The organism is Myxacorys chilensis, from assembly GCF_059505265.1.
On the sequence record NZ_JCACKG010000206.1, the window covers coordinates 1 to 57,671 of the forward strand.

The 57,671-nt window shown below is 47.1% G+C and carries 53 protein-coding genes (1 of these 53 running past the window's edge); 19 read left to right on the plus strand and 34 right to left on the minus strand.

The genetic code is table 11. The features are described 5' to 3' along the window. On the plus strand, positions 1 to 215 hold a 215-nt coding region (locus tag AC5JLB_RS19895; RefSeq protein ID WP_495875555.1), incomplete at its 5' end, for a hypothetical protein. Between the two features lie 125 nt (positions 216 to 340). Here the strand turns inward: AC5JLB_RS19895 and AC5JLB_RS19900 are convergent. Both AC5JLB_RS19900 and AC5JLB_RS19905 read right to left on the minus strand, forming a co-directional pair. Continuing rightward, the gene (locus tag AC5JLB_RS19900; protein WP_495875617.1) at positions 341 to 415 is read right to left on the minus strand and encodes a tyrosine-type recombinase/integrase; all 75 of its coding nucleotides are present in this window, start codon (positions 413 to 415) and stop codon (positions 341 to 343) included. Further along, positions 402 to 641, minus strand: a complete 240-nt coding sequence (locus AC5JLB_RS19905; RefSeq protein ID WP_495875556.1) for a phage integrase N-terminal SAM-like domain-containing protein — start codon at positions 639 to 641, stop codon at positions 402 to 404. Before AC5JLB_RS19905 ends, AC5JLB_RS19900 begins: the two co-directional genes overlap by 14 nt. A 552-nt stretch (positions 642 to 1,193) precedes the next feature. Here AC5JLB_RS19905 and AC5JLB_RS19910 point away from each other — a divergent pair. From AC5JLB_RS19910 to AC5JLB_RS19920, 3 genes are all read left to right on the plus strand, one after another. Then, complete coding sequence (locus AC5JLB_RS19910) at positions 1,194 to 1,766, plus strand: hypothetical protein (RefSeq protein ID WP_495875557.1); 573 nt, start codon at positions 1,194 to 1,196, stop codon at positions 1,764 to 1,766. 162 nt (positions 1,767 to 1,928) lie between these two features. Continuing rightward, positions 1,929 to 2,078, plus strand: coding sequence for a hypothetical protein (locus AC5JLB_RS19915; RefSeq protein ID WP_495875558.1), 150 nt, complete (start codon positions 1,929 to 1,931; stop codon positions 2,076 to 2,078). A 182-nt stretch (positions 2,079 to 2,260) separates the two neighbouring features. Beyond that, positions 2,261 to 3,238, plus strand: coding sequence for a hypothetical protein (locus tag AC5JLB_RS19920; RefSeq protein WP_495875559.1), 978 nt, complete (start codon positions 2,261 to 2,263; stop codon positions 3,236 to 3,238). A 28-nt stretch (positions 3,239 to 3,266) separates the two neighbouring features. Here AC5JLB_RS19920 and AC5JLB_RS19925 read toward each other — a convergent pair whose 3' ends face one another. The 3 genes from AC5JLB_RS19925 to AC5JLB_RS19935 all read right to left on the minus strand — a co-directional run bounded on the left by AC5JLB_RS19925 (position 3,267) and on the right by AC5JLB_RS19935 (position 5,421). Further along, the gene (locus AC5JLB_RS19925) at positions 3,267 to 3,584 is read right to left on the minus strand and encodes a hypothetical protein (protein WP_495875560.1); all 318 of its coding nucleotides are present in this window, start codon (positions 3,582 to 3,584) and stop codon (positions 3,267 to 3,269) included. Between the two features lie 365 nt (positions 3,585 to 3,949). Then, positions 3,950 to 4,498: a hypothetical protein gene (locus tag AC5JLB_RS19930; RefSeq protein ID WP_495875561.1), complete on the minus strand. Its 549-nt coding sequence runs from the start codon at positions 4,496 to 4,498 to the stop codon at positions 3,950 to 3,952. A gap of 713 nt (positions 4,499 to 5,211) precedes the next feature. Next, on the minus strand, positions 5,212 to 5,421 hold the full coding sequence (locus tag AC5JLB_RS19935; protein ID WP_495875562.1) for a hypothetical protein: 210 nt from the start codon (positions 5,419 to 5,421) through the stop codon (positions 5,212 to 5,214). 449 nt (positions 5,422 to 5,870) lie between these two features. On the opposite strand from AC5JLB_RS19935, the gene AC5JLB_RS19940 reads away from it, so the two are divergent. The 6 genes from AC5JLB_RS19940 to AC5JLB_RS19965 all read left to right on the plus strand — a co-directional run bounded on the left by AC5JLB_RS19940 (position 5,871) and on the right by AC5JLB_RS19965 (position 10,680). Beyond that, positions 5,871 to 6,041 carry a histidine phosphatase family protein gene (locus AC5JLB_RS19940; RefSeq protein ID WP_495875563.1) on the plus strand — a complete coding sequence of 57 codons (171 nt, stop codon included), beginning with the start codon at positions 5,871 to 5,873 and terminating at the stop codon, positions 6,039 to 6,041. A gap of 90 nt (positions 6,042 to 6,131) precedes the next feature. Further along, complete coding sequence (locus tag AC5JLB_RS19945; RefSeq protein WP_495875564.1) at positions 6,132 to 6,347, plus strand: hypothetical protein; 216 nt, start codon at positions 6,132 to 6,134, stop codon at positions 6,345 to 6,347. Between the two features lie 32 nt (positions 6,348 to 6,379). After that, positions 6,380 to 6,664 carry an aspartyl protease family protein gene (locus tag AC5JLB_RS19950; RefSeq protein WP_495875565.1) on the plus strand — a complete coding sequence of 95 codons (285 nt, stop codon included), beginning with the start codon at positions 6,380 to 6,382 and terminating at the stop codon, positions 6,662 to 6,664. A gap of 214 nt (positions 6,665 to 6,878) precedes the next feature. Continuing rightward, positions 6,879 to 9,920, plus strand: a complete 3,042-nt coding sequence (locus AC5JLB_RS19955; RefSeq protein ID WP_495875566.1) for an NACHT domain-containing protein — start codon at positions 6,879 to 6,881, stop codon at positions 9,918 to 9,920. A 26-nt stretch (positions 9,921 to 9,946) separates the two neighbouring features. Then, on the plus strand, positions 9,947 to 10,210 hold the full coding sequence (locus AC5JLB_RS19960) for a UPF0175 family protein (protein ID WP_495875567.1): 264 nt from the start codon (positions 9,947 to 9,949) through the stop codon (positions 10,208 to 10,210). Further along, positions 10,207 to 10,680: a PIN domain-containing protein gene (locus AC5JLB_RS19965; protein WP_495875568.1), complete on the plus strand. Its 474-nt coding sequence runs from the start codon at positions 10,207 to 10,209 to the stop codon at positions 10,678 to 10,680. The genes AC5JLB_RS19960 and AC5JLB_RS19965 overlap by 4 nt, the downstream gene beginning before the upstream one ends. 228 nt (positions 10,681 to 10,908) lie before the next feature. Here AC5JLB_RS19965 and katG read toward each other — a convergent pair whose 3' ends face one another. The 6 genes from katG to AC5JLB_RS19995 all read right to left on the minus strand — a co-directional run bounded on the left by katG (position 10,909) and on the right by AC5JLB_RS19995 (position 20,859). Further along, entirely contained in the window at positions 10,909 to 13,137 is a 2,229-nt protein-coding gene (gene katG / locus AC5JLB_RS19970) for a catalase/peroxidase HPI (RefSeq protein ID WP_495875569.1), read from the minus strand. A gap of 365 nt (positions 13,138 to 13,502) precedes the next feature. Further along, positions 13,503 to 13,667 carry a hypothetical protein gene (locus AC5JLB_RS19975; RefSeq protein WP_495875570.1) on the minus strand — a complete coding sequence of 55 codons (165 nt, stop codon included), beginning with the start codon at positions 13,665 to 13,667 and terminating at the stop codon, positions 13,503 to 13,505. 524 nt (positions 13,668 to 14,191) lie between these two features. Then, positions 14,192 to 16,018: an iron uptake porin gene (locus tag AC5JLB_RS19980; protein WP_495875571.1), complete on the minus strand. Its 1,827-nt coding sequence runs from the start codon at positions 16,016 to 16,018 to the stop codon at positions 14,192 to 14,194. Positions 16,019 to 16,559: 541 nt separating this feature from the next. After that, positions 16,560 to 18,200: a nickel/cobalt transporter gene (locus AC5JLB_RS19985; RefSeq protein ID WP_495875572.1), complete on the minus strand. Its 1,641-nt coding sequence runs from the start codon at positions 18,198 to 18,200 to the stop codon at positions 16,560 to 16,562. After that, complete coding sequence (locus AC5JLB_RS19990; RefSeq protein WP_495875573.1) at positions 18,197 to 19,588, minus strand: tetratricopeptide repeat protein; 1,392 nt, start codon at positions 19,586 to 19,588, stop codon at positions 18,197 to 18,199. The genes AC5JLB_RS19985 and AC5JLB_RS19990 overlap by 4 nt, the downstream gene beginning before the upstream one ends. Before the next feature lie 5 nt (positions 19,589 to 19,593). Beyond that, the gene (locus AC5JLB_RS19995) at positions 19,594 to 20,859 is read right to left on the minus strand and encodes a DUF4331 domain-containing protein (RefSeq protein ID WP_495875574.1); all 1,266 of its coding nucleotides are present in this window, start codon (positions 20,857 to 20,859) and stop codon (positions 19,594 to 19,596) included. Positions 20,860 to 21,333: 474 nt separating this feature from the next. On the opposite strand from AC5JLB_RS19995, the gene AC5JLB_RS20000 reads away from it, so the two are divergent. After that, a complete protein-coding gene (locus AC5JLB_RS20000; RefSeq protein WP_495875575.1) occupies positions 21,334 to 23,385 on the plus strand; it encodes a secretin GspD/PilQ domain-containing protein in 2,052 nt (683 codons plus the stop codon). Between the two features lie 592 nt (positions 23,386 to 23,977). Then, positions 23,978 to 24,427, plus strand: coding sequence for a GFA family protein (locus AC5JLB_RS20005; protein WP_495875576.1), 450 nt, complete (start codon positions 23,978 to 23,980; stop codon positions 24,425 to 24,427). An 85-nt stretch (positions 24,428 to 24,512) separates the two neighbouring features. On the opposite strand, the gene AC5JLB_RS20010 is transcribed toward AC5JLB_RS20005, so the two are convergent. Next, positions 24,513 to 24,806, minus strand: coding sequence for a hypothetical protein (locus AC5JLB_RS20010; protein ID WP_495875577.1), 294 nt, complete (start codon positions 24,804 to 24,806; stop codon positions 24,513 to 24,515). Beyond that, on the minus strand, positions 24,779 to 25,012 hold the full coding sequence (locus AC5JLB_RS20015; RefSeq protein ID WP_495875578.1) for a hypothetical protein: 234 nt from the start codon (positions 25,010 to 25,012) through the stop codon (positions 24,779 to 24,781). The genes AC5JLB_RS20010 and AC5JLB_RS20015 overlap by 28 nt, the downstream gene beginning before the upstream one ends. Before the next feature lie 240 nt (positions 25,013 to 25,252). On the opposite strand from AC5JLB_RS20015, the gene AC5JLB_RS20020 reads away from it, so the two are divergent. Next, positions 25,253 to 25,822, plus strand: a complete 570-nt coding sequence (locus AC5JLB_RS20020; protein ID WP_495875579.1) for a Uma2 family endonuclease — start codon at positions 25,253 to 25,255, stop codon at positions 25,820 to 25,822. Between the two features lie 158 nt (positions 25,823 to 25,980). On the opposite strand, the gene AC5JLB_RS20025 is transcribed toward AC5JLB_RS20020, so the two are convergent. Then, positions 25,981 to 26,199 carry a hypothetical protein gene (locus AC5JLB_RS20025; RefSeq protein WP_495875580.1) on the minus strand — a complete coding sequence of 73 codons (219 nt, stop codon included), beginning with the start codon at positions 26,197 to 26,199 and terminating at the stop codon, positions 25,981 to 25,983. Between the two features lie 255 nt (positions 26,200 to 26,454). Here AC5JLB_RS20025 and AC5JLB_RS20030 point away from each other — a divergent pair, with 255 nt between their 5' ends. Further along, complete coding sequence (locus AC5JLB_RS20030) at positions 26,455 to 27,003, plus strand: hypothetical protein (protein ID WP_495875581.1); 549 nt, start codon at positions 26,455 to 26,457, stop codon at positions 27,001 to 27,003. Here the strand turns inward: AC5JLB_RS20030 and AC5JLB_RS20035 are convergent. Beyond that, positions 26,964 to 27,956 (minus strand): stage II sporulation protein M, encoded by a 993-nt coding sequence (locus AC5JLB_RS20035; RefSeq protein WP_495875582.1) that lies wholly within the window; start codon positions 27,954 to 27,956, stop codon positions 26,964 to 26,966. The genes AC5JLB_RS20030 and AC5JLB_RS20035 overlap by 40 nt on opposite strands. Before the next feature lie 154 nt (positions 27,957 to 28,110). On the opposite strand from AC5JLB_RS20035, the gene AC5JLB_RS20040 reads away from it, so the two are divergent. Further along, positions 28,111 to 29,100, plus strand: a complete 990-nt coding sequence (locus tag AC5JLB_RS20040; RefSeq protein WP_495875583.1) for a phosphotransferase — start codon at positions 28,111 to 28,113, stop codon at positions 29,098 to 29,100. A 101-nt stretch (positions 29,101 to 29,201) separates the two neighbouring features. Here AC5JLB_RS20040 and gcvP read toward each other — a convergent pair whose 3' ends face one another. The 3 genes from gcvP to gcvT form a co-directional block, all read right to left on the minus strand. Beyond that, positions 29,202 to 32,153 (minus strand): aminomethyl-transferring glycine dehydrogenase, encoded by a 2,952-nt coding sequence (gene gcvP / locus AC5JLB_RS20045; RefSeq protein WP_495875584.1) that lies wholly within the window; start codon positions 32,151 to 32,153, stop codon positions 29,202 to 29,204. Between the two features lie 364 nt (positions 32,154 to 32,517). Further along, on the minus strand, positions 32,518 to 32,907 hold the full coding sequence (gene gcvH, locus AC5JLB_RS20050; protein ID WP_495875585.1) for a glycine cleavage system protein GcvH: 390 nt from the start codon (positions 32,905 to 32,907) through the stop codon (positions 32,518 to 32,520). A gap of 34 nt (positions 32,908 to 32,941) precedes the next feature. Continuing rightward, a complete protein-coding gene (gene gcvT / locus AC5JLB_RS20055) occupies positions 32,942 to 34,051 on the minus strand; it encodes a glycine cleavage system aminomethyltransferase GcvT (RefSeq protein ID WP_495875586.1) in 1,110 nt (369 codons plus the stop codon). 305 nt (positions 34,052 to 34,356) lie between these two features. On the opposite strand from gcvT, the gene AC5JLB_RS20060 reads away from it, so the two are divergent. Together AC5JLB_RS20060 and AC5JLB_RS20065 are read left to right on the plus strand one after the other, a co-directional pair. Continuing rightward, complete coding sequence (locus AC5JLB_RS20060) at positions 34,357 to 35,652, plus strand: glucose-1-phosphate adenylyltransferase (RefSeq protein WP_495875587.1); 1,296 nt, start codon at positions 34,357 to 34,359, stop codon at positions 35,650 to 35,652. Positions 35,653 to 35,687: 35 nt separating this feature from the next. Next, a complete protein-coding gene (locus AC5JLB_RS20065) occupies positions 35,688 to 36,206 on the plus strand; it encodes an AAA family ATPase (RefSeq protein WP_495875588.1) in 519 nt (172 codons plus the stop codon). A gap of 20 nt (positions 36,207 to 36,226) precedes the next feature. On the opposite strand, the gene AC5JLB_RS20070 is transcribed toward AC5JLB_RS20065, so the two are convergent. The 5 genes from AC5JLB_RS20070 to AC5JLB_RS20090 all read right to left on the minus strand — a co-directional run bounded on the left by AC5JLB_RS20070 (position 36,227) and on the right by AC5JLB_RS20090 (position 39,904). Beyond that, on the minus strand, positions 36,227 to 37,180 hold the full coding sequence (locus tag AC5JLB_RS20070; protein WP_495875589.1) for a hypothetical protein: 954 nt from the start codon (positions 37,178 to 37,180) through the stop codon (positions 36,227 to 36,229). 64 nt (positions 37,181 to 37,244) lie between these two features. Next, positions 37,245 to 38,966, minus strand: coding sequence for an iron uptake porin (locus AC5JLB_RS20075; protein ID WP_495875590.1), 1,722 nt, complete (start codon positions 38,964 to 38,966; stop codon positions 37,245 to 37,247). Between the two features lie 209 nt (positions 38,967 to 39,175). Beyond that, a complete protein-coding gene (locus AC5JLB_RS20080) occupies positions 39,176 to 39,472 on the minus strand; it encodes a sensor histidine kinase (protein WP_495875618.1) in 297 nt (98 codons plus the stop codon). Next, complete coding sequence (locus AC5JLB_RS20085) at positions 39,473 to 39,718, minus strand: hypothetical protein (RefSeq protein ID WP_495875591.1); 246 nt, start codon at positions 39,716 to 39,718, stop codon at positions 39,473 to 39,475. A 21-nt stretch (positions 39,719 to 39,739) separates the two neighbouring features. Beyond that, a complete protein-coding gene (locus tag AC5JLB_RS20090; RefSeq protein ID WP_495875592.1) occupies positions 39,740 to 39,904 on the minus strand; it encodes a hypothetical protein in 165 nt (54 codons plus the stop codon). 91 nt (positions 39,905 to 39,995) lie between these two features. Between AC5JLB_RS20090 and AC5JLB_RS20095 the strand changes: the two genes are divergently transcribed. Both AC5JLB_RS20095 and AC5JLB_RS20100 read left to right on the plus strand, forming a co-directional pair. After that, a complete protein-coding gene (locus AC5JLB_RS20095; RefSeq protein ID WP_495875593.1) occupies positions 39,996 to 40,397 on the plus strand; it encodes a hypothetical protein in 402 nt (133 codons plus the stop codon). Continuing rightward, on the plus strand, positions 40,312 to 40,929 hold the full coding sequence (locus tag AC5JLB_RS20100) for a transposase family protein (protein WP_495875594.1): 618 nt from the start codon (positions 40,312 to 40,314) through the stop codon (positions 40,927 to 40,929). Before AC5JLB_RS20095 ends, AC5JLB_RS20100 begins: the two co-directional genes overlap by 86 nt. Positions 40,930 to 40,976: 47 nt before the next feature. Here the strand turns inward: AC5JLB_RS20100 and AC5JLB_RS20105 are convergent, their stop codons facing one another. From AC5JLB_RS20105 to AC5JLB_RS20155, 11 genes are all read right to left on the minus strand, one after another. After that, positions 40,977 to 42,140, minus strand: coding sequence for a glycosyltransferase family 4 protein (locus AC5JLB_RS20105; protein ID WP_495875595.1), 1,164 nt, complete (start codon positions 42,138 to 42,140; stop codon positions 40,977 to 40,979). A 6-nt stretch (positions 42,141 to 42,146) separates the two neighbouring features. After that, complete coding sequence (locus AC5JLB_RS20110) at positions 42,147 to 43,019, minus strand: glycosyltransferase family 2 protein (protein ID WP_495875596.1); 873 nt, start codon at positions 43,017 to 43,019, stop codon at positions 42,147 to 42,149. 9 nt (positions 43,020 to 43,028) lie between these two features. Next, positions 43,029 to 44,237, minus strand: coding sequence for a CgeB family protein (locus AC5JLB_RS20115; RefSeq protein ID WP_495875597.1), 1,209 nt, complete (start codon positions 44,235 to 44,237; stop codon positions 43,029 to 43,031). A 7-nt stretch (positions 44,238 to 44,244) separates the two neighbouring features. Further along, positions 44,245 to 44,988 carry a class I SAM-dependent methyltransferase gene (locus AC5JLB_RS20120; RefSeq protein ID WP_495875598.1) on the minus strand — a complete coding sequence of 248 codons (744 nt, stop codon included), beginning with the start codon at positions 44,986 to 44,988 and terminating at the stop codon, positions 44,245 to 44,247. Then, entirely contained in the window at positions 44,957 to 46,207 is a 1,251-nt protein-coding gene (locus AC5JLB_RS20125; protein ID WP_495875599.1) for an O-antigen polymerase, read from the minus strand. Before AC5JLB_RS20125 ends, AC5JLB_RS20120 begins: the two co-directional genes overlap by 32 nt. Positions 46,208 to 46,243: 36 nt before the next feature. Further along, positions 46,244 to 47,020 (minus strand): FkbM family methyltransferase, encoded by a 777-nt coding sequence (locus AC5JLB_RS20130; RefSeq protein ID WP_495875600.1) that lies wholly within the window; start codon positions 47,018 to 47,020, stop codon positions 46,244 to 46,246. Positions 47,021 to 47,024: 4 nt separating this feature from the next. Next, positions 47,025 to 48,494, minus strand: coding sequence for an oligosaccharide flippase family protein (locus AC5JLB_RS20135; protein ID WP_495875601.1), 1,470 nt, complete (start codon positions 48,492 to 48,494; stop codon positions 47,025 to 47,027). 358 nt (positions 48,495 to 48,852) lie between these two features. Beyond that, positions 48,853 to 52,743, minus strand: coding sequence for a DUF4347 domain-containing protein (locus tag AC5JLB_RS20140; protein ID WP_495875602.1), 3,891 nt, complete (start codon positions 52,741 to 52,743; stop codon positions 48,853 to 48,855). Between the two features lie 504 nt (positions 52,744 to 53,247). After that, positions 53,248 to 54,207 (minus strand): PEP-CTERM sorting domain-containing protein, encoded by a 960-nt coding sequence (locus tag AC5JLB_RS20145; RefSeq protein WP_495875603.1) that lies wholly within the window; start codon positions 54,205 to 54,207, stop codon positions 53,248 to 53,250. Between the two features lie 916 nt (positions 54,208 to 55,123). Next, entirely contained in the window at positions 55,124 to 57,523 is a 2,400-nt protein-coding gene (locus AC5JLB_RS20150; protein ID WP_495875604.1) for an acyl-CoA dehydrogenase, read from the minus strand. 11 nt (positions 57,524 to 57,534) lie between these two features. Beyond that, positions 57,535 to 57,671 carry the 3' end of an acetyl-CoA C-acyltransferase gene (locus AC5JLB_RS20155; RefSeq protein ID WP_495875605.1) on the minus strand. Its footprint extends 1,051 nt past the window's final position, so the window shows 137 of its 1,188 coding nt (coding positions 1,052-1,188); the start codon falls outside the window, past its right edge — the gene reads right to left on this strand; the stop codon is at positions 57,535 to 57,537.

Below are 57,671 nucleotides of genomic sequence, written 5' to 3' on the forward strand. Positions count from 1 at the left end.
TAGAAAACGAATCCGTGAATGGCGATCGATTACGATTGTTAGCGATTGGAACACGTGAAAGAGTAACCGAAACGATACACACATTGTATGTGTTGGGCTATGCAGAAGCGGGGGCTTGGAGTCCGGTTTTACCTGTGCCCAACTCAACTGAGGTGATGAGTATCTTGACGAAGCAGCGATTAGCGCAGAGCGCAACTCCAAGGGAATCAAGATAAGCATCTGGAGAAGGTGTCGCAGAGGCTCATCTCTTAATCGAGTGGACTGCGAACACCTTTTCCACCTCAGTTAAGACATGGGTATAGATCATGGTAGTTTTGACATCTTTATGTCCTAGCAGTTCTTACACCGTCCGAATATCGTAGCCATCCTCTAACAAGTGAGTTGCAAAGCTGTGGCGCAGGCTATGGCAACGCACTCAGCGCCTGATTTTGAGTTGAAGCTGTCACCTTTTTGGAAACTGCTAGATGGGTGAGAAACGCTTCGATCTCTGGAACTCCCATCTCTTTCGGATGTTGTTTGTTGTGAAAGAGGATATAGCGACGAATCCAGTAAACATAACTTTGTTCGGTTCGATAGGAGTAATGTTTGAGGCGAATCACATCCCGAACTTGATCCAACAGCTTTCTAGGACGGGTTTCCATAGATAGAGAAGTCAACATTTAAGTACTAACGAACTAATCATAAGGTCATGCCTAAAAATGGGTAGTAAAGATTTGCTGAAGAAATAGCAATGCGCTTCACAAACGGGACTAATATCCAAACAGTTGATCTGTATAATCTGCTGCACAGGGGTATTATACAGATCTCTGTCTGTCTAATCACCTATATTCGGGGTGTTATACAGATCTCTGTCTGCATATCGTTCTAATTCAGCGTGTTATACAGATCGCTGTCTGTCTAATCACCCATTTTGGGCAGATACACAGACGCTAATCTGCATAACGTTCTGATGTAAGGTGTTATACAGACCTCCATCTTTATAAGATCCCGATTTAGGGTAGATATACAGAATAGAGTGGAGCGGATCTATCTAAAAAAGAGTTAGGCTGCTTAGCTTATCTACTGAGAGGCAGTTGTAAAACTATCTGTTGGAGCTTGGTATCAAGCTTCCGGGTTATTGGCTAGGACATTTACAGCAAAAATGTTACATAAAGCAAGTTTTACAGTCTCATTGACTGATACAGGAGAAGTTTATGGATCTTGAAAAGCTGACCCAATCCATTTGCACATCCATTAAAGCTGGGAAGTACACTGATGCCAAAATTATGGTTGATCATCTTCCATCAGCTGGAGGAGAGATCAACGAAAAGATTACTGCCTTATCTAATATTGCCGACCAGTATATAGAAGCCGAACAGTTCAAAGCTGCAAGAGAAGTAGCAGAAAAAATTTACGCACTTCCGAGACAAAGCTATGGAAATGCAGCTGAAATTAATAATCTGAGGCTCAAAGAGTTTTCTAGGATTATTTGTGAGCTTATAAAATATAAAAAACTTGAAACTCCGTTGACGTGGGTATTGCAGTTTGTTTCTGGTTTTGACGCAGACCCATCGACACAAGTTCAAGAGTTTACTAACATCACGTGCTGGTATATAAAAACTAGACAGTTTAAGGATGCAAATAGTTTAGTCAGTAGCATTCTTGTAACTCGTGTTGACGAAACTGAGAAAATTGCTGCACTCACCAGAATCTCACAAGAATTTTTATCTGCTGAACAAGCTAATGAAGCATTGCAGATTGATAGGATTATTGCTGGTCGGCGGTAGCGCAACCCAACAACACATTGGAGCGGACAGTTGAAAGCTCTTTGCAGGGTGCGGAAGATGCCTATTGCCGCTCAATTTAGCCGTTAGCTTGCTCCACATCAAGTCCTTCACTCGCCCTTTGAGGCTGTCTATCAACCGAAAGCTTCCAGAAGATGGTCGGCAATGGCAGTAGTAAGGGGTATCGGTCAAGCCGAAAGCACTCAGGAGGCGATCGATAAGGCAGTATTGGGGAGCGGTCGATGCGTTGCTCAGCTAACTCGACAGTGCAAGGAATTGAGAGGCGATCGCATCCGCGTTCAAGTTCATTTGTAACCGCTGACCTTGGTCGTTAGCCTGCTTAGTGAGGATTTGAAGGTATCTAGCTTAGATTAGGTTTGTTTTGAGTAAACGATAGTCCCTGATAGAAGAATTTGATAAGATGGCGGGAAATATCAAGGTTGTATAAGCTGGTCTATCCTTAGTCACTCTCTATCTACCACAACTAGCGAACCATCATGAATAAGCTAAAAAGTGTTATTACCAAGCCTTGGTGGAGGATATATAGTCATATTAGAGGTAAGAGAATAGTTCAAACGAGGGAACAAACCATAACTCATTTGTTGGGGTTCTATCTATTTTCTGTTATTCTTTCCTTCCTCTTAGCAGCAATAAGTATTTGGAAAATCCCAATTGAACAGGGTGTCCTCGGAGTTATTACTACTGCAACTTTAGTCGTCTTGGGATACGACTTTGTCAAGGATGTGATAGCGACCGAATTTGATGCTGCAACTAAAAACATTGAAGAGGGTGTAAGAAATGAGTTCCGCCAAGAGATACAGTTACTCCAAATTCAGTTGAAGAACTCGAATATTAGACAACGCTTGGATCAAAATTATCTCTCTTATCTGAAGCAATCTCTTGGATATGAAAATCTAAAACTTCAAGAAGTAAACTCAGAATTAAAAGAAGCATATTCTGAAGATAGGCTTGCATTTGGGAAAAAGTTAGATGAGGAATTTAGAAATAGTAAAGCATCAAGAGAGGTAAGGTGCGTTATCCAAGATTTAAACAAAGAGTTTCTACAGCAACTTGCTATACAGGGTATCGTCGATGGGCTTGAATTGGAACTCAAGGAGGTTCTTGAAAGGACTAGAGCAGGAAATGATCTTCATTCACTAAGAGTTGATATATATGCATATCTTAGCGCTTGGCTAGTTTGCAGCATTGATAACGATCTGGGATTCCTCATGCCGATACAGCCTATTGGCATGAGATACATGAATAAAGTTGGTGCCCCTGATAAAGAAACCTATAAAAAAATTATTGGGGCGATAGCAGACTGTATTCTAACCAACCAGTTCAAAAATCTTAGCTCTTATCCAGAAAACGATCCTTTATCTTCAGAACTTACCAGGATTACAGTCGTCAATTATCTAAATCAATTTATTGAATTGATTGACCAATATTCTTACAGTGAAACTGCAAAATCCTAGCGGCTTACAAGATTTAACCCTCTGATATTCATGATTCAGGCTTTTTGTAAAAGCTATCAGGATCAAAATCAATTTGCTCACTTTCCAAAGCGTCATATATACGTCGCTTATACTCGTCTAACTTCTCTGCAATCACAGCAAGCGTCTCCTCATCATTTTCAATGTTTGATGCTAGTTGCTTGAGTAGATCACTGAAAGTTTGATTTCCTTCAATTTCTAGATCTGCTTGAGCAATTAAACTTTTAATCTCTTCGTAATTAGGCATTGCGCTAATACTCTCACCTACAATTTCAAAAACTATAGAAATGAAAACTTTCGCTTTTGCCTTCTGATCATTGGAACTCATACAAGTACTATCCTGAAATGAGAGACATATAATTCTCCACAGGAGAGCCTCAAGAATCAGGATAATCTGTCTTGCTTTATTGAAATTTAAGTAACTACAGCAGATAGGCGAAGTCGAAGCAAATGCACTTTATTTAGTACATTAGCACTAATCTTCGCCATTGCACCAAACTCTCGGTAAATTTTAAGTAAAAGCTTGGAAGAGTTACTGTGAGACCTGGAGGTAAACTTAGTGGTGTTCTATCGTGGCGAAAGCAAGCTAACAATTACGGTGCAGCGGATTGACCGAAGCCGCTTGGGTGGGATACAAAGATTTTGGCAACCGTTGACCGCAACCGTTAGCCTTTTTGATTTTCAATCAAGTTATCAACCAATGTATGGATAAGCAGCTTCTTTGGACTGTAGAAGTAAGTCCCAATAACGAATTGCATACTTCTCGCACTTGGCTAATTTTCTCTGATTATGTCCTAGACCTATTTGAAACGAGTAATAGGTTAGCTTGACCTTACCCAAAACTGACAATTTACTATTTTTATGTTGTTTCAAGATATAGTTTAATGCCGCAATAATCTTCTTATGTCTAGACAACATCCACCATTGAACTTGATACTCTGCTATCTCAATAGGCAAATTTAGTAGTTTCACTACTTCAGCTAATTGAAGCTGAACCTCAGAGTAGTACTTTAATTCCTTTTCTGAGTCACCCGAAAATCTTGCAATCTGAGCATCATCAGAGATTCGATAAGCCTCAGAAATAAAGCTACCAACTCGATTACTTAATGATTCAGGATGACCTAAAAGCTGATAGATTTTACTAGCGGTATGAGTTAATTCATCAAACTTTTCTGCATCATGTAACCAATAAATTCTGGCTTGCAGTCTACCCAAGGAATCAGCTAGTTGAGTACCCATCATAGCAATCCAATACAATAAAGCTCGAACATTTGATACTGTAGAATGGGCACTGCTCGCCGCTACTATAAAGCCTTGAAGTGAGCATTATGCACCAACCTCGTGTAAGGCAGACCTACCAAAATTCAGATTGCCTGATTGCCCTATCTCTTCAAGTCTAACCCTGTGCTGCACCAGACAGATTAGCGATCCCTGGGTTTCTACCCGACCAATCTCCCGCTGCTGGTGAGCATGAGCATTATGCCGCAAGTTCTTGGAAAACACAGATAGAAATTGTGCCCGTTAGCACTTGAACAATCTGAGCAAATGTACCATTTTTGTCTCAGTTGTTTCTGAGGCGCAAAGCCAGTGATAGCTGAAAATGTTCAAAGCAAACCGAATTACGGCATTGATGCGCCTAGTCTAGTGCGCTTCTTTTTTATCGCTGGTGCAGTTGCACTAGTAATCTTTCTTGTAGTGCTATTCTCATCAGTATTGAGGCAAATTCCAAACCTAATTGTCGGTACAGTATTGAGTATTGCAGCCACCTACTTGCTTGGCATGGGTCGCTTTAGGTTGTAGCTAATACAGATGAAAGGTGGAGCAGTTGTGTTGCAAAAATTTTCTTGAAGCTACGCCTAAAATTGTAATTTTCATACTACAACTCTGTAGATAGCGCTTTTCAAATTTCTTGCAACACAACAGTTTCCCTACCTCGATTGTCAGCTCACAAGCAGCTACATTCCTGGGATACCACCACCACCGGTGAATCGTGTGAGTAAATCTGGTAGGTTGATGCCGAACTTCTGTAGTAGTTGTTGATGCTGCTGATTATCGGTGTCTACCTGCTGGGGTAGCTCCTGCTCAGCTTGTCCAGACTGGTCTTGATTCCCCGACTGCGCCTGAGAGCGAATCATACTTATAATCTGCTGCTTGTCAATTTGCATTATTGTTCTCCTGTGGGTGTTCCTTTCCCTAGTTATTACTGGGGAAGTGTAAATGTTGCTAAGCGTGAATAAATTGGTACCCTACCTTCGCCATTCATTTTTAATCCGCTTCATCACGCTTAGCGTCAATCATTAGATAGAGCCCAACAAGATAGGCTAAGCTGGCTGTAATGACTTGCAAACAAAAAGCTTTCAGCCTGCAAAAAGCCGATTTTCAAACCACGGCTTTATAGGTGTATGGAGGTAAAGAAGCAATGTATCGAATTCGTGTAAATTCAGTCACTCAACTTGCCTGAATCTAAGGCCTGTCAAAATTTACTGGTGTTGATTTCGAGGTTGTTTGCAACCGCTGCATTGTGCCGTTATATGGCTTCGTTTTGGGTTGTGGCAGGTTGATAAATGCTGTCTGTTAGTGTTCCAAGCTAAGTAAGCGATCGCATATAAACCAAATGTTGTATCTCGTGAGGCATTGTCAGGCAACAGGGCAAAAACCTGATGCTCCCTTAACTGAAATAGGACAACAACAAGCGATCGCGTTAGCTGACTGGTTAGGTGCAACACAAATTGAGCGTGTGTTGAATCCAATGTATATTGCGATCGCTCTGGAAACGAGGATATAACAATCGCCAAATTTTCCACCCGATGCGTTGAGGAATCATGATCCTGGATGGCTATGACAGAATAGAGAAGACACCCATTTTCTCGCTCCTATGGCTCCAGCAGACCTATTTCCAACTCTAAGAAATTTACCTCGCGCCGACAAATTGAAAGTCATGCAATTTCTAATTGCCGAGTTAGCGAAAGAAGAGGAGCCAACCCTTCAAGCTGGAGCAACCTACTCACTTTGGTCGCCTCTTAATTCGCATGAAGCAGCTCACAAACTTAGTCAACTCCTAGAATCGGATCAAAAATCGCAAGATGCGTAACGCTCAGCGATTTGATTTTACAGAGGGATTTGATGCCCTTTGGTGTTCCTGATGCACTACCTCAGTTACCGCTCTGCTTGACATACCGAGGTTCATCAACAGAGGTTTCAGCGCTGCTAGATACAGGTGCAAGTGTCAATGTCTTACCCTACAGCATCGGAGTTCAACTTGGTGCAGTTTGGGAAGAGCAAACGACCTCTGTGACTCTGGCTGGCAATTTAGCCTCAGTCGAAGCACGAGGTTTACTGGTTTCTGCACAGATTAGCGATTTTGAGCCAGTGCGGTTAGTTTTTGCGTGGAGCTTGTCTGACTCATGAGGCAATTTTTGAATGATTCAATGGCGATCACGTCTACAGCACGCTGAGCTAATGTGGGCAGATGTGGGAAGAGGGATGGCTAGCAATGTCTGTGGGGGTAGGTAGCGCAGGAACGATTGTTTGAGGGGTGATCGCTGGTTAGTCTAACACCCTGCAAATTATAAGCCTATGATAGAAAAAGCTCTCTCCAAATCCTGTAGGCTTACCGCTTGTAATGATTGTCCTCGACGACTGCCAGTCTTATCTACAAGAGATCTGCTGCCGTTACAAGCAGTGGTGGTCTGAAAATGCTTTAACGGAAGCGATCGCTGCTCGTCAGGCAACCTTCTCATTTGAGCAGATGGTGCAAACTGAGGAAAAGGACTCAGAGGGAAAACCGAGGGAAACTCTACCGCTGCCGATATTCAAAGCAATTCAGGATTACATCGAATCCGAGCACATTCTATTAGTTGGTTCACCAGGAGCCGGTAAGTCAACAGCACTTCTACAATGCGGAATTCGTCTTGCGAAAGCAGAGCTTGAGAAATCAAATCCTAAAATTCCTGTACTAGTTCAATTGAAAAGGTACAACAGTGACCAATACAAAGGACGTGAAGGACTACTTGTTCTAATCAGGGATGCTCTCAAGTTGCAGCTAAGCAAATTGCGACCACGACCGAAAATTGAGACTTCAGACGTTGAAGAACTATTAAATGATGAAAGGCTGATTCTGCTTTTGGATGGCTTGAATGAGATGGCAGCAGCTAACCATCGCACACATTTGATAGCGTTTCGTAAAGAGTACGATCAGATACCGCTTATCTGCTCAACGCGAGAGTTAGGTAGTGGTGACCTAGGCATTAGACGCAAGCTAGAAATTCAACCCCTTGAGAGCAAAAAAATTGAGCGATTTCTACAGGAATGCATTCCGGAGCAGAAGCAAAAGGTATTGCAACTGCTGAATCGCGATAACAGAGAGTTAAGCCGCACTCCTTTTGTGCTGTGGATGTTATATGACTTGTTTCAGAAGCAGGGCACTGAGGTAGAGACGTTAGCAGAGGCGTTCCGTAAATTCTTTCGATCTTTCAACAAAAACTATAAGGAAGATGTACCCGTTACCGATGAGCGACGTAAAGACTGGAGTTCTTGGTTAAAGCATCTGGCATTCTCGATGCTAGATACTTCAGATCCGAATGATCCAGGTTTAGTCATATCCAGAGAACGAGCAAAACAAGTTTTGGATGACCAGTTTGGAAAGCATTCTGGTGATTCATCTCGTGTCGAGGAGTTGCTCAAATATCATGTTTTAGAGTCAGTCAATGATGAAGAAATCAATTTTCACCATCAGCTAATTCAGGAATACTATGCGGCAGAAGCATTGCTAGAACGATTGCAAAAACATTCGGAGTGGCTCGAAAGAACATCCGAACAAAAATGGACTCGATTTCAGCAAAATTATCTCAATTATATTAAGTGGACTGAAGCGATCGCCCTTGTATTTGGATTTCCAGAAATCGAAGAACAGGCAGAGCAATTGGTAAAATCAGCACTGGATGTAGATTTATACTTAGCGGGAAGTCTAGCTGGAGCAGTTAAATCCAAATTACAAGACAGAACAATAAGCTTAATTACTGACTGTGAAATTCCTCAGCAGATCAAAGTTGAGCTTTTAGGAAAAATACAATCTGAAATCGCCCTTTCAAGATTATTAGAAATCAATCAAACATCTGATTTTGAATTACGACGAGCAGTTATCAGGGCTCTGGGAAATATTCCTTTAGAGCGCTCCATTGCTGAAATTGTTAAGGTTCTAGATGATCCAGATTCTGAAATTAGACAGATTGCTGTTTATCGACTCGGAAAGACTAAAGATCAAAGAGTAATTCCACACCTATGTAAAGCCTTATTTGATTCAACAGCTATTATCTGTGAAGTTGCGGCTGACGCTTTAGCAGAAATTGATTCTAGAGAAGCTATTTCTTGTTTAGTTCAAAACTTGAATTCTCTAAATAGTAAATTCTATCAGTACTTGTCTAACTTGTTACCAAATGTAGATGGGTCTACCAGTTATGAAGAAATTAAAAATTTGACAAATCTTCCAAAAATCTTATCTTCTTTAATAAACTGTTCTGTTCGTCAAGTGCGCCAAGCTGTGATCGAAGCAATTTATAATGCATCTTCGGGAAAAGAAACTGATGTTTTCAAAGGAGGGCAATATGACCTAAGTCCTTATGGAGAACTTATAGAATTAGCCAGCCATGAAATTGGGCTTTCTATGTTATTAAAAGCTTCTAGTATTCTAGAGAATTTAGAAGATGAGAATTATACCGAGAATGAGTTTTTTATCGAGAACGAACCTGAGCAAATAAATTCAGATATTGAACCATCTAAATTATTATCTCAACTAGAAGAAGCCCTGAAAGAACAAGATACCATCATGATTTCTGCAACTGCTTATGCATTAGGAAAAGAAGGCTGTAGCAAATTGCTTCAGCAGTTGATAGATGCTTTGGAGAGTTCAACAGATAGAGAACATTCTTTGGCTATTGCCAATGCAGTAATCAGGGCAGATGAATGTTCAGTACTACAAAAGCTATGGAAAATTCATCTAGATAAACCTACTCATTGCATCCATTTTGCGATCTCTGCCATCCAATCACGCTGCGGATTCTACAATTACGAGATTTATCAGTACGCTCAGGAGGTAAATAAATTAGGGAATAGTGGTGATTTTATTGGTCAACTCTACAAAGATATAGATCAAGTAATCTATCAAATTGAAAGGAACCCAGAACTACGTCAGGAAGACAAAGAAGATCGACTAACCATTGAAATTGTAGGAGCATTGCGTATCTCAGGGTATAACGCGAGCCATGACTGCAAAATTGGAGGTCATGTTGACCTTACCGTTGAAAAAAATGATTTCGTATGGCTTGGAGAAGCAAAGATTTATCGTGACAACAACTATTTGTGGGAAGGATTTCAGCAACTTACAACAAGATATTCAACTGGTAATATCAATCAAAACAGTGGCGGCTTGTTAATATACATCAAAAAAGGCGATGCAAAATCAATTATGGAGAGGTGGCAGGAGTATTTACTAAATAAAAAACTTTCAAATTATAAATGCGATTTCTACAAAACAGGAAGCTCCTCTTTTATATCAAGCCATACACATGAAAGATCGGGTCAACCCTTCCACGTAAGACACATTCCAGTCTTACTTTATTCTGATCCCAAAGACAAAAGTGGACGACGAAGGAAAGAGCAATCATAAGTTACTAAGAACTATCTGAGGACATTATGCAAATCACGATCGAACTTCCCGATGACATCGCCGATCAACTTCCATCTGGCAACATTTCCCGTCGAGTTCTAGAACTGATTGCGGCTGACAGTTATCGCCAGGAGATAATTGGAGCCGCAGAAGTCCGGCGAATGCTCAACTTCTCCTCCCGTTGGGAAACCTACGAATTCCTCAAGCGTGAAAAAGCTTACTTGCCTTACACGGAGGATGATCTGGAACAGGACGTTCAAAATATTCGCAGTATTCTAGGCGCAGAATGATCGTTGTCTCCAATACGTCTCCCATCAACTATCTGATTTTGATTGATCACATCAACCTTCTCCCCGAACTGTTTCAGCAGATCATCATTCCTCAAGCGGTCTACAGCGAACTGTCTGATGCAGCTGCTCCTGCCCCTGTGCAAACCTGGATTACGACTCCACCCGATTGGCTCAAAATTCAGTCTGTTAATCAACCCTCAGATGCGATCGTTGATTTGCTTGATCCTGGAGAACGCGAAGCCATTCTATTAGCCCAAGAACTTAATGCAAATTTACTCCTGCTAGATGATATGAAAGCACGTCGCGCTGCGATCGAAAAACAACTCGTCATCACGGGCATCCTCGGAATTCTGGATCAAGCAGCAGCCATGAAATTGATCAATCTTCCCTTTGCTATTCAAAACCTTCAAAATACATCCTTTTGGGCATCCGACAGTTTACTTCAGAAGTTGTTGGATAAGCACGTCTAGACTTGAGATGGCAGGAACAGATGAGTCAGGCGGTCTCCTTGTCAATTTCCTTAGACCTTAGCTGGTTGGGACTATAAGCAGCTTTGACGTAAAAACCTAAAGCTAGGGCGGCGTTTCAAGACAAGTTGAAACGCCGCCCTCATGTTTGTCTCTGGCTTCCACCTACGTTCAAGATTGCCGCAGGTTAACGTAGCCTCGACCTCTGCCGATAATCGGTTGAAGTTACGCTTAGAAACCCCTCGCAGAGCTTTCTGCTAAGACTGCGCGAAGGTCATAGCGATCGAGGTTCATCACCTTGTCCCATGCCGCCACAAAGTCATTCACAAACTTCTGCTGCGAGTCCACAGCTCCATAGACTTCCGCGAGGGCGCGGAGCTGGGAGTTTGAGCCGAAGATGAGGTCAACACGGGTAGCGGTCCACTTATGGTCGCCCGTCTTGCGATCGCTCCCCTCGAACTCATATTCAGCTTCAGAGGTCGCCTTCCACGTCGTGCCCAAGTCCAGCAGGTTCACGAAGAAGTCATTGGTCAACGTCTCTGGCCGATGGGTGAAGACGCCGTGCTGAGACCCTCCAAAGTTCGCACCCAAGACGCGCAAGCCGCCCAAGAGAGCCGTCATCTGAGGGGCTGACAGGGACAACAACTGCGCCCGATCGACTAGCAACTCTTCGAGCGATTCGCTGTGTCTGCCGCTCGTGTAGTTGCGGAACCCGTCCGCAGTCGGCTCAAGTACCGCAAAAGACGCAACATCCGTTTTCTCTTGCAGCGCATCCGTGCGTCCTGGCTTAAAGGGAACCGTCACGTCATGACCAGCATTCTTCGCCGCTTGCTCAATGCCTGCGCATCCGCCCAGAACGATCAAGTCAGCGATCGAAACCCGCTTCCCGCCAGACTGTGAGCTGTTGAACTCCTGTTGGATTCCCTCCAGGGTTTGTAGCACTGTTGCCAACTGGTCTGGCTGGTTGACCTCCCAATCCTTTTGCGGCGCGAGACGAATGTGGGCCCCGTTCGCTCCACCGCGCATGTCGGAGCAGCGGAACGTTGACGCCGACGCCCAAGCAGTCGAAACCAGTTGGGAAACAGACAGTCCCGAAGCAAGAATCCTTTCCTTAAGGGCAGCGATATCCTGCTCATCAATCAATTCATGATCGACTGCGGGGATGGGATCTTGCCACAAGAATTCTTCCTGAGGAACCTCTGGGCCGAGATAGCGCGATCGCGGTCCCATATCGCGGTGCGTTAGCTTGAACCACGCCTTGGCAAACTGATCTGCAAACTCATCCGGGTTATCGCGATAACGCTGCGCAATCTGGTTGTAGATGGGGTCCATCTTCATCGACATATCTGCTGTGGTCATCATGGGGGCGTGCCGTCTCGACGGATCGTGTGCGTCGGGAACCGTACCCGCGCCAGCGTCACCCTTAGGCTTCCATTGCCACGCGCCAGCGGGACTCTTCGTCACCTCCCAGTCATATTTGAACAGGGTTTCGAGATAGCTGTTGTCCCACTGCGTCGGTGTGGGAGTCCATGCGCCTTCGATACCGCTGGTGATCGCATCGACGCCGACACCCGTGTTAAAGGCGTTCTTCCAGCCGAGGCCCTGATCGATGACGGTAGCCCCCCCAGGATCAGGCCCTACGTGTGTCGCTTCGCCCGCACCGTGACATTTGCCAAAGGTATGCCCACCGGCGGTGAGCGCGACGGTCTCCTCGTCGTTCATCGCCATCCGACTAAAGGTCTCGCGAATATCGCGCCCTGAGCCGACCGGATCAGGTTCGCCGTCTGGCCCTTCTGGGTTCACGTAAATCAGTCCCATCTGAACGGCGGCGAGGGGATTTAGCAGCACGCGATCGCCTTCGTGACGCTCATTGCCGAGCCAGGTTTTCTCAGAACCCCAGTAGATGTCTTCCTCGGGCTGCCAGACATCCACGCGCCCGCCAGCAAAGCCCAACGTCTTAAAGCCCATCGATTCTAGGGCGCAGTTGCCCGCGAAGATCATCAGGTCGGCCCACGAGATCTTCTTGCCGTATTTCTGCTTGACTGGCCAAAGCAACATGCGCGCTTTGTCGAGGTTGGCATTGTCGGGCCAACTGTTGAGCGGCTCAAACCGTTGGCTACCGGAGCCTGCGCCGCCGCGACCGTCGCCAATCCGATACGTGCCAGCGCTGTGCCAAGCCATCCGGATGAAGAGCGGCCCATAATGGCCGTAGTCGGCTGGCCACCAGTCCTGGGAGGTGGTCATCAGCTCATAGATATCTGCCCTCAGGGCAGCTAAGTCAAGACTCTTGAACTCCTCAGCGTAGTTGAACTCCTCACCCATGGGATTGGCCTGGGGGGTGTGCTGATGGAGGATGTTCAGATGCAAATAATTCGGCCACCAGTCTCGGTTCGACGGTCTATGACGAGGCTGATGTTTCTGACCTCCACCCGTAAATGGGCATCCGTTTCCACTGCTCATAGTATCTCCTGTCTTTGGAAAAACGCTAATCTACGGGTGCAAATTAGAGCTACCGAGAAAGCGATTTAAGTTACCGTGAAATAGTCATAGGTTTAATCATAATCGATATGAGTTTGTCTTAGAAGTAGCCTTAAGCTATCGTAATAAGTGCGTCCGATCTCCCGTAGTGCGATTGCTGCCGCGTAGGTTGGGTTGACGACAGTAAACTCAATACACTCCCCTATTACATTCAATCCCCTGTAGCCCATTCGACCCCATCGGTTACAGTCAACTGGATGCGATCGTTGTCCTTCCCAACCATTCACATTGCATCTGAACATCCCCTTCAGAGGATGCAGGTGGATGTTGGGTTTTGCAAACTCAAGTTAACCAACGCGAAAGAGACGATCGCACTGGCGCAAGGTGTGAGCAGGCAGATGAATTGCTAGATCTAATGACACTAGCATTGGGCTTGCTTGATCCAATTGGTCTATCTTCCTCACCCGCAAATCAGCGGAAGCAATGGCATAATCCACTCTCAACTGGTTCACAGCTAAGGAGCTGTTTCCTGAAAATCAATTGCGACGCTCTATCGTTACATCTGGATGCAATGCGCCTAATAACGGCCATGCACCTGACCGCCGCGAGGTTATCTGTTGGGAATCGAAGGTTGTCTTCAGCAGGTGATGATCAACGTTGTACGGCTGCATGGCTGTGCTGTGGCAGCCGATAGATCTTATTGGTGGGGGTTCAAGGTTAAGTGAGCGATCGCATTATGAGCTAGGTGTTATACGGCCCTATTAGGCGATAGGACAAGAACCTGATACGCCTAACTGAACCGAGACAACAACAAGCGATCGCAGTACTGAGCTTGAAACCGATGATGGGATTCGGACTGTTGAACAAGACGAGACGAATCATAAACAATTCGCTGCGCAACCGCAGACTTTATGCAAGGGGAAAATGTGTCGAACCCTTGCATAAAGCCAAGCGAAATCAGCAGTTAGACTTATCCCCTCACCCTACTTAGATTTTGCTTTCTAGCTCTAAGTTGACACAAAGAGCTAGAAAGAACTTAGAAGGTGAGAGTGGTTCTCAGTGTACCAATTAGAACATTATCATTTCTATTATCTTGACCAGGATTGACGATATAGATCACGCCTGGTGTAACCGAAATGTTGTCATTCAGTTGGTACTTGTAGAAGCCTTCAAAGTGGAGTGGAACGCTATTTCTGACAGCATCACCCAGGTATGGCTCAGCACCTGCGATAAAGCCAAGCAGGTTGCCCTTCTTACCAAAATCAGGAAGCGCAAGACCCGCACCGTAAGTCCAAATGTCTTGTGAACCGCGACCGTCGCCAATGAAGTTAGCGTTGACATAGGAACCGAAGCCGTTGAGCACTAAATTTCGGCTCAGTCTAAACGAAACTTCCGCACCATAAGCATTGACGTTTGCTGGAGCAATGCCACCTGCTCCGTTGATGCCTTGATTGGCAAGTAACGTTCCTAATAGACCCGTACCACCACTGCCCGCGTCAAAAATCGCAGAGCGGCGGTAAGCATTCATGTAGGTCAGACCAACACTCAAGGCTTCATTTGCCTTGAAATTTACCTGAGCCAACGCAGAATAGCTGCCATTGAACAAACCGTTCTTGTCTGTAGGGCTGTTAGCACCCGGAGAAACAACACTCGTCGCACCAGAGTTATCTGCCAAATACCCCGCGCTGATGGTGAAAGCAGGAGTCGGTTGGAAGTTCACACCGACTCCAGAACCACCACCAATGAAGTAAATCGGGTTGCGCTCAGCAAACAACGAGAGCGGACCTGTCGCACCTGTACCTGAATCGAGAGCAGGGTTGCTGGTCGGCGCGTAGTCGGAGTGAAGTCCTCCGATCGCTGGAATGTAAAATTTCACCTTGTCGCTGAGATTGAAGGAGTAAGACACCCGATCGATATTCACCTGGTTGTCGCCTGTACTCCGGAAGTTGAAGGTCTGGAGTCCCTCAGCATTTGTGCCACCTGGCTGGGTGGGGTTCGTCAGCGTAAACGCATTGGCATTTCCAGCGGTTAGACGAGTAACCAAAAGGTCTGAACCCGTGAAGCTGGTATTGAGCGCTAGACGAATTCTGTCTTGAAAAACGGTGTTGTTTCCGCCCGTTCTATCAACCCCAAATTCATCTGTTACGGCAAAGACTGCTTCACCCGTCAACTTGGTTGTGGTGGAAAACTGTTGCTTCTCTAGCGTTGTAGTCCGAGCTTCTAGGGAATCGACGCGACCGCGCAAGGTTGCTAGTTCAGCTGCGAATTCTTCCTGTAGTTTTTGCAGGGTTGCGAGGTCTTCCTTCTTCACCAAGTCAGCCGTTGATGCCGCAATCAGTTCATTCACGCGATCGAGACATGCATTCAACCCTGCCGCAAATTCGTAGCGAGTTAGGGCACGATTGCCTCGGTAAGTCCGGTCAGGATAGCCTGCAATACAGCCGTAGCGCTCAACAAGTGATTGCAGAGCTTGAAACGCCCAATCGGTAGGACGAACGTCAGAAAGCTGAGAAACAGAAGTGACTTGTCCGGTGGCGTTGATCTGATCGATCGAGGCTGCATCAGAACTGGGTGCAGCAGCGGGCGTTTCTACAGAAACCTGCGCGACTTGAAGAGGTGCAGCAACCTTCAGTTGAGATTGCAGTTGAGGTTGCATCGTTGCAGCAGGAGCAGTTTTAGCAGGCGCAATTTCAGCAGATAGAGCAGATGCTGAAACATTTGACTGCTTCTCAGCCGCGATCGCAGGAGCTTGCTGAGCGGTTCCTACGAAGCTGCGCTCTGCACTCATCGCAGCAGAAGCAGCCAAGGTTGCACCTAGAACGACCGGACTAACCAGCAATGAGTTCAGTAACACTTTTAACATTTGGGGTTTCCTCACACTTATCACACACTTGACACACTTGAAAGCTGCTGCACAACCACAGAGCGCTTATCTGTTTAACTTTTACTTAATTTTGCTAAAAGAAGAAAGCACTCGTGTGTCAGAGTAAAATCTGGCTGCATCTCCAAGGATCATACTCTGAATAACCAGTGTCGTTCAACACAGTATTAAGTTCTTAGTTTAGGACAATGCTCCATGTGCTGAAGAAAGCCGAGTTCTAGCGAGCCGCACTCACAATTTCTAGCCAGAAGCATTGCTGCAACTACATGCCCAACTTGAGCCAGAAGAGCCTTTCAGCCTGCCACATGCTTACTTCAAAGGAGACTATGATGCAGAGCGCAGTGATTAAAAAGATTAGGCTATAGCGTTTCATAATTTTCCTCAAACTTTAATTCATTGAAATGCTTATTTTGAAAGCTCAGGTCTAATGATTGCTATTACAAACAGGTAGTACTCCATTAGAGCTCCATTAGAGCTAGTGTTGGAACTAGTCTCACCACGCTAATGTTTACAATGCTAATGCTCACAATACATGAGTGAACAACGCCTTCGTTGTAATACCTAGACCAATTAGAGTAATCAGCAAGGCGCTTGCGGCTGGAAACAATTTGCTGTTAGGCGACTGGAGCGGAAGCTGCTCAAACCAGTCCCTGGCGTAGACCAATATCAATCCGATCGCGGTGAGTACGCTCGCTAGACCTAGGCTAAAAGCAGACACTAGTGCAAGTCCAAAACCAATTCGACCAAGCGCGATCGCGCTCAGCAATACTACTAATGCTGAGGGACAAGGCAATATTCCTCCTGAAATTCCTAAAGCTAGAATGCTAGACCAAGTAATGGCAGAACCATCAGCGCCGGGCGGCAGGTGGGAATGCGCCTTTTGTCCATGACTATGAGTATGTTCACCGTGATGGCTGTGTCCAGAATGATCGCTATGTCCATGATCATGAGTGTGTTCACCGTGATGGCTGTGTTCACCGTGATGATGGGTGTGATGAGCGTGATGAGTGGCTAAGTGTTCATGATGGTGATGGGCAGGGCTAAGCTCACCGTGGGAATAGGCAAGGTTGGTGTAGCCCTGTCTCCAGGTCCAGTTCTGAAAGAGTTGAGAACCACGTAAATGATTTATCAGTAGTTTTAGTCCAATTCCGGTCATCAGTACCCCAGAAAGTCCGCTCAGCCAAGGGTACAGTTGCTCCGTCAAAATGAACCGAGACGTGCCAAGCATCAAGAGTCCTAGTGCAAAGATGCCTGCCGTATGAGTCAGCGTTACGGTTAGCCCCAGCAAAAGGGCATGTTGAGCTTTACCCCGCGATCCCACTAAATACGCACCAACTATAGTTTTGCCATGTCCTGGCGATAGAGCGTGCAGCCCACCCCAGACAAACGCGATCGCTAACGCTACCAGAACTGTGAAAACATTATTTTCTTCTAACGTGATCAACCGAGTGAACGCATCATTGCTTCGGCCTGCTAAAGCCTGATCGGAGCGATCTGACCGCGTCGGCACCGATGCAATTGGTTGAGCGAAGGATGATGGATTGATCTCAAACGAGATTTGGCGCTGATTTAGCGGACTACTGAGTAGATCGGTGGGGTACTCTGTCAAGCGATTTGTGATGCTTGAAGCCGTGACATTGCCCTGGAGAGAAACACCTTCTGCGGCTGTCACTGTAATCTCACGCCAGCCTAAGCGCTGTGGGTAGAAATTGTCTTCAAACTCAACCCGTTGAGTCGTGCTGACCGTAGTTGCCGATCCAACCGCGCTTTGAAAACCGCAGGTAAGGCGCAGGGTTGCTAATCCTCCGACCCCAGGAGGAAACTCAACGATCGCATTATTGAGCGAAAGTGCCAAAGGCTGCTGGTTGACTTGCAACGCTAGGTGAGATTTAACCTCACGACATTTCTCAGCCGGGTAGTTAACCGTTTCGGCAGAGTCAGGTTTGCGGTTGTGATTGGTATCGATTTGATTGATTTCTTGAAAAGCTGGAATTTCAGCCATATCCAGAACATAATCAATCGCTACGTCATCTTGCGCGACTTGTACGCCTGCATAGTGATTGATGGTGAAATTGCCGAGAGGATGGGCATCCGCGACGGGCATCCATAGAAATACCGACGCGATCGCGGCGATCCAGGTTGAGCAATGCAGCAGGATTCTCATAATAGATTTCTCAGAATCAAGGGTGAGTGGGAGTTCGCTTGCTGAGCATCACCATTTGTTGTCAGGTCAACCAAAACCTGACGAGCTTCTGTGGCGTATTTGTGATGAAACTGAGGATTCAGACTCAAGGCTTGCTGAAGATGTTGGGTTGCTCCAGCAAGATCGCCGCTATGCAGCGCAATCATACCGGAGTGAAACTGCAACAGGGGATCTTCCGTGCCATACCGGATGGCCTGTTGCGCGGCTTGTTGGGCAATTTGCCACTGCCCATTTGCAGCCGCCGCCCACGCTAATGTATCTTCGGCATAAATATCATCTCGCACAGATACCTCCCGTTGAGCAATGTCTAACGCCTCTGGTAAGTGAATGTTGTGTTCAATGTAGTAGACCGCCAAAGCGCGATCGTAAATTCCTTGAACCCGACTCAGGTGCGCCACAACATCGATTAAGGCTTCCGTTGCCGTTGCGCCCTCTGGATCGCCCAAGGCACGTTGAGCATCCGCTTTGTAGCCCAAGGTTTCGACCAAAGGCGACCGTTCTATCCCCTGGTTTGCCGCTTCTAAAGACGCTTGCCAGCGATGCTGTGCCGCGTATAGACGAGCCAACCCCGTAAACGCTGCAATATCGTCTGGAAACAGATCAAGCGCTTCCCGATATCGCCGCTCTGCTAGAGACAGATCGCCAGACAGAAAGGCTAGATCACCAGACCGCACATGAAACCAAGCACAAGTTTCTGCTGGGTTCGTGTAGAACGCATCCACCTGCTGCATGGTTGAATCCATCAGTTTCCGTGCCGCTGCCAAACTGTAGGTTAGCTCTAGGTAACGAGCAGCAACAGCGCTATGACCTGATTCTGACTCGTCGGTCAGGGTCTGCAATAGCTGCTGAGCAGCGTTATAGTCGCCCAGTTCCATTTGAATGGAAGCTTTTAGCGAAACGAGGTTGGCGTTGTTAGGAGCAATTTGCTCTGCCGCGATCGCGACTTGCAACGCTTCCCTAAACTGGTGCTGCGATAGCAACGCTGAAGCCAGCAGCATCGAAGCGGCTACATTCCGGCGCGGTTGGATCGCCAGCGATCGCCGCGCCGCTTGTTCGGCTCGCAACAGATCGTCTACATCTGCCCGTTCACGAAAGCGTCTGAGATATTGAGCCGCCAGCAACCGTAGGAGCAGAAAAGAGTCAGGAGACTGACGCACTTGCTCTTCATAGGTGCTGATGATCTCAGAACGCTGGAGGTAGTCCGGGAAGACTTGTTCTGAAGCTTCTACCTCCGGTTGACTAGCAGGCAGTAGTTCCCTGCCAGTCCCTAACGCCAGCATAGGAGGCTGTCCTAGTAGTAAAAGCAGGCTGACTAGTACCACTAACAGCCTCAGCGATCGTCGAGCCATATTGCCTAAAGAGGATTACCGAGATAGGGGAATGTAGGCAGGAAGTTGGCAGGATTAGGACCAACATTGTCACTCGTCAGGCTAGGAATTGCACCTTCAGTAATGTTGGTGACTGCACTGCCGAAGACAACAGAAGCAGTGACATCAATCACGTCATCTGTTGGTCTTCTGCCGCCGAAGTTTCCAGCTAACTGACTGCCAAAGTAGGAACCGCCTTGTTTAGAAAGGTCAGCTTGAATTACATCTGGGATCGCGACTGAGATGACAGCATCAGCAATTCCTTGAGGTCGTCCGATCGTCTGAACAAAGCTGCGAATAAAGTTGGCTTGGTTTCCAGCATCTTCTGTTGGAGTTCTAACATTGCTGTCGTTGTGAGCGCTGAAATCCATAAAGAGTTCATTCAGGGCTGGAACGGCTAAGCGCTCAATCTGAACAAACGCTCCATTTCTGCGTCTCGGATCGCCAACGCTGGTCGTCATCCAAACTCCAATTTTGCCAGTACCCAGTTGTTCTCTCGGTAGCTCGATCACAATCGAGTGAACATTGAAGGGAGCCAGCGTATCTTGTGCTTCACCAGGAGGTCGGAAGGACGTAACTGTGAGAGGTGGACTTGGATTTGGCTGCATCTGGTAGTTGCGGTCTGGAAGAATTTTGAAGAACTGTTCCAAATCGAAGAAGAAGGGATCTTTCCGCGTTCCCACAAAGACGGTAGACCCTCCAGGACCCGCGAATACTTCATTGATTCGACCCTGACGTCTAGCGCCAAGCAGCGTTGAAATGGTTCCAATTCGTTCCGGGCGATCGGGTCCAAACACTGAGACGGTTTGATTGGGTCCTCGATCGTTCACCTTGAGTTGAATCACCCGATCTTCAATACCATCACCCGTGTTATCGATCTTGAACTGGTAGAGAACACTGGGGTCGAAGGGTCTATTCTCACCCCGAGCAATCAGAGGGTTAAAATTCATCGACAGGACAACCTTGCTCGGATCTGGACTTTCAAATACAAATAGGTCGGTCAGATCGGCGGCGGTCTGTTGAGTCGCTAAAAAGGTTGTGTCTTGGTGATCAGAGGCTCTAGCGGGAAGCGCGGCGTAGAGAACAACTGTGAGCAAGACGGCAACAGAAATTCCAGCCGTCCTGAGCCAAGGTCTAACACTCTGCTGAAATAGCAACTTGATAGGAGAAAACACTTGATTGACAAACCTTCTGATGAAACTTCCATTTATATTCAGTAGAGCGTGAGCAACGCTCTGAGCACTGATTCTCATGATTCCTTCCTTACGGTTTTTCATCCTGATGGGGCTTGGAAATAGTAGGTTGGATCTACTTCTTCAAAAAAAGACTGGGGCTGCTTCAAGCCAGCCTCAGCTTGTAGGGTCTACTGCTCAATCACAAAGTAGCGATCGCGGTTTGCGAATACCTAGACCTGATAGCTTTTGAAAACGGTTGATCATCGATCGCTCATCTTCAACCGCCTCACTGGTTTTAGGGACTCCGCATGGCTGAGTGAAAACACTCATGTAGATAATACGGAGATGGATCTAGATCGGATTCCTGAAAACGCAAAATAAAAAGCTACAGCCCAAATCATGTTTTGAGGGCTGCTTTGTGGTTTAGTTTTATCGTGCTAAATTCTACAAGGCTTACAGCTTTCAACTAGCTCAAATCGTGCAGTTTGCTATTTGTTGGTAGAACGGTCAAGCATGTCTGAAAACAGAGTTTATCGATAGAGCTACAAAAAGATGCATCGTTCAATTGGCCAAGCGTTAATGGGAGTTAGCGCTTTTGTGGCGTTGACACAGGCTACTGTGGCGACTGAGACTAGAACAGCGATTACAGGGATTCAGATTCAAGCTGCTGAAACGGGGCTAGAAGTCACGTTTGAGATTCAAGGTGATCCTCAGCTTCAGCGATCGAGTGTGAACCGTGAAAATACTCTCACGATGAATTTTGTGAATACGCAGCTTCGTCTGCCTCAAGGCAATGCGTTGCGTCAAGAGAATCCCACGCCTGAAATTGCTTCAATCGTTGTGGCTCAATTTGAGCCAAATACTGTTTCGGTCATTGTTAACGGTACGACTGCTTTACCCGTTGAGCGATTTGTTCGGCAGGATAGTAAAAGCGTTACTTTAAGCTTTGCATCTAAGTTAAAGCAACAGGCTTTGTCAAAGCAACAGGCTGTTGTGTCAAGTCCTAATAAGGCTCCCGATCGCACCGTTGGGCAGTCTCCCCAAAGCGCGATCGCAAGTCCTCCTAATGCCTCAGCACCGTCTGCCACTCCCAACATTCAATCATCCCCTGCGAGTCCTGTTACACCCTCCGGAGCGCCATCCACGCCTCAAGGAACAGCTCCTTTGGGAGTAGACGCTAATTTCTCAGATGTCTACCTGGATAATGCTCAAACTCAACTCATGAGAACCTATCAGCTTAATCAGGTAAAAGCAACGTCTGATTCGGTTGTCACTCAAAACCTAACAAGTTTGGCAGAAACTGGGGGAACGGTCAGTGGCTCTAGTACGGGTAGTAGTAGTTTCGGCACAAACTCGGGTGTGTTCAACGGATTTGATGTCAGAGCGTCCGCCGCAACTGCACAAACCTCAATAAAACGGGCAACAACAACCGCAGAAAACGTTCGATATCAAGGAGCAAAAGAATTTTTAGAACTGTTTGGAGCGAATGGTGGCGTAACCACTAAACCAACAAGTACGTTTAATCCTGCTCCAACAAGTACGTTTAATCCTGCTCCAACAAGTACATTTAATCCTGCTGCTAGCCAGTTTCCAGGATCTCCATCTTCAACTGGTTTTCCTCAGACCGTGCCGCCCGATTTCTCCAGATCACCCTCCAAAGCCAGTTCTAGCCTACTGAGTGGATTAGAGGTCATCGCCGAACCTCGCACCAACACACTGACGTTAATCGGCTCGCGGCGATTAGTTGAGATTGCCACGCTGAAGCTAAAGCAGCTAGATGTGTTGACGAAGCAAGTTGCAATTAATATCAAAATCATTGACGTTGATCTCATCAAAGGAAGTAACTCTAATGCAGATTTGCAGTATCAAGCCAGTAACACAATTGGTTTAGGGTTTGATACCGCAGGCTCGTTCTTTGCCAACATTGGTAGAACATCTACGGGCGCGGGTGCGGCTGTCCCTCTAGCTCGCAACTTTTTACTGAACTTGCTAGCCTCAATTCAAAATCAGTCCGCGAAGATTTTGACGAATCCCACGTTAGTTGTACAGGAAGGGAGTTCAGCGCAAGTTAACCTGACGCAAGAAATCTTTTCAGGGTTTGAAACCATTGAAGATACACGATTTCTGGGCACTACGGGTACGGTCACTACGCCGCTCAGACGCCGCCCCATTATTCGACCCGCAGGTGTCATTGTAAACGTCACTGTCGATCGCATTGATCCACAGGGATATGTGACGCTCAACATCTCACCCGAAATTAGTGCTCCTTCGGGTGCCGTTTTTGAAGATCAAGGCTCGCAAGCTAGGCTGCTGCTACAACGCCGTCTAGAAACTGGTCGCATTCGATTGCAAGATGCCCAAACCTTAATTTTGACGGGCATCATTCAAGATCAAGATCAGTCAAATGTGACAAAGGTGCCTATTTTGGGGGACATTCCTTTGCTGGGTCGGCTATTTCAACGTCGTGCGACAAGCAGAGAACGGCGGGAAGTTGTCATTTTGGTGACACCAGAGATTCTAAAGGATGGTAGTCCTGCACCCTTTGGGGTCAACTACACGCCTAGCTCCGAAATTCAGAAGCTTCTGAAACAGCAAGATCAGTAGTGTTGTGATGAGTTGTAGCTTCGCGGCTCCGACAGATGCGGAATTTGGAAAAGATGAGGGCCGAGAAGGAGTGAAAGTCGCATCCTCGAAACTTCACAAGCCAAATCTCTAAAAGGTCAAGCCTAATCTGCTGTGATGATGTTGAACATGCTTTCGGGAGCATCGGCATGGTGCTCCTTTTCTGTTTAAAGTTCCTCCCATTCAGGTAGAAGGTCATTTCGATGAGTTGCTAGGTCATCGGAGTGGGTATCGAGGTGATTTGATTCGGTTGTCGAGTCATTTAAATGGGGTACAAAGGTCATTTGAATGAGGTGTGAGGTGATTTGATTGGGCGGTGGAGTGGGTTTAAACAACGTTGTACCTCATTTAAACCACTTGCTAGGCCATTTGGATGAGGTGCGAAGGTCATTTGATGCTGATACGAGGGCATTGAATACCAGCGATTGGCTTCGCCAAGCTCCAAAGGATCGCAGGGTGATTTTGGTTTAGGGCTGCTGCATCAAGTATTGAGCAGGAACGCTCATAAGGTGCAAAGCAGTCTGTGAGCGATCGCACATAATAAATACGACCAATTAGTTTAGGGCAGTAAAGTATGACCGCTCCTTACACTGGAGGATGTCAGTGCGGGCAAATTCGATACGAGATCCGGGCTGAACCTCTCACGCTCTATGCCTGTCACTGCAAAGAATGTCAGAAGCAATCTTCCAGCGCCTTTGGCATGTCAATGCCCGTTCCTCGTGCCGCAGTTGTAATTCTTCAAGGGCAACCGAAACAATGGAAACGCGTCTCTGATAGCGGACTTGAAGTGAGTTGCTTATTCTGTGAGGAATGTGGAACCAGACTATTCCATAACCCTGCTCGTAACTCCAAAATTACCAACGTAAAACCTGGAACCTTGGATGATACAAGTTGGCTCAAGCCCGTTGGCAACTTGTGGACGCAAAGTTCGCAAAATTGGGTCATTCTGAATGAACAGATGTTGAACTACGAGGCGCAACCCAGCGACTTTACCCAACTGTTTGAGCGGTTTCAGATTGAGTAGCGTAGAAACAATTCTGCTTGACCAGAATGGACTTATGCATGGTCGTATGGTGAAGATTAGAAGTTAGTGCGCTTAAGTCGTAAGCCTAACAATAGACCCCGATACGGACATTGATCTGCATAACGTTCTGATTTAGGGTGTTATAAGTAGATGCCCCTGATTGACTGACAAAATCAAGGAAATGGAAAGCTAGATAGGACGGATTCCGCGTCGCTTCAGGAATTTTGATCTTCTCTCGCTCCGTTTGTAGCATCAGATTAACGCCAATGGCAAACAAAATATTAATATGATCCACATCTGACATTTCGATCGTCTCTGAGATCGAGAGAAACACGACGAAATAGCGATCGCTCACATTCCGTCCAAACTCCGCCAGCAAAGTAGACTTCCCACACCCGCGATGTCCCGAAAAATAATCTTCGCATCCCGCGCTGCACTATCTTCTACCAGTTGCTCTACCTCTTCTAGAGCTTCGCGCCCATATTCCACCCAAAACTTTTTCGACAGTTTCGGTTGAATCAACGGCGTTAAATCCGTATCTTGGTAAGCCTTCTGAAAGATCTGCAACCTTGATTTGTCAGTCATGCCATCTCAAGAGGTGCGGGAAAGATCTTCTCTATCATGTTGGGATCATGGTGACGCAAGTCATTTGAATCGAGTGGCTCAGCCACAATCACTTTTCTACAATTCATCTTCTTTATGCTCCTTGTGGCGCTACTACTGCGCTCAAAGCTGCCCGATCAACTCTCAAGGCTTCTCTCCAAACCATCATCAACCTATAAAAACAAGCGACAATAGAGACTATGAAGGTCACGGAGACAGAGTATGAGCCAAACTTCTCCCGAAAAAGTCCGATGGACGACTGCGGATCTTGAAGTCCTCGCCACCGACGAGTGGAAACGCTATGAAATTGTTGATGGAGAACTGTTTGTGACCAGAGCGCCGCATATTGATCATCAAGACTCTAGTGGAGGAATCTACTTTGAGCTACGGGCTTGGTCAAACGTCAGCAAATTAGGCAAAGCGATCTTTCTGCCAGGAATCATCTTCTCTGATGCTGATAACGTCATCCCCGATGTCGTTTGGATTAGCAACGATCGACTCGCTCAACTTAAAGACGAAGCTGGACATCTCACAGGCGCACCTGAACTTGTTGTTGAAGTTCTCTCTCCTGGCGCAACCAATGAGCGACGAGACCGAGAAGCCAAGCTAAAACTCTACTCTACCCAAGGAGTTGAGGAGTATTGGATCGTAAACAGGGAGCTTCAACACGTCGAAGTCTACCGTCGAGAGAATGCTGTCTTAAAGCGAGTAGCTACGTTCCTTGCTCAAGACGAAATTACTTCGCCGTTGCTACCAGGCTTTGGGTGTCTCGTCCAAACGTTTTTTGCTTAAACATCGCGTTTCTCACAATTGATCTAGAGCAACCCCTAATTTTCATCACCTCTCGTCGAAGCACTGCGATCGCTGCACCAATTTGCGTATCGTCGCAGGGAAGGATCGCGGCCTATCTTCATAACACCGCAATCCACCCAAACACCTACTCCATCCTCCTATCGTCGTCGTTGACGCATCAGAATACTCATCACTTCTCCCGAAACTGGCGCAGGCAACAACGGACTCCATGCCCCAGCCTCCGCAAACCCTAACCCGTGCAACGTGTGAATCACCTCAATCACGCCTTCTCGTGAGCCAATCGCTAGCAATCGAATCTTTTCGCCCCCGACGACTTCATCATCCGTCGAGAGCAACTCTTGCAAACTGTTATTCATTTGGGGTTTCTCCTAATTGAAGAGGGGAAGAAACCCAAAAATCTGTCCACTTCACAAACATCACAAATCAAGGCGGCTTAAAGGAGTGATAAAATCCCACATTAAGCCTCCATGCTGGGTAGATCAGCTTGGTGGAACAGTCGCTCATCGCTGCTCGTAACAGCTTTGGGCGGCGTCAAGATTTTTGGGTGAAGGGTTGCCGTCTGATTTAGACAGGACAACTTAGTTTGTTAGCGTATAAGTATTTCTCTCTGGATGTCAAGCAATTGTTATGGAGAGATTCACTTAGAGAAAAATAGCAAAATTGCAAGTCAAGAACCGATGCTGCGGCTTGAAGATGCGACTGCTCCCACTCAAAACTTCGTCGTTGGAACTTACAGTGCGATCGCTCTCACTCAAAACGCTACGCTTCAAGCTCAGAACTCCACACTTCAAGTTCTAAGCCCGACGCTTCAGCTTCAGAATCTCGCACTTCAGCTTCAGAACCTCACCTTTCAAGCTTTAAGCCCGACACTCCAAGCTCAGAACCTCATGTTCCAACCTCAAAGCTCGGCACTTCAGCTTCAGAACCTCGCACTTCAGCTTCAGAACCCCATGTTTCAAGCTCAGAACCTCGCACTTGCCGTATTTTGCGAAATCATTGCAGGTCAAAGCTCAACCGTTCCACTCCAAACCCGAACTGATCTAGCGTTAGCTCAGAACTGCGCTGCTAAAAGGAGAATTGCTGCATTACAAATAGGGATTGAGACTGCGAACATCCACCTTCACATCGAATCACCAAGACCTTCGCCATCCTTCCCTTGAAGATGCGAATTGAAATACGCCAACAGCCCACAAAACAGCAGCAGCCCCACCAAATACTTCAACGGTTCAGGAAAAATTGGACTCGGCGAGAAAAACCCCTCGATCGTTCCCGCAATAATCAGCATCGGCACAATTCCAAACACCAACTGCGCCGCCTGCACCCCATAAAACTTCAGCGCATCCACCCGCCGCAGCTTTCCCGGAAACAAAATCCCCCGCGCAATCAGCAACCCCGCTCCCCCCGCCAAAAAAATTGCCGGAAGTTCCAGCGCTCCATGCGGAAACACAAACGCCCAAAACGGATACGCCAAGTCATTTTGACCCACAAGTGTCCCCACCGTACCAATCATCAAGCCATTAAAGAACAGCAGCAGCACCGTCCCAATTCCCAGCGTCATCCCTCCCGCCACCGCATTGAAAGACACCTTAATGTTATTGGTCATAATCTGGCTCGATGCCAACGGTTCCGTTCCCAAGATCGATCCCATCCACAGCTTGTGGTCATCTCGAACCGTTTGAATCATCGATTCGGGCACAAACAGCGAGATAAACACCGGATCACGCCACGATAGCCACCAGCCGATCAATCCGCCGACGACAAACAGCCCCGTCGCCAGCAGAATATAGCCGATCGTCTGCCGTACCACCGCCGGAAATCCCCGAAGGTAGAACTCTGAAATGCCCTGCCATTCTTGCTGCCGCGCCCCCTGGTAGACCTGGCTATAGCCGCGAGAAGTCAACCGCTGCAAATTCTGCACAATGGTATTACCCACCAACGTTTGATAGGTTCGTGCCCGCGCCAGATCGCCCGACACCGAGCGGTAGAGACTTGCGAGTTGCTTAATTTCGGCAGTCGAGAGCGATCGCAGTCCATGCCTCTCCACTCGCCCTAAAAGCTCATCCAGCAGCTTCCAGTCCACCTCTCGCCGTGCAATCCACCGCTTCACATTCATAGCTTCTCCACTCGCCGCCGTTTCTACCCAGTTATACTTTGGAACCGTGCGGTTGCTAGAAATTGCAAATTATTTTGTATTCTATCTGACCAAAATGGGGGGAGTTCTAAAGGAGTATAAGATACGGCAGTTACCCTGTAAGAGTCACACGTCCATGACCGTTGGCTTATTTCCAGTCTTTTATTCCACATTGTCCCCCCAAGCTGTGGTGTCTAGGGTGCTGTCTTGCTACGACATTCCAGAGGTAAACGCTTGTCAGTTTTGGCATCGCGGCTTAAGCGATGTCTATTTAATCGAAACAGCAAAGCAGCCCTACATCTTAAAAGTCTCTCACTGTCACTGGCGCTGCAAATCCGAGATTCAATTTGAACTAGACCTACTTAGCTATCTGCATCAGCGTCAGCTTCCGATCTCATATCCGCTCCCCACAAAAAGCGGTCAGCTCTTTCTCGAACTGGATGCGCCAGAGGGAAAACGCTATGCGTCGCTGTTTATCTATGCTCCTGGAAGCATTCCGTTAGGCGACCTCAACTTGGCTCAAGCCTCGAAACTGGGGGAAACCCTCGCGGCTGTGCATCAGGCTGGGATAGAATTTTCGACTGGCGCTCAGCGTCCAGCACTAACGTTAGAGCATTTGTTGGATCAATCTTGGCACTCGATCGCACCCTTTCTACAGCATCGATTTGACGATTACGATTATCTCGAATCGACTATTGATACTCTCAAGACTCAGCTTCAACACTTTCCCAAAGAATCGCCGTACTGGAGCGTGTGTTGGGGCGATCCTCATAGTGGCAATGCACACTTCACTTCAGATGATGCCGTGACGCTGTTTGACTTTGATCAATGCGGTTATGGTTGGCGTGCCTTTGATATCGGTAAATTTCGTCAAGTCGCGGTTAGTACAGGCATTAGCCGACGTGTGAGAGAAGCCTTTTTGAAAGGATACGAAAGCGTGAGCGCGATCGCAGAGTTTGAACGGGCTACACTGCCAGCCTTCACGCAAATCGCGCACATCTGGGTCTGGTCAATCAGCCTCACCAATGCCATCCATCACAACTACAGTCGCTTAGACGCGAGCTACTTTAATGTGCGACTAGAGCAGTTAAAGAAACTCAAGTCTCCAGACTGGCAACTGTTTTAGAGCCTTCTGTTTTAGAGTCCTTCGTTAAAATTCTTCATTAAAATAAGGTGCTTTGGCTCACAGGTCAAAGCACCTCTAAAGGCCGTTACCCAATCATTCGTTTAACTTTCGTACGCCTCCATAGGCAGACATGAGCAGATGAGATTGCGATCGCCGTAGGCATTATCAATTCGTCCCACAGCAGGATAGAACTTATGCTCGCGAGTCCAAGCGGTCGGGAAGATGGCTTTTTCACGAGAATAAGAGCGCTGCCAATCGGATGTTAGATCGGCGACGGTGTGAGGCGCATTTTTAAGGGAATTATTTGTGCGATCGCTCTTTCCAGTTTCAATCTCGCGAATCTCTTCCCGAATCGCAATCATCGCATCACAGAATCGATCCAACTCCGCCTGAGATTCACTCTCGGTTGGCTCCACCATGACCGTTCCAGCCACAGGCCATGACACCGTAGGCGGATGGAATCCATAATCGATCAAGCGCTTTGCAATATCATCCACTTCGATGTCTGCACTCTTTTTAAATTCTCGTAAATCGAGAATACATTCATGGGCAACTAAGCCATTTTTGCCTTTATAGAGAACCGAGTAATGTCCTTCCAATCGCTTCGCGATGTAATTAGCGTTGAGAATAGCAACTTCTGTCGCTTGAGTTAAGCCTTCACCGCCCATCAGCGCAATATACATCCACGAAATGGGCAGAATGCTGGCGCTGCCCCACGGAGCCGCCGAAACTGCACCGATGCCCTGCTTGCCTCCAATCTCGATCACCGAATGCTTGGGCAAAAATGGCATAAGGTGAGACATTACACCGATCGGCCCCATACCCGGACCGCCGCCACCATGCGGAATGCAGAAGGTTTTGTGTAAATTCAAATGGCAGACATCGGCTCCAAAGTCTCCGGGGCGACACAAACCGACTTGAGCATTCATGTTTGCGCCGTCCATGTAGACCTGTCCACCATTAGCGTGAACAATATCACAAATTTTTTGGATGCCTTCCTCAAAAACACCATGAGTTGAGGGATACGTAACCATCAGTGCCGATAGGTTGTCTCGGTGCTGTTCGGCTTTAGCGTTGAGATCAGCGATATCGATATTGCCCTGATCGTCACACGCGATCGCAACCACCTTCATGCCTGCCATCACTGCGCTAGCGGGATTTGTGCCATGTGCCGACTGAGGAATCAGACAGACATTGCGATGCCCTTCTCCCCGGCTTTGATGGTACTGCCGAATCACGAGCAGTCCGGCGTACTCTCCTTGAGAACCAGCATTGGGTTGAAGCGAAATTCCGGCAAATCCAGTAATTTCAGAGAGCCAGCCTTCGAGTTGCTGAAACAGAATGCCGTAGCCTTTGGTTTGTTCGACGGGGGCAAAAGGATGAATTTGACCGAACTCTGGCCACGTAATCGGAATCATTTCTGCCGTCGCATTCAATTTCATCGTGCAAGATCCCAAGGGAATCATGGCAGAGGTCAGCGACAGATCTTTAGACTGCAAGCGATACATGTAGCGCAGCAGTTCGGTTTCAGAATGATATTGGCTGAAAACAGGATGGGTGAGATAAGCAGACGTACGAACTAATGAATGTGGAATTTTGGGTTGGGCACTGAGACAGTGAAGATGCTCTGACGAGGCGTCAAAAATCGACAGCAAATCTGTCAAATCCTGCTGTGAAGTGGTCTCATCGAGCGCGATCGCAAGCGCATTCTCACTCAGTTTACGAAGGTTAATTCGACGATCCAGCGCCTTTTGAATGATTTCGTCCACCCGACTTCCAACTTCGACTTGAACTGTATCAAAGTACGGCTCTGTGCTGATTGTGTAGCCTACTTTCTGTAAGCCTGCTGCTAAAAGCGTGGTCATAGAGTAAACACGTTCAGCAATACGCTTAAGCCCAGTTGCGCCATGATAGACCGCATACATTCCAGCAATCACCGCTAACAGAACTTGTGCCGTACAAATATTGCTAGTCGCTTTGTCACGTCGAATGTGTTGTTCACGAGTTTGCAATGCTAATCGCAACGCTGGCTGACCACTTCTATCTTTAGAAACGCCCACCAGCCGTCCGGGAATTTGCCGTTTGTAAGCATCTTTCGTGGCAAAGTAAGCCGCATGAGGCCCGCCATAGCCGAGCGGAACACCGAATCGCTGCGTGTTTCCGATCGCAATATCTGCGCCAAACTCGCCCGGTGGTTTGAGTAACGTGAGACTCAGCAGGTCAGCAGCGACGGTGACGAGTGCGCCAGCTTGATGAGCGCGATCGCAGAACTCAGCATAATCATAAATCACGCCATCAGTGGCAGGATATTGCAACAACGCACCGAAGATCGGCGTATTAAACGCAAACGTTTGGTGATCGCCAACAATCACGTCAATGCCCAGTGGAATAGCGCGAGTCCGAATCACGTCAATGGTTTGAGGATGGCACGCTTGCGACACCCAAAACGCATTCGCTTTATTTTTGACCAAGCCATAGCTCATCGACATCGCTTCTGCGGCTGCCGTACCTTCGTCTAAAAGCGAAGCATTGGCGATCTCAAGCCCCGTCAAATCGATGATCATCGTTTGGAAGTTGAGCAACGCTTCTAGCCGACCTTGAGCAATTTCGGGCTGATAGGGCGTGTATTGCGTGTACCAACCTGGGTTTTCGAGAATATTGCGCTGGATGACCGGAGGCGTGATGCAATTGGAGTAGCCCATGCCAATAAATGAGCGGAAAATCTGATTCTGCTGCGCGATCGCTTTCAATTCTGCCAGCAATTCATACTCGCTCCGATCCGCCTCAATTTGAAGCGGACGCTTCATCCGTATTCCTTGTGGAACTGCTTTGGCAACCAAATCTTCAATGGACTTCATTCCCAAAACGCCGAGCATGTGACCAATTTCAGTTCGGCGCGGTCCTAAATGGCGATCGACAAAGCGATCCGGGTAAGCCAGATCTATAGGCTTTGCATGACTCGAGCCATTCCCGGAAGGCGGCGTGTCAGAGATCTCGGTGTCGCCATGGGTCAAATCAGCCGTGGATTGAAGTTGAGTGACAGGCTCAGACATAAAGGATGATACGGATGAGGTGGACTGGAATAACCAAGGTAGACAGAGTATGCCGACGGAAGGAGGAATGAACCGTTCACCGCAAACGAATGGGTTCACGATCGGAAGGTTCATCTTAAAGGCTGTTATTCACATTTTGCAACAATAAACCCGCTACGACTGTAAGCGGGTGTAAAGGAAGGATGAAGTTGTGGTGTAGTCTTGCGAGCAATATCGAAGAACCGCTACAGATGCCGTGTATCGAACTCGTGATTTAACTCTCGTGCTTTAACGAAGGATGCGAAACCGGGCATAACGGTTGCATCCTCTATCCGTTATCTTCCTCTATCTATTATCTATGGTACAAAATCTGCTGTCGCTCTGCTCAACTCCCCTCCACTAAGCCGCGATACTGCTCAGCCGATAGTGAATTTTCAATCTCACTGGGGTCGCTGATCTTCACCTTAATTAGCCAACCTGCACTGTACGGGTCGTTGGCTAAATTCTCTGGAGCGTCTGCCATTTCGGTATTAGCCTCAACCACCGTTCCAGTTACAGGAGATTTGAGATCTTCGACTGCTTTGACCGACTCGATCGTGCCAAAGCTCTCGCCTTTTGTCACCTCTGTGCCCACATCTGGCACTTCTAAAAACACAATATCGCCCAGTTGATCGATCGCAAATGCCGTAATGCCCACGATCGCGACGTCACCCTCAAGCTGAGTGTATTCGTGAGTGTCGGTATATTTCAAATGGTCGGGATACTCGAATGCCATGATGATTTCTGACGGGATGAAGACGAGATATATTCTACTTCTTGGCTCGGTAGAATGGACGTTTAACCACGATCGCAGGATAGAGTTTGCCGCGAATGCTAACTTCGACTTGCTGTCCGGGCTGTGCGAGTTCGACGGGAAGGTAGGCAAGCGCGATCGCGCTGCCAACGGTCGGCGCTAGGGTTCCGCTCGTGACGATTCCTACTTCTTTGCCCTCAAACAGGACAGAATAATCATGGCGGGCGATATTGCGTCCCTGCATTTGCAAGCCGACGAGCCGCCGTTTGACGCCCTCTTGTTTCTGTCGCTCTAACGCCGATCGACCGATAAAATCACCTTTGCTATCAAGATGCACTAACCAGCCCAATCCTGCTTCTAAGGGGCTAATCGAATCGTTGATGTCTTGTCCGTAAAGTGCCATCGCTGCTTCGAGGCGTAGGGTATCTCGCGACCCTAATCCGCAAGGAACAACTCCGGTGCTGAGCAGCGATCGCCACAGTTCTACCCCAACTGCCGGATCGACCATTACTTCAAAGCCATCTTCCCCGGTGTAGCCTGTGCGAGCGATAAAAGCGGGGTTTCCGAGAACGGTTGCTTCGAGATGTCCAAAAGGTTTAATCGAGGAAATATCATCTTGAGTCAGGGCTTGTAAATGCGCGATCGCTTTCGGCCCTTGCAGCGCAATTAATACCTTTTCAAGAGAATGATCGTGAAACGTGAGTTGGCGCGTATCTAAATTTTCTAGCATCCAGGTTTTGTCTTTCTGCGTAGTGGCAGCGTTCACAATGACAACCCAGCGCTGCTGATCCGATAGGTCAAGCCCCTGATAGTAAAAGATCAGATCGTCAATGATGCCGCCTTGAGGATTGAGAAGAACCGTGTACTGCGCTTGTCCGGGCTGCAAGCGGCTCAAATCTGACGGCACAAGCCGCTGAATTTGGGTCAGCACATCCTTGCCCTGCAACGAGAACTTGCCCATGTGCGAAATGTCAAACATGCCTGCGTCCTTGCGAACGGCGTGATGTTCTTGCCCAATGCCTGCGAACTGAACGGGCATTTCCCAGCCGGAGAATCCGACCATTCGGGCATTTAGCGCGATCGCAGCGTCATACAACGGAGTTCTTAGCAAAGCCTCTTGAGTCACAGCGATCGTCCTCACAAAACAGCATCTATCGTTTGATCATTTGATCAAATTATCACCGCTTTGATTCACAAATCATGCTGTTCTATGTGATCTGTATGACATTTATATAACAACTATAAATAACGGCTATAAACGACAAATTATCAATGATGGCTCACAGAACCTTCGCGCCTGCCCGCTCTGATCCCTGTCCTTCAATCTTCTGACTCAAATCTCTCAATCTTCTGACTCAAACCTCTTGCAAATAAAACCATCCAGACACACACTATTGATGGGAATCAAAGTGGAAGCTGCGAGGTTATGTTGTGAAACGAGTTTTATCGATTATTTTAGGTGGCGGTGCAGGGACCCGTCTGTATCCTTTAACAAAGCAACGGGCAAAACCTGCGGTTCCACTCGCAGGCAAATATCGCCTTATTGATATTCCAGTCAGTAATTGCATCAATTCAGAAATTTTTAAGATCTACGTTCTGACTCAGTTCAATTCTGCCTCCCTTAACCGTCACATTGCGCGGGCGTTTAGCTTCCCTGGATTCAACGACGGGTTTGTGGAAGTGTTAGCTGCACAACAAACGCCCGAAAACCCCAACTGGTTTCAAGGAACGGCGGATGCAGTCCGGCAATATATTTGGCTGCTAGAAGAATGGGACGTAGATCAGTGCCTCATTCTCTCTGGTGATCATCTATACCGAATGGATTATCGCCACTTTATTCAACGCCACCGGGAAACCGGAGCAGATATCACGCTGTCGGTTGTGCCGATCGATGAGAAGCGAGCGTCAGACTTTGGACTGATGAAAATCGACGGGACCGGACGAGTCGTTGATTTTAGTGAGAAGCCCAAAGGCGATGCGCTAAAAGCGATGCAGGTCGATACAACGGTTTTGGGATTATCTCCTGAAGAAGCAAAACATAGTCCTTACATCGCTTCAATGGGAATCTATGTCTTCAACAAGGATGTTTTGATTGATCTGCTGAAGCAGCAAAGCGATCGCACTGACTTTGGTAAAGAAATCATTCCCCAGTCGGCGGCAACTCACAATCTACAAGCCTATCTCTTCAACGACTATTGGGAAGATATTGGAACGATCGAAGCATTCTATGATGCCAATCTTGCCCTGACCCAGCAGCCGCTTCCGCCCTTTAGTTTCTACGACGACCACGCCCCGATCTACACGCGTCATCGGTTCTTGCCTCCCAGCAAGTACTTAGATTCCCACATTACCGAATCGATCATTGGCGAGGGTTGCATCCTCAAGAATTGCCGAATTCACCATTCAGTGTTGGGCGTCAGAAGCCGCATTGAAGCGGGAACAACGATCGAAGACTCAATGATCATGGGTTCTGACTTCTATGAAGGTCACGCCGAACGTGCGTCAGGCGCAGACTGCGAATCTTCGCAGGTGAGCTTAGGCATTGGCGCAGATACGACCATTCGTCGTGCGATCGTCGATAAAAACGCTCGCATCGGCTGCAATGTGCAAATCATCAATAAAGATCGGGTCGAAGAAGCAAATCGCGAAGATGAGGGATTCATCATCCGCAGCGGCATTGTAGTTGTGGTGAAGAACGCTACAATTTCTGACGGAACTGTGATTTAGACACCGCAGGTAAGGAATGTGCAAGGGATGACGCTGTGAAGGAAGGACTGTCCGTTCAAGCGTCGTCCCTAATTTTTTTAATCGGGCTTCCTGGCAGCGGCAAATCGACCTTTGCGAGATCGCTACTCATCACTCATCCCGATGCTCTACTCATTTCAACCGATGCGATTCGCGCTCAGTTGTTTGGCGATGACGCCATTCAAGGACCGTGGCTCAAGGTCTGGTTAGAAGTTCGCCAACAGTTTCAGCGCGCTGTCGAACAAACGTCTAGTGGGCAAGCCTCGTTTGCAATTTATGACGCGACGAATGCGGTGAGAAAGCAACGTAGAGCCGCGATCGCGCTGGCTCGCACAACTGGATTTACGCACATCACCGGAATTTGGCTAAACGCGCCACTCGCTCTTTGTTTGGAGCGCAATCAACAGCGAAGCCGGGTTGTGCCGGAAGAAATTATTTTGCGAATGCATCGCCGCTTACTGGGCGCACCTCCTTCTTTAGCAGAAGGGTTAAATCAATTGGTAGAATGCACCCCTTCCAATCTGTTATCTCTCTAGCATTCATTGTTCTAATCGTCTTAGCGTAATAAAACGCGGCTTCGAGGCCCGATCGATTGAGCAGGAGTTCGCGCTGATTCTAAAACAACACGGTTGACCTCAAAAAACGGAGCGGCTCCCAGCGATCGCAGCACACTCGCGTCCGAATTAGCAGGATTGACGCTAGGTTGGGGTGTCCCGTTAGAGGGTGGACTAAGCGGGGTCGAACCTGGCAACGTTGGACTAATGGGGGTTGGCGACGTTGGACTAATGGGGGTCGGACTTGGCGACGTTGGACTAATCGGAGTCAGCCCTGCCGGGACGGTAATGGACAGCCGAACGGGCATGTTAGTCACTGTGTAGGAAAACACCGTTGGCTGTGCTGGAATCGATGGATTTGCTCTGGTGTTATAGTGCGATCGAAAGTCAAACACAGTTGGACTAGAGCCGCCGTTGCGATCGCTGTAGCGCGGTCCTTGTCCCCGAACGTCAAATGTGCCTTGGTACTGAGTTCCTGTGTTTGGATCAGTTGCGATTCCGGTGTACTTGCCCAAGACCACAAATTCATCTTGAATCGTGCCATAAAACCGGACATTTTCCCGATTGTTAAACCGTTTAACCAATAATAATTCTCCATTTGATAATGCTGGAGAAACTAATGCGCCACCAACTGAGACAACAGGAATGCCACGAAAATCTACAAAGTAGCGACCACTACTGTCAACCTGAACAAGATTAGGATTGAAATCTTGAGCGGAATACACTAAAACACCATTACGAAAATAGCGTCCTTGACTATCGGTATCGACCCGTGTTGTGCCTTGATTAAAATTCGGATTGATGTTGGGCGGCGCGATTGTACCGTTGACCACTCCTGAACTGTTGATGGTAACTTGCGCGATTAGCTCCGGGCGCACCTCTGAAGCAAACGCCGCAGGAGCCAGCGCTATCAGACTACTAGCCAGTATGAAAGAATGCAAACGATTCGACAACATATGACAACTTAGAATAATTAGCTATAGCGAATAGATGAGTTTCAGCACCCGGTAGACCGTTCTTCTAAAACCTAAACGTTGCGCGTACTGCTCCAATGACCAACGTATCATTATCGCGATTGTGATTTGGATTAAACACTACAAGCAAGCCCGGTGTCAGATCAATAAACGAATTCAATCTGGCTCGGTAGAACACTTCTAAATGATAAGCACTATCGGGCTGCCCGCCCTTTTCCCCACCCTGACTAAACCGGGGAAAGTTGTATCCCGTTGGTAAGCTGCTAGATGTAATTTTAGGCGGTTGCCCAAACAAAACGCCACCGAGATTTCCACGGACAAACAGATCTGGAAAGGCAGAAAAGAGCATCCAGTTCGTGGTCTGCACTGAGCCAGAAATATCGGTTGCCGTCGAAGTCGTCCAGCCGCCCCAGCCGCCAATCGTCAAACCAGGATTGATCCGCCAAGCGGCAGTAGTCCCGATCGCATGAGTATTAAAGCCAGAATTCGTGGGTGCAAAGGGAGACAGAAGTTGAGCATCTCCGATTCCGGTTCCAATAATGCCGTCAGGCGCATGAGAGAAAAGATAGTGGAGGCCGAGATTGATCGTATTAGTGGGAGCGAGAGACAACTGAGTGCCGATCGTATAGCGTCCGCCAAATAATCCGCCGATGTTTTGATCGCCCGTAAAGCTCGGTAACTCAGCGCTGTAGACCGCTTGTAGACTCACGCGATCGCTGATCTGCCAATCAAACCCTGCGCCCCCTGTCCCGTTGCCCAACGTGATGATCGGGTTGCGTTGTCCTAGCAACGAAAGTGCGCCTTCGCCTTCGCTCTCTAGAGGATTAATGCCGCGAAACGTGTTGCTCGCATTCACCCCTGCCGCTCCAACAATCACCCCAAACTTAGAACTGATGGGAAAGCGGTAAGATAAGTCGCTGAGGACAAGTTGATTGTTTAGCTCAGATTCGTAGGCGAGGCGTCCCATGTTGGTAAATACAGTCGGAGCCGACGATCGCAAGTTGCCAGTTTGCAGCCCGGTTAAAAGTAAGTCGTCCCCCTTAAAGGAAGTTGCCAAAGAAATCTGAACATTATTGGTGAGCGTCGGTTCAAGTTTACCCTTGCGCTCTGGCACACCATCTCGTGGAAAGAGATCAACATCGACGCTGTTGCTGCCTTGAATAGATACGATCGCTTGTCCGACCAGTCGAGTTGTGGTTGAGAACTGCTGTTTTTCTAATGTTGCAGCTTTGGTGTCAAACGCATCGACTCGGCCCCGCAACGTGTCAACTTCAGCCGCAAATTCTTTCTGTAGTTGCCCAAGGGTGGCGAGATCTTCTCGGCTAACCAGATCTGTGCTTGAGCCAGCAATCAATTCATTGATCCGATCGGAGCAAGCGTTTAATCCAGCTGCAAACTCGTATCGAGTGAGGACACGGTTGCCAGAGTAAGTGCGGTCTGGATATCCAGCAATGCAGCCATAGCGCTCAACGAGCGACTGCAACGCCTGAAATGCCCAGTCGGTCGGGCGCACATCTGAAAGTTGCGATACTGAAGTAACCTGTGCTTCATCTGATACTTCTGTCTCTGAGCTACTCGAAGGGCTAAACTCTGGTTGAGCAAGACTTTCTGGAAGGGCAATTGCCGAATTTTGGCGAGATGTCGCTGCCGTTGGACGGCTTTGAGCAATTTTTTGAGACTTCGCTGAAGAAACCCTGAGTTGGCTATGGCTGGCGTTAGGCACTACTTGCTGAATAGGAATTTGCTTTGCGGATTGTACGAGGGTCATTAGACCAAAATCTGTCATTTTTATACAACTAGAATTCTAGCTTTCTCCTTATACCCGCATTTTCAGGTTTCGAGGTAAGAATGATTTGGAGTGCTAAGGTTTTACGGCGCGATCCTTTGGAGTTTGGCGGGAGCCAATCGCGTCCTAATCCCTAGAACAGCGTTCTAAAAAACGGCAATTATTGCTAATCTAGATAGGCTGACTAAGAATTACTCTAATAATTGAGAGACGGAAAGTTTGATTTGAAACTCGTCTCCCTGTCCGGGCTTTGAAAAACACTTAATCTCTCCCTTGTGTTTCTTCGTAATATTGTGACTGACCGATAACCCTAGCCCTGTTCCCTGATCCACTTCTTTTGTTGTGAAAAATGGGTCAAATAGTTTAGCTTTCACTTGCTCAGTCATCCCTGAACCATTGTCTGCAACTTGAATTAGCACAGTCTGAGCATTTAACAATTTGGTGCGGAGGCTGATCGTCTTTGAAAGAGAGCTACGATCCCGTGCAATTTAGCAACTTTCTAGCGCATCAATGGCATTTACTAAAAGGTTCATGAGGACTTGATTGAGCAAACTCGCATAACACTCAATCAACGGTAGCTCACCGTAATGCTTAATTACCTCAATAGTGCCACCACTTGACGCGGTGTTGAGGCGATGCTGCAATATCATCAACGTGCTGTCGATACTGTCATGCAGGTCAATGCTCTTTAGTTCTGCCTCATCCAAGCGAGAAAACGTGCGGAGCGATCGCACAATCTCCCGAATCCGCTCCGCTCAAACTCGCATGGATGCCAGAACTTTGAGCAAATCGTCTACGACAAAATCTAGGTCAATAATATCAATCTCCGCTTCAATTTTGCCTGCTGGGAGACAGGGCTGTTGCTGGTACAAGTAGATTAGATGCAGTAAGTCTTGGATGTAGTTCTCGAGATGAGACAAGTTGCCATTAATGAAGTTTACCGGATTATTAGACCTTTTGCGTGATAGGAAGATTTGGGGTTGAATGGAAGAATCATGATGTTGTCCTGCTATGCTCACCTACGCCAAACTCGTCAAGACGCCAGGCAAGTTTCAACGGTTCACCGGACTAACGGTCGAGGAGTTTAACCAACTCGCTGAGGCGGTCGAGCGGTGGTGGAAAGCGTCCGAGCGAACCCGCCTGATCAGTCGAACTCGGCAACGAGTCGTGGGTGGCGGCGGACAGTATAAGCTAGAAACCTTCAAAGACAAGTTGCTGGTGCCATTGATGTACTATCGACTGGACGTGACGTATAGAACTATTGAGTTGGATATTTGGGGTCCATGTGTCGAATCTGAATCGCCTAGTGCATCGTTTAGAGCCAGTATTGGCAGAGCATTTAAGACCGCAACCACCCACTCCCCTAAACCGACGGATTCGGAACTGGCAGGAATTTCAGCAGGCGTATCCTGAGCTAACCGAAGTCGTGATTGATGCTAGGGAACAGAGCATTCAACGGCCACGTGGACAAAAGCGACAAAAGCCGTACTACTCAAAGAAGCGCAAACGACATACGCTCAAAACTCAGATCGTTGTGACGAAGAGTGGACAGGTGCTGTGGGTGAGTGAGTCGGTTCCGGGTGGGCGAGTGCATGACAATCGCTTGCTCAAGCGCAGTCGTGTCATGGAACGCCTGCCGAAACAAGTCACAAAGCGAGTGGACTTGGGCTATCAGGGGGTTGAAACCGACTATCCAGACCATGCGGTGGTGATTCCCAAGAAGAAGCCCCCGAAACAGGAACTCACCCCATCCCAAAAGCGGCAGAATCGCAAAAAAGCAAAGCGACGGATTGTGGTGGAGCCTACCCTGGCGCACCTGAAACAATTTCAAGTCCTATCGCAAACTTATCGAAATCGACGTGGTACAAACAATCAGAGCTACAATCGCAAAATCAGGATTGTGGCGGGGCTTGTGAACCTGCGTTATGAGAGCAGAACTGCCTAAGCAAGCAACTGAGAAGGAACGGGAGTACTCAACTTTAATCTCACTTATCACGCAAAACGTCTAATAAGTCCATCGTCCTGCACAAAACAGTCTAATTGCGTCTGATAAAACGTCAGTAGTTCCTTTAAAACCAGCTCCCTTGAAAACTGCTGCTCCACACGCTGTCTTGCATTTTGACCGAGGCGCGATCGCAATGCCGGATCAAACGCTAACTTTTCAATCGCTTCAGCTAGCGCCACTTCATCTTTCGCAGGAACTAACAAGCCCGTTTGCCCAGCTTGAATGGCACAACGAACTCCTGGAATATCTGTCCCAATCAAAGCCTTTGCAGCAGCGGCTCCTTCTAAAAGTGAGTAGGGAAACCCCTCATGTTCACTCGGTAACGTGACGACATCGCAGGCAGTATAAACTTGATGCAGGTCGGTCAAATAGCCCAAACCCTTCACGCCTGCAACCTTATGCCCCAAAGCCTGATCACATTCATCTGCTGTACAACCTGCTACTAAAAGCACATTGTTGGCGTCCCCTAATCCCGATCGTTCCCAGGCTTGCAGCAACAAATGAAACCCTTTACGCCGAACTGGGCGACCAACATAAGCCAAGACAAATGGAGCGTCAGCCACACCCAAGTGCTGTTTTGCCTGGGCTACATCTAAAGACTTGGTATCGAATTGCAGCAGATCAATTCCTGCAATCGAGCCATGTGCCATGACTGCACCTTGATTTGCGTCTAAAAGACCATCAGCTCGCGCCTCTTGTAAATTAGAGTGGCTGACCAAAAGCACATGAGTTGCTAATCGGAGGTTGATTGCTTCTAGCAACCGCAGTGACCATCGCAGCGTTCCTCGATATCCTAAGTAGGGCAACCCATGATTCTGATAAATTCTCACGGGAACTCGTTCTAGATAAGCGGCTAGAAGTGGAATCAGTGAAGCACGACTCTGATGAGTATGGAGGATCTTAGGTCTTGCCGTTCTGAGATGGCGACGAAAGTTAGAAAGTCTTTGAAGGAATGCCAGTGGGTTGAGGACTAGATCACTATCAATTAACTGTTTAGGAACATCCAGTTGTTCAATCACTGCCTGGTGCTTTAGTTGATTTTCAACCCAGAGTTCAGTTTTAATTCCTGCTTCGTTTAAATACTCGACAACAGGTGAGATAAACGATCGAGCACTTACTGGAAAATGAATACTATGAATGACTTCAACCATTGCAGGTTATTCCAAAGGTAATGGCTGACATTGCACATTTTTTAATGCTAAAACAGCAGAATTCGACATAGTTAATTTTACAGATTGATAGCGTCTAGATATCAAATAATCAGCGAGATTTAGACAATCAAAAATACTCATGACTGACAGCTTTATAAGTTCGCGAAAGAAGAGATAAAAAAATCCGTAACGGGGACGAGTGTAGTGAGTACAAATTAGATGTAGCAAGCCTAGAGAAGTACCCAAGTAGTTTGTAAATGAGAAGGTTCCGCTTTCTCGGTAATAGAGCAATGGCTCTGGCAGATTTACAAATTTGGTAGTGTTCGTGGTTCGACACCAAAGTTCGGCGTCTTGCGTTCGTTGAAAGATAAAATGTTCACTATAGGGATTTTGTCGAAACCACTCTGTTGAAGCCGCAACCGTGGGATGGATGAAGCTATGTCGAGCGTTAAATCCTGAATGCTGCTGCGTGTGAGTTGAGCGCAAACCAACGACCTGAGACTCAGCGTCGATGGAATAAGCAGCAGAGCCAATCACCGTATTGTCATCATGTTGAATCAATTGCTGGTACTGCTTTTCCAGACGCTGAGGATGCATAATATCATCGGCATCCATGCGCAAAAAATAGGGAGCATTTGCCAGCTTGACGAGTTGATTGAGACGGACATTTAAGCCTCTAGATTCTCCATCGCAGTAAACCCGAACTCGTTGATCGTTTAACTGTTGAGCAAGGGTCAGGGAGTCGTCTGTGGAGCCATCATCGATGAGAATCAGTTCCCAGTCTGTAAACGTTTGGGCAAAGATAGATTGAAGTGCAAGCTCGAAATAGCGACCAGGATTTTTGAAGGAAATACCAATGCTTAGCTTAGGATGCGTCATCGTCTGTGATTACTGATAAGGAAACATTCGCCCAGGTAATCCTGAAGCGGTAAAGGTTTTGTACCCAAACAATCGCCAACTAACCTCAAAAACAAGTCTTCGTGCGGCTCGAATTCCTTGTTGTTGACCCAGAAACAATTGACAGACAGAAACTAACAGCCGCCGCATTAGCTTGAGAGGTACTGTTAAGCAATAACTCTCTAAGGCAGACTCAAACGAAGTTTGACGTGTTTGAGAATGGCTGGTTTGAGAATGACTATCGAGCCAATGATCGCGAGCTCGCACTGCAAAGTCTAATAGCTCTTTCATACGCAAATCGTACGTATGTTCACCGTGAGTTCTCAGAAAACCGGCTTGCGCGATCGCATCTCGTTCTATTGGATGCGCCAAAAAGTGCTTAATTTTTGTGACTAACTCTTCTTGATCAGCAAAGACTGCAATCTCTTCATCAGCGCAGTAGGCACGTTCTAATCCGATCGCAGTTTCTGTGAGCAAAAACCCACCTGCACCCGGAACCTCAAACGTTCTAGCCTTGACTTGATTTGCGCCTTTGTAGGCATTGCTGAAGTTCAAGCTAATGACCGAGTCTCGTACAATGCGCGGAATTTCTTCGGCGGCTACTGATCCGGCAGACCAACCATGACCAAAGCAAGTCACGTCAATTCCGTATGATTGAAGTTCTGCAATTCGCTGTTTACGATCGCCATGTGCTGCGCCAACAAACGAAACCGAGTATCGACAGTTTGAAGCAGACAAAGGGGTTCGCAGCAGTTCTGAATTTGCTGCCCATTGAGTCAGCAAAACATTGGTAATTCCATCGTGATGATATTTCTCAATACAGTCTGCATACGTGGTAGTCATGGCGTGGTAAGCCTTACCAATAAACCGAGACACTTCCTGGTATTTCCAAGAATCATCCGTTGTCCAAGAAATGGTTGCAACATCTTTCCGGGCTTGAATCAGTTGCAAAGTTTCTAACCAAATCTCATAATCTCTCTGAATGGTTAGCATGACATCCGGTCGCGCTTGTTCCACCGCATTAAGAAGTGCTTGATTGAGCTCAGCATAGTCAGCAAATCGAGACTTATCCCAAGAATCAAAGTGGATCACTTCATGTTCAAGTCTTTGAAGTGCAGGCATAAATGCTGCGTATTCAGTTCCTATGCCACGGGCAGGATCGCCGTACTGATGCTTACCAAAAACACATAACACTTTCATAGAGTTACTAAGCAATTTTTTTGGTCGCAACAACGTGATAGCCGATCGTAAATCCCCTTTCTTGGTCAAACCGATCCAGAAGATGACAGAACACTGGAAAGACCAAAGCCAGTAAAGGAAGAAGCATGACCCAAATCGGTATCCAGAGCAAACGTAAAGCAGCATTAGTTTTTAAGCTGCTCGGGTTTGTCATGCGAATAAAGCGAATACTCTCTTGACCATAATGTTTAAAAAAACCTCCGTTCGGCTGCACAGAAATATCTGAGAAACCCGCTTCAGCGAGAAACTTTTGATACCAAAATAGCGTATAGCCCCCATAGAAATGATAAGGTTCTTGGTGAATTCCAGATCCAAGCGGAGCAGTTAGCAATAACGTTCCACCGGGTTTAAGAACTCGAGATAACTCGTGAACTACTTTGATAGGTTCGGGTACATGTTCTAAAACTTCAGTACATAGAACCGCATCAAAACTTGCTTCAGAAACTGGAATTGCTGTGGCATCACAAAGGTAATCGATCGTGCCATATCCCTCATGTCCCCTTAGCTGATCAGGTGAGAGGCTAGCAAAGTCTTGGGTCTTGTATTGGCAGTGGGAAAAGTAGCGGCGGTAGGGACAAGAACCCGCGCCGACATCAAGAACAGAGCTTTGCTTCGGAATGAGCAAGGCTTGCTGAGCAACCCAAGCGTCTCTCTCCACTAGATTAAAATTCCAAACCTTATTACTTGACAGGTAGGCTTTGATTAGTTTCATGACTAGCAGTCTCCTCATAACTATTAGTGCGATTGAAAAGAAGGCAAAAAATGAAAAATAAAATAGTGGGAGTCGGTAGAAAAATGAGCGTAAAGAAATGGTTATAGGTGTGCGCTGATAAAAGAGTCCAAGAAATCTGACAGTAAACCAACAAATGAAACAAACTTGTTGATGACTTTTTATAGAAGAATTTAGAAATTAAGCCAAACATAAAGGCATAGAACACAATGCCTACAAGACCCATTCCCCAATGAATACTGCCGTAAAATCCTGCTCCAATTGTAGGTTCGGGTCTAAACGGTAGTTCGTTTAAAGGTGGAGCAATCGTTTCATATGCTTTGAAGGGTAATAGCGTCAATAAGGGGTAAAGAAGATTGTATTTGTAAGGACCAAGACCGATCTCCTCGCACTGAGCTTCTAAGTTAATGAGTGGATACTGCAAATAGTTGAGGATCTCATCAATTCCTGATACTTCTGAACCTACCCCCGTTCTAAGGGAACTGAGAAACCCGATGAAAAGAACAAGCGCCCCGACAACCGATGAATAAATGACAGCTCGAACAACTCTATTGCTTGGCAGTGCAAAAAACTTCAGAATTGGTTTTAGTGGATTGTCAAACTGAATTGATAGACCGCATAGAAGAAACGTTATAAAAATGAGTAATCCTTGACGTTTACCGGCGACCAAAGTACCCAATATTTCAATACAGGACGCAAAGAAGAAAAACAACTTTGGTCTATTTTTAGCTTCAAACCCCTTGATAAAGAAAATCAGTAATATGCCGTTTAGAAAAAACAGAGAGGCAGTTAAAGATCCTAGTTGACCAAACCCTGATTCGCGCTGGAGCTGATTAATATCAAGTACGTTAGCACTTCCAGTAATATAGCCGTAAATGGGAAGAATTCCATATAACCTGACTGCTTGCACTACTTGAACAACAACTAATGCGATCGTGCTTAATATCGCAAGTTTGATGCTGCCTAGACTTAGTTTAATTAATGATTTTGGTTGGACAGGCTGATTAATCTTAATGACTTTAGTACCCAGCCAGAAAAAGATATACCCAATTGACCAGATGAGGACAGGCAAGTAGGTGATTTCGTAGTGGTAACTCGCGTTTGAACCTAAAAAATACCAAAGAACATAGGGAGACAATGCCTGAAGTGTCCCTAGCAAAAACAGTATTTCAGGCGTAACAAAATCTTTCCATTTAATCATTAGATTGACATCAATTAGTGAATACTGACCTGATTGTTAAATGAGTTTGGCGTAGATGTCGCCCCACAACAGCTTGTCCTTTGTGTGATTCAAGCTATCAATTAAATGATTAGCGCTCACCCAGCTTGGAAAAACCAACTCCATTGATTCGCTAATTGAGTAATTGAATTCTACTTGAGTAATCGTTTGAAGATGTTGAATACATGCTTCTACTTCATGAAGAAGCTCAACGTTAAACTCAAACGATAAAAAAGGAATTGGCTGTGTTAACCCTCGCAACACAAAGACCTCGAAACCTTCTACATCAATTTTGCAAAACTTTGGACATCCGTAACGTTCGATTAAATTATCTAGGGTTGTAATTGGTACAGATTGAGTTTTAGTCCACTCAAAACTATCAGAAAATCTGCCGCTTGTTTTCCATTTACTAGATAAGGTAGAAATCGTATTGGCATCTTCGCAAATGGAGAGTTCTGCAAATCCTTCGTAATCACCGATCGCCGTTTCAACGATCGTGACCGTCTTGGTATCTCCAAACCGCTGATAAAGGCGTTTCCAGCAGTTTTCTTGGGGTTCGAGACAAATAACTTTCGCTCCTAGTTCAACGAATATCTCAGTTCTGTTGCCAACGTTTGCGCCAACATCAAAACACAAATCTCCTGGATGGAGAAACTGAGAATAGAATGTCAGGAGCTTCTGATGCTGACGAACTCCTGAAGGACGATGACGCTCTATCCAGACCTTTGCTGGATAAAGCCAAGTTTGACGCAAATATCGTTTTAGGGGTTTCACTAGGTGCAGATTCGTTGTCATTACACTAACTCCTATTGACGTTAAACTGATGCCAGAGAGAACGGATACTTTGAGGTTGAGAATCAATAAACCACTTAAGCAGAATGCCAGTTTGTAAAAGAGTTATGCAGAATAAAAATTGCATCTGATTTGCAAAAAGAAACCCAATAATTGTGGTTCCTAGAAACCATATCAATGGAAATCTCAACCACTTTAGCCACTGTCTTGCAGCAATGTTTAAACACTTCATCGCCTCGATCGTTAATAGCCAAACGCCAAGATAACCGCTGTTGCCTAACATAGCTCCCATCAAGCCAAAAAAATGAGAGCCAATCAAGATTAGTAATAAAGCCAATACACCGCTGATTAGATGTATAGCCATGCTTTGTTTTAAGCCATCTACGCTAAATAGAACGTAGTATCCAACCGCATTCACCGAGTAAAAAGAATAAATTATTGTTGCAAGACGAAACGCTAAAATATTTTCGTTGCTAGTGCAGCTAGCAACCATAAGTTGCATAATCAGTGGAGCTAGCATAAATAAGGCTGCACCCAGTCCTAAGGCAATGAACCCGTTAATTTCAAGGGCTTGTTTAACTCGTCGCTGAAGCTCTACTCGATTGGCGTCTTTTTGAACAATCAGCTGGCTCAAAGTTGGAAGGAGTGGCTGCACCGGTAGCGCAGACAGTCCATTGATCGTTCCTGTAATATCAGTGATTGCGGCGTACACTCCGAGTACCTGAGAACCCAGTAAAGACCCAACAATTAAGCGATCGCCCCGCGCAAAAAGCGCCCCTCCTAAGGACGTCAACCAGGTCATCAGGCTATACCGCACCACTAGAGATCCTTTCGTGGAGTTCCAACTTAGGCACAGATTTGCGGGTTGAATCAGAGATCGCACCACCCAAGCATGACTAACCAGTGATGCACTACTCACGATTGCTTGCCACTGCATCAAGGCAACAACATGACCTCCTTGCCAAGCGATCACACCCAATCCTAGACTCATCAGTGTCCACTGTGCGGTATTGAGAAGATTGAGTAATCCATAGCGCTGATAGGCTTGCTCTACTCCAATTAACACTTGTTGTAGCAACCTTGCCCAAACTACAAATCCACCTATTTGCAACGATCGAATTGCAGCTATTTGCTGCGGTTGAGCTAGCTTAGGAAACCAATTTACGATCGCATCTGCGTTAAACCAAAGTGAGATCGCCGTCAAGGTTGCCAGAATAAGCATTGCTCCAAGGGTGACCGTCAATGTTTGGGAGAGACCCGCTCGATCGTCTCTGCCCAAATCCTGTGAGACAAAGACAGTAGTTGCTGTTGAAAGTCCGGCTTCTGCTAGAGCTACAAGACCTACAACCGCGGAAACGAGTGCCCACAATCCATACTCTTCAATTCCGATGAAATGGATGAGCAGAGGAATGGTGAGTAGCGCCATTCCCATCCGGACGACCCCAGCGGCTACGTTGTAAAATCCATTCCTCAGCACTGATACCACCTTCAAGTTGTCGGACTGTTGACGAAAATTTATAGAGAGCGATGCTGAGAAAGGTGCTTCGATCGTCTTTTTCTTGAATTTCGTCTGTTTAATTTCGAGCTTTTATGATCTTCCCTGATCTGTCCCATAGATTAGGCTTTCTCAGAAGATTTTCAGCCACGGAAAACACGGAAGCTGACAGTGGTGATTTGGCGAGGGCAGCAATATTACTGAGGAAGAGGCAGTATTTCTGCGGAATCTGCGTTATGCCCACCCTTATTCAAACGTATCTTTAGAACAAAAAAGTTAAAACAAAAAAGGCAGACCTAGAGTCTGCCTCTCAGAAAATAGTAATTCAAGCGGATTAATGCTACGCAGCGCGTAATGCGATCGAGGTGGTCACCGTCGTGCCATTCATCTTCCACAGCGCATTCCCACCCGTGCTGTAATTGCGCCACACAATATCCACAAAGCCATCGCCGTCTAAGTCACTGAGATCCTCCACCTGCCAATCTAAGTCAGCAAATGACAGTGCTGTGGACGTGGGAGCGCTTGTGCCATTCATCTTCCAAATCGCCGTACCGCCTGTGCTGCTATTGCGCCAGAGAATATCGGTAAAGCCATCGTTGTCAAAGTCTGCCACACCCGCAATTTGCCATTCCGCTGGAGTCGCTGATAAGGCAACGGAGGTACTGACACTCATGCCGTTCATCTTCCAGAATGCGTTGCCGCCTGTTGCGTTGTTGTGCCACAGAATATCCACAAAGCCATCGTTGTCGAAATCAGCGATGCCCTTGATTTGCCAAGACAGAGTTGTGGCAGAAAGCGCAATCGAGGTCGCTACACTGGTGCCGTTCATTTTCCAGATGGCATTGCCGCCCGTGTTGGTGTTGTGCCAGAGAATATCGACAAAGCCATCTCGATCGAAGTCTGCCACACCCTCAATACTCCAGTCGATAGGTGCCGCAGGTAGAGCAACAGATCCTGTCACGGTGAAGCCATTCATCGTCCAAATCGCCGTTGTTCCAGTGCTGGTGTTCCGCCAGAGCAGGTCTAGATAGCCATTCTTATCGAAGTCTGCCACGCTCTCGATGCGCCAGTTTGGGTCAGCTACCGCTAGAGGAATCGATGTCTCAAAGGTCGTGCCATTCATCTTCCAAATTGCGGTACCTCCGGTGCTGATATTGCGCCACAAAACGTCTACCTTGCCATCTTTATCAAAGTCTGCGGTTTCGGCGATCGTCCAGCCTGACTTGTCATCGTCCACAACTGTTCCAATTCCAGTGTCCGCACCAGCAATAATTCTGGCATTGCTGGCATTCGAGAGTTTGACGAGGAAGGTTTCGTCGAGTTCAAAGTTTGTATCGCCATTGACTTGAATCTCGATCGTTTTGCTCACTTCACCCGCATTAAAGGTGAGAATGTCAGAAGCTGCAAGGTAGTCATTATTGGAGATCTTAGCGCTGCCGTCGATCGTTCCATAATTGACCGTCACAGTTTCTTGGCTAGCTTGAGAGAGGTTAACAGTGAAAGCATAAGTTTTGGTGCCGCTGTTACCTTCAACTTGGCTAACATTGTTGATGCTAAGCGTCGGTAGTGCCTGAACATTCAGTACGATCGTTTTGAGCGCAGTTTTACTTCCACCCGCGCCGCTAAAGCCACCATCGTTTACGGTAACATCGATGGAATCGTTGCCAACAAAGCCTGAATTACCTCGGTAGATCAGTCCAGTTACGTTAGAGAGGGTAGTGTTGATTTGGCTGATAGTTCCACTCAAAACAACAGAACTTGTTCCATTACCACTCACAGAGGTGACACCACCAGAGACATTAGAATTGACTTTCAAACTGCCAGCAAAGGCTTGCAGTGTGGCTGTGATGATGTTATTACCAGCATCCACATCATTGAGGCTTATCCCTGGAACGACAAAATCGGTATCTTGTTGGGCAGTGAGTGACGTTGTTGAGCCTGTTGTGACAGAAACCGCACCTAGCGTGAAATTAGCACTGGAGGTAGGCGTGTTGTCTCCCAAAAATAGGAAATTAGGCGTTTGATAGGGGTTACTGGGGAGAAACGCGGGAGCAACGAAACTGCTGTAATCTCGCAGAGTTCCTGTAAGAATTTGAGTCCCGTCAGCGAACAAACGATAGGTATTATCTAAAACCCGAATTTCGTAGTTAACCGACTTGGTTTTGGTATCCAAGTTTGCTCCCTCTCCTTGGGTGAAAAGCGTGCCAGTCGGAGGTTCAGCTGTACCATCATTCTGCGCCCAGATCCGGTTCTCCCAGAAACCCAGTTCGATACCTTTTTTGTCGTTGCCGAGAACCGTTACACTAAAACCTGCTCGATCGGCATTACCATCGCCATTTTTTTCAGCGCCAGGGTCGGAGTGGTTTTCCGCATTAACTTGAACTGCAAACTTGAGGCTATAACCCGTTGTGCGATCGAGATTTGGCATCAACTCAGGTTTGGCAATGTAGCCGACATAATCTTGAATTAAGCCACTCGTATTCAAAGTATTTCCGCTTTGAACGGCAGCCAAGGGAAGATTGGGAAGAGTCTGATAGACAAATCCCTGAGAGTTGGGTGTATTATTCGTCCCATTGAAGAGGGTGATGGATGCACCAGGAGCCGCGATTACTGGAGCATCATTGACTGCGGTGAGGCTAACCGTTTTACTGGCTGTACCGATCGCTCCTGTGTCATCAATTAGCCGGAAACGCACTGTGCGATCTCCCGCAACTGGGGCATCTGACAGATTACTGTAGGTGATATTCCGCATTAACGCTTGCACGTTCGTTGGGGTTGCATTGGCATTAAAGGTAATGACGAGTGGTGTGCCATTGGTTCCTCCGGTAAAGGCTCCGATCGTCTGTACTCCAACTCTAAGAGAATTTCGACCCGGAGAATCTACGCCTGCACTAACTTGTCCAGCCCCGGCTGGGTCATTGCGAATGAGTAGAATGTCGTTGCTATTAGCACCACTAGTGAAGTCGACAGTTAACGTGCCCCCGTTGAAGTTAGGGGAGTCGGCGTCGGTGAGGGTGAGAGTGCTGTTAATGGCGATTGAACCAGCATTTTCACTGTAGGACAAGGGCGTTGCTGACAAGCCAATCGCGGGAGTTGATTTAGCATTGCGAGGTCGTGGTGTATTGACCGTAAAATCGTTAAGGTTATTGTCTGTATCAATGTTGCCACTCTTTCTGATTGCAGCAGTCGTATTACTTAAAGCTCCAGTAGGACTCCCTTCAGACCCATTCGCAGCACCATAACCGACCAAATCGACAACGCTGGCTCCTGTAGGATTAGCACCTATGAGACTTGTCGTGTTGTTGACAAGCGCAACTTTGCCAGTTGTGGAAGACATAGCGAGTGAACCTGATGCGTCCGGTGAAGGCAAAGCAGATCCATTGGCACCTTCAGAAATTTGGCTGATTAGATAGTAGCTGCCTGGGGAGATTGAACCAGAGAGTACCGTACTCGACCAAGCAGTACCCATCGAAGCGGCATACTGTACCGTCCAACCAGTCAGATCAACTGCGGTTGTGCCTCGGTTAAAAAGCTCAATGAAGTCATTTTTGTAAGTTGCCCCACTGTTGCCACCTGCTCCATAAACCTGGCTAATGACGACACTGCTACTAGGAAGGATGCCGAGGTAACTGTTTAGCACTGCTGCTTGAAATGCCAGAGGAGCCTCAATTTCTCCAGTCGTTGCTTCTAGACTCCAGTTTCCACCTAGCGCTGCATTGCCAGTAATGTCAGTAGAAGCAGCAACATCCGCGCTGGTTAATTTTGCCAACTGTTGCACAAAGGTTTGACCGATTTTACCCGCTGCTACATTGCAACCGTACAGAAGAATATCTGCATCCTCGGTTAAGGCACTTGCCCACGATCGTATCTGAGTGGAATCTCGGTCAAGATCCTGCAAATCAACCCAATCTGAGCCTAGCTGCAAACTCCCTGCTTCAGCGTGAGAGACAATGTGCAAACTAGAAATATTTGATCGCCCCATTAGCGTCTGGGTGATTTGAGCGATCGCATCTTGATTCGAATCTAAAACACGAACCTCTGTATTTGGCTGAACTCCTGCTAGCAGACTTTGATAGTCATTGACACCTGTATCGATAAATAGAAGGCTAGTTGTGCCAGAAGCCGCAGATTGAGGAGTAGAGGGCAGATGAAGTAATGGACGAGAGATGCGATCGCTTGAAGTATTTGGGGTAGAGGTGAGACCTGTAGTCGATGAGCGCTCAAAGTTCATAAGTTTCAGAATTGAGGGTGAAAGGTGCAGAGTGATCAGCAGAAATTTGCTACTCTTAATTGGGAATTATTAAGTGGAAATTTCTCTAAGTTTCTTCTGACGAATATCCAGAAAATGGCAATCATCGACATAAAACCATTCTGAGCTAGATGAACCTAGCGAACTTCTACGGAGAAGAACGGAGACCAAAACCGTTGCTCTGTAAATTCACTGGCTGGAAATAATTAAAAGAAAAGACAGGTTCTCTAAACCTGTCTTGGCAAGTGATATGGAGAGTTAACTTACGAATCAAGCGCGATCGCGGTATACGCATCACCATTCGGTTTCCAAATCGTGCTGCGATGGGTAGTAAGGTTGCGCCACAAAATAGCTTTTCTGCCATGCGCGTCTAAAGCTCTATTGCGTCTTGTGATCGCCGCACGCTAAAAACCCCTCCTTGTAGCAAGGAGGGATCCAGAACAATTTCAAAACAGTAAATTTAAGGCATTGCGGAGACTTAATTCATTACTGCTTCTTGCGACTTCTGGCACGGCGACGCATCAAGGCAGCAAACCCAACAGCAGCTCCCGAACCCACGATCGTAAACGGTTCAGGAATTGGTTCGCCACCAGCGCCACCAGCGCCACCATTGTCATTATCATCGTCACCGCCGCCCGCCGCGATTGCGATTCCAGCGATCGCGCCTGCACCCAGCAAGCCCAAAGGCAGCGTCAAGTTCCCTGCACCTGGACCAGCCGCCGCGATCGGAGCGCCTGCTGGCGGCAACTGACCAACCGTTGGAGCAACGCTTTCTGGAGGAGCAAGGGCAGCAGCACCAGGCGTGTCACCGCCACCGATTGGGCAAGCGGTATCTCGCAGGCGAACAATGAAATCGTCGAAGTCCCGGTCTTGCTGATCACGATTACGCACCAAATCAGATCCAGTGTCATCCCACGCTAAAGAAACGCCGCTTCCTTGACAGAAGTTTGCCGGGTCGCCACTAAACGAAACCTGTCTCTCCTTGTTGGCGTTCATCACGTCGCTAGAGTAAACCGTCCCTGTAGGACGACCGTTGTAGTTAGACTCTAGATAAAATACATAATTTGTGTTTGCTTTAAAGTTGTAAGTGGCAGAAGGATTGGCTACTGTGCCTTGTGCGGTTCCAAGAAAGTCATTGGCGGTTCCAACGTTGCTGACCTTGCTCGATGGGTTGAAGATACTGGCTGGTTCATCCGCCGGTTTAGTCTCAACAAGAAGGGGCGTCTTCTCATTGGTATCCAAGTTGATCACCCCGAATGTGGACTGATACGCACCGTGAGACTCAACAAAATTTGTTTCTAGAGTCGTGTCTCTGTTAAATCGAACGCCACTGTTTCCTAGTGACATGTCGGCTGCATGCGCTTGAATTGCCAAACTACTAGCGAGCCATCCCACTGTTGCGCTTAAAGCCAGGGTTGGAAAATGACGCCGACGATAGGAACTCATAGTTTTAAGTGAAAATAGCTGAAAGCGACGAGAGCTAGCCTGCTTTCCGGTTTTTTTTGAAGTGGAACTGTCTTCTAACACCATTAACCTAACGCTACGAACAAGATTTTCAGAATTTTATAGTAAAAGACACTTCGGTGTGCGAACCAGCAAACCAGCCGCCGCTGTATGAACGGCAACAAAGGAAAAAGGTTAAAAAACTATGATCCTTTGTTTCCGCTCAGTGTAAAAACCTATTAGGACGCTATACATCGTCCCCACGGTGGATCAGCCTCTAGCTAGGCTTGTATCGCTAGAGCTATGCCAGAGCAGGTCTGAGGTAGCTAATTTGAGCTATTTTGCCTAAAATTTCCTTTACAACCCTTGCCCAGTGAAGCTTTGAGAGCTTTATCAGGTCTTCATGATGTTATGATTTCTTGCATTTTACGTAATTTTCGGTGGAAGGGCTGCGTAAACTGTAACAACATCAACAACTAGAACTTTTGCACCATCCTGCTTCTAAGAATAAGCGGCTGAAGCCTAGACGAAAGAGCCATCGGCATGACCGATGATTGAGCTTTTCTAATTTGTAAGCGGGAGGAGGACCCAGATCTGTGATGATCACTGCCGAAGCTGCATTTTTTCGACGATTTGACTACGAAAATGCCATTCAAATTATCTATTCAACCTTACCGATTAGGTTACTTTCCCTAGGTGAGATGGCGTATTATACCGTTACCGCAGAAAATGGACTTGGAAACGCAAATTGTTTTTCGAGCCATAGCGCTTCGCTCCACCTGAGGGCTATGGTTAGTCTGGGTGCGCGAGTTGAAATATTTGCTTTTAAGAGAAATAATGACGGGAATACATGAGCGGAAGATTGCGAATTGGGTAGACCAGGACAATTTTCTACTTCAGGGTCTAGTCAACGATATGATTATTTCTGCATGAAAACTTTTGAGAAATTTGGTGCAGGTAATTCGCTACCGTAATATTCTTGCAAAGTAAATGCATCGACCTGAATTGCATCCAGTCGCGCAGATTCGGCTGCCCGAATCAGTTCAGCCTCCGTATCAGAAACAATTTCAGCGTTGAGTGCCAAAGCAATTAAGTCCTCTAGTTTGCCTGGAGGCAATTGACCCGCCCGGCTCGCTGCCATCACTGTTTTAACGAGATGTTCAGCTTGATCAGAGAGCGTTAAAGCTTGCTCTAGCCGTCCTAAAGCTTCATCAGGATGAGTCGGAACGTAAATGCCAGAGGTTAATAGATTGCGCCCTTCCCCAGGAATTTGCAGTGCCTGTGCAACTTGACTGCCAAGCCGATCGGACGGAAGACTACCGAACGGATTCAATCTTACAAAGCTTAGGAGCAGGGGAATGGGTAGATTACTCAAGATGCCTTCTAACGCTTGCTGAATTTGCGCAAAACTATACTGCATTGCCCAATGCACGAAAATCAGATCTTCTGACTTACATCCTTCAGCTTCAAATCGTCGTAGCGTTGCAGTTCCCAAATACATCCATGACACCCAATCTGCTAATCTTCCTGTAAGTTTCTCGTGTCGTTTCAGTGAGCCTCCAAACCCTAACAGCATTAAATCTGTGAGAAAAGCAAAGGTTGCAGATGCCCAAGCTAGTTTTTGATAGTAGCGAGCGGTTGGACTGATTGCTACCCCTGCTAGATAGCCACGAGACAAGCCTAGTAGAACCGTTCGGAAACCGTTTCTCACAATCAATCCAATGTGATTCCATAACACTTGATCGAATGCGATCGCATCGTTTGCTTCAATCGCCTTTACTTCCTCGTAGAGATAAGGATGACACCGAATCACCCCTTGCCCAAAGATCATCAATGTTCGCGTCAGAATATTGGAACCTTCAACGGTAATTGGAATCGGCATTGCGGTGTAGAAGTTTGCAAGTAGATTCCTCGGTCCACGAGAAATACCTGAACCCCCTAGAATATCCATGCCATCGCTGACGAGTTTTCGGGTGATTTCAGTGAACTGATATTTAGCGATCGCAGAGACCACCGCAGGTTTTTCACCTTGATCCACGGCACTAGCCGTATAGATCCGAGCCGCATCCAGGAGATACGTCAGTCCGCCAATTCGGGCTAACGGTTCTTCGATGCCCTCAAATCGACCGATTGATAAACCAAATTGTTTTCTAACTTTGGCATGGGCACCTGTGACTCGGGCGACTAACTTAGCAACGCCAGTGCAACTTGCTGGAAAACTAATGCCTCGTCCTGCGGCTAAACTTTGCATGAGCATTTTCCAGCCTTGTCCGGCTTGTTCTACGCCTCCAATAATTTGATCGACCGCAACAACAACATCCCGTCCTTCCACTGGAGAATTGTAAAACGGCACGCCCATTGGGTCATGACGTTTGCCCAAGATCAGGCCGGGTGTGTTGGATGGAACGAGTACACAGGTAATTCCAACGTCTTCGCCTTTGCCCAATAAATTTTCTGGATCAGATAGCTTGAATGCGAGTCCGATCAGAGTTGCGATCGCGCCCAGTGTAATGTAGCGTTTTCGGAAGTTTAACCTCAGATATAGCGTTCCGTCTTCTCCCCGAAACACAATCCCTTTAGATGTAATACTTGCTGCATCTGATCCAGCCGTTGGTTCAGTTAAGGCAAAACAAGGAATTTCTTCTCCCCGTGCAAGTCGTGGCAAGTAGTAATCTTTTTGGGCTTCAGTACCGTAATGGAGTAATAGCTTAGCTGGGCCTAGCGAGTTTGTAACGCCGACCGTTGCGGTGTGGATAAACGATCGTGAGGCAAGTTTCATCATCACACTGCTGTAGGCAAGGTTCGAGAATCCCAAGCCATCGTATTGGGTTGGAATCATCATGCCGAAGAATCGTTCCTGTTCGAGATAACGCCACACATCCGCCGGTAAATCTTTGCGGCGATGGATTTCCCAATCTGTTGCCATGCGGCAAACTTGCTCCACGGGGCCATCCAGAAAGGTTTGCAATTCAGGCGACACGGCTGGATAAGGTTCCTGATTGATGCGGTTGAAGTTAAGCGCACCTGAGAAGAATTCTCCTTCGACCCAGACCGTCCCGGCGTTAATGGCGGCGCGTTCTGTTTCAGAAATTTTCGGCGGCTGGATGACTTGCATCAGTGGCGCAGTCAACAGGTTCCGACGCAGCCAAGGAACGTTCAGAATGAGCGCAACACCGCCATAAATTGCCCAGAGCCAGAGGGACGCTTGTGCCGTTAGCAGTACGCTCGCACCATACAACGACCAAAGCCATAATGGTGCGCCAAAATATCCTAATAGCAATAGACCCACGATCAGAATCGTCAATGATAAGACAATCATAATGAGACTCCTTACATCATCAGGTTCTCAAACACAGCAGCGGCTCCCATTCCACCGCCGACGCACATCGTCGCTAACCCATATCGCACTCCCCGACGCTTCATCTCATGCAACAACGTTGCTGTTACTCTGGCTCCGGTGCACCCTA

Coding starts and splice junctions, on each gene's coding strand:
- AC5JLB_RS19910 (WP_495875557.1), top strand. CDS start 1,194: ATGGATCTTGAAAAGCTGACCCAATCCATTTGCACATCCATTAAAGCT.
- AC5JLB_RS20110 (WP_495875596.1), bottom strand. CDS start 43,019: ATGACGCATCCTAAGCTAAGCATTGGTATTTCCTTCAAAAATCCTGGT.
- AC5JLB_RS19940 (WP_495875563.1), top strand. CDS start 5,871: ATGTTGTATCTCGTGAGGCATTGTCAGGCAACAGGGCAAAAACCTGAT.
- AC5JLB_RS19990 (WP_495875573.1), bottom strand. CDS start 19,588: ATGGCTCGACGATCGCTGAGGCTGTTAGTGGTACTAGTCAGCCTGCTT.
- AC5JLB_RS19920 (WP_495875559.1), top strand. CDS start 2,261: ATGAATAAGCTAAAAAGTGTTATTACCAAGCCTTGGTGGAGGATATAT.
- AC5JLB_RS20105 (WP_495875595.1), bottom strand. CDS start 42,140: ATGGTTGAAGTCATTCATAGTATTCATTTTCCAGTAAGTGCTCGATCG.
- AC5JLB_RS20120 (WP_495875598.1), bottom strand. CDS start 44,988: ATGAAACTAATCAAAGCCTACCTGTCAAGTAATAAGGTTTGGAATTTT.
- AC5JLB_RS20095 (WP_495875593.1), top strand. CDS start 39,996: ATGCTCACCTACGCCAAACTCGTCAAGACGCCAGGCAAGTTTCAACGG.
- AC5JLB_RS20070 (WP_495875589.1), bottom strand. CDS start 37,180: ATGTTGTCGAATCGTTTGCATTCTTTCATACTGGCTAGTAGTCTGATA.
- AC5JLB_RS20040 (WP_495875583.1), top strand. CDS start 28,111: ATGACCGTTGGCTTATTTCCAGTCTTTTATTCCACATTGTCCCCCCAA.
- AC5JLB_RS19905 (WP_495875556.1), bottom strand. CDS start 641: ATGGAAACCCGTCCTAGAAAGCTGTTGGATCAAGTTCGGGATGTGATT.
- AC5JLB_RS19965 (WP_495875568.1), top strand. CDS start 10,207: ATGATCGTTGTCTCCAATACGTCTCCCATCAACTATCTGATTTTGATT.
- AC5JLB_RS19945 (WP_495875564.1), top strand. CDS start 6,132: ATGGCTCCAGCAGACCTATTTCCAACTCTAAGAAATTTACCTCGCGCC.
- katG (WP_495875569.1), bottom strand. CDS start 13,137: ATGAGCAGTGGAAACGGATGCCCATTTACGGGTGGAGGTCAGAAACAT.
- AC5JLB_RS19960 (WP_495875567.1), top strand. CDS start 9,947: ATGCAAATCACGATCGAACTTCCCGATGACATCGCCGATCAACTTCCA.
- AC5JLB_RS20075 (WP_495875590.1), bottom strand. CDS start 38,966: ATGACCCTCGTACAATCCGCAAAGCAAATTCCTATTCAGCAAGTAGTG.
- AC5JLB_RS19935 (WP_495875562.1), bottom strand. CDS start 5,421: ATGCAAATTGACAAGCAGCAGATTATAAGTATGATTCGCTCTCAGGCG.
- AC5JLB_RS20000 (WP_495875575.1), top strand. CDS start 21,334: ATGCATCGTTCAATTGGCCAAGCGTTAATGGGAGTTAGCGCTTTTGTG.
- AC5JLB_RS19915 (WP_495875558.1), top strand. CDS start 1,929: ATGGCAGTAGTAAGGGGTATCGGTCAAGCCGAAAGCACTCAGGAGGCG.
- AC5JLB_RS19980 (WP_495875571.1), bottom strand. CDS start 16,018: ATGTTAAAAGTGTTACTGAACTCATTGCTGGTTAGTCCGGTCGTTCTA.
- gcvP (WP_495875584.1), bottom strand. CDS start 32,153: ATGTCTGAGCCTGTCACTCAACTTCAATCCACGGCTGATTTGACCCAT.
- AC5JLB_RS19985 (WP_495875572.1), bottom strand. CDS start 18,200: ATGAGAATCCTGCTGCATTGCTCAACCTGGATCGCCGCGATCGCGTCG.
- AC5JLB_RS19955 (WP_495875566.1), top strand. CDS start 6,879: ATGATTGTCCTCGACGACTGCCAGTCTTATCTACAAGAGATCTGCTGC.
- AC5JLB_RS20020 (WP_495875579.1), top strand. CDS start 25,253: ATGAGCCAAACTTCTCCCGAAAAAGTCCGATGGACGACTGCGGATCTT.
- AC5JLB_RS20145 (WP_495875603.1), bottom strand. CDS start 54,207: ATGAGTTCCTATCGTCGGCGTCATTTTCCAACCCTGGCTTTAAGCGCA.
- AC5JLB_RS20130 (WP_495875600.1), bottom strand. CDS start 47,020: ATGACAACGAATCTGCACCTAGTGAAACCCCTAAAACGATATTTGCGT.
- AC5JLB_RS20025 (WP_495875580.1), bottom strand. CDS start 26,199: ATGAATAACAGTTTGCAAGAGTTGCTCTCGACGGATGATGAAGTCGTC.
- AC5JLB_RS19995 (WP_495875574.1), bottom strand. CDS start 20,859: ATGAGAATCAGTGCTCAGAGCGTTGCTCACGCTCTACTGAATATAAAT.
- AC5JLB_RS19925 (WP_495875560.1), bottom strand. CDS start 3,584: ATGAGTTCCAATGATCAGAAGGCAAAAGCGAAAGTTTTCATTTCTATA.
- gcvH (WP_495875585.1), bottom strand. CDS start 32,907: ATGGCATTCGAGTATCCCGACCATTTGAAATATACCGACACTCACGAA.
- AC5JLB_RS20015 (WP_495875578.1), bottom strand. CDS start 25,012: ATGACTGACAAATCAAGGTTGCAGATCTTTCAGAAGGCTTACCAAGAT.
- AC5JLB_RS19950 (WP_495875565.1), top strand. CDS start 6,380: ATGCCCTTTGGTGTTCCTGATGCACTACCTCAGTTACCGCTCTGCTTG.
- AC5JLB_RS20005 (WP_495875576.1), top strand. CDS start 23,978: ATGACCGCTCCTTACACTGGAGGATGTCAGTGCGGGCAAATTCGATAC.
- AC5JLB_RS20030 (WP_495875581.1), top strand. CDS start 26,455: ATGTCAAGCAATTGTTATGGAGAGATTCACTTAGAGAAAAATAGCAAA.
- AC5JLB_RS20035 (WP_495875582.1), bottom strand. CDS start 27,956: ATGAATGTGAAGCGGTGGATTGCACGGCGAGAGGTGGACTGGAAGCTG.
- AC5JLB_RS19930 (WP_495875561.1), bottom strand. CDS start 4,498: ATGATGGGTACTCAACTAGCTGATTCCTTGGGTAGACTGCAAGCCAGA.
- AC5JLB_RS20115 (WP_495875597.1), bottom strand. CDS start 44,237: ATGAAAGTGTTATGTGTTTTTGGTAAGCATCAGTACGGCGATCCTGCC.
- AC5JLB_RS20140 (WP_495875602.1), bottom strand. CDS start 52,743: ATGAACTTTGAGCGCTCATCGACTACAGGTCTCACCTCTACCCCAAAT.
- AC5JLB_RS20125 (WP_495875599.1), bottom strand. CDS start 46,207: ATGATTAAATGGAAAGATTTTGTTACGCCTGAAATACTGTTTTTGCTA.
- AC5JLB_RS20150 (WP_495875604.1), bottom strand. CDS start 57,523: ATGATTGTCTTATCATTGACGATTCTGATCGTGGGTCTATTGCTATTA.